Origin of the sequence: Lysinibacillus sp. NPDC093210 (genome assembly GCF_044753985.1) — a bacterium.
GTDB lineage: Bacteria > Bacillota > Bacilli > Bacillales_A > Planococcaceae > Lysinibacillus.
The window spans coordinates 275,793-333,463 of record NZ_JBIVOE010000004.1 but is presented as its reverse complement, the minus strand read 5'-3'; the positions used below and the strand labels follow the sequence as shown (position 1 = coordinate 333,463).

Below are 57,671 nucleotides of genomic sequence, written 5' to 3'. Positions count from 1 at the left end.
CAATTAATTTATCAAATACTCAATTAAAAGAAGTCCACACATCAGAAAATGAAATGTATAAAACGATTGAGCACTCGATGCAAAATGAAATGGAAAAAGGAACGATTCGCAACGGGAATGCTGAATTTTTTGCCCATACATTTATGGCATTGATGTCAGTGGGCTATTTTAAAGATGGTGAAGGAAAAAGATTATTTCAAACAGTGCCTTTAGCTGCGAAAGAGATAATTGATTTCTTTTGGTTATCTGTCGAAAAGTGAGAATATTTGTAGGTAATAACATTTTTTTATAGCGTATTGGTTTTAAAAGAGGATTTATTTTTTAGTTTATTTTACCAAAACAAACAAATAAAGAGCGCGGATAACTAAAAATGGTTTACAAATAAACTATTTTTAAAAGATTGTGCTGTAGTTGATTGAAATAATGCGTAAACAGTCTTATAATGGATGTTGTAATATCACCAAGATAAGAGATAAGGATGGAATTGTGATGCGCTTTGTGCAAAATGCAGTAAATATTGTAATAATAAATCATGAAACTCGCTTTCCAGCCCTTGTGACTGGTGTGTAAGATATCCGCTGTAAGGACTGTTAAGAAGATCGCTTAATGGTCTTTTTTACATGGATGCAATATAAAAAATAGTATTAGTGACGGCAAAGGAGAGTTCAAAATGTCAGAAACGAATAACCAAGCACAGTCTGAACAATTAACTGTGAGTCAAGAGCAACTAGATGTACTAGACCAACTATTAAAGCCTGAGGTGCAAGAATCTCTAACAACTTTAGTTGAGCAGTTACCAAAGCTAACTGAAATGATGACGTTATTAACTAAATCATATGAGTTTGCTCAAGCTGTTGCAACAGATGATGTACTAAAAAATGATACTGTTGGCGCTGTAACAGAAATGGCTGCACCAGTAGTAGGATCAGCTAAACAACTTGCTGCAACTGCTATTGAAGCAAAAGATCGTGCTTCTGAAAGCAATGAAGTAATTGGTTTATTTGGTCTTGTAAAAATGATCAAAGACCCACAAGTTCAAAATGTTTTCCGTTTTGTAAATGCATTTTTACAAGTAAACGCTGAACGTAAATCTAAATAAGGCCGAGATATATTCAATTCGTAAGGACGGAGGATTAATTAATCATGTCAAAAGAAATCGTCATCTTAGGTGCTGGTTACGCGGGTGTATTAACTGCATTAACAGCACGTAAGTATTTATCAGCTGATGAAGCTAAAATTACTGTAGTAAACCAATTCCCAACTCACCAAATCATCACTGAACTTCACCGTTTAGCTGGTGGTACTATTGCAGAAGGTGCAGTAGCTTTACCGCTTAAAAAAATCTTTAAAGGTTTAGATATTGATTTACAAATCGCTAAAGTAACTAAATTCAATGTTGATACTAAAAAGGTGGACCTAGATAATGGCTACACTTTATCTTATGATACATTAGTTGTTTCTTTAGGTAGCCAAACTGGATTCTTCGGTATCCCAGGATTAGAAGAAAATTCAATGGTACTTAAATCAGTTAACGATGCAAATAAAATTAACCGACACATTGAAGATCGTATTAAAGCGTATTCACAGTCAAAAGACGAAGCAGATGCAACGATCGTTATCGGTGGCGGCGGTTTAACAGGTGTTGAGCTTGTTGGTGAGATCGTGGACAACTTCCCGAAAATCGCAGCTAAACACGGCGTAAACTTTGCAGATCTTAAAATTAAACTAGTTGAAGCTGGTCCTAAAATTTTACCAGTACTTCCAGATGTACTTATTGAACGTGCAACTGAAAGTTTAGCAAAACGTGGTGTTGAATTCATCACAGGTACTCCAGTAACAGGTGTTGAAGGTAACGTTATTTCACTTAAAGACCGTGAGCCAATCGTTGCTAATACATTTATCTGGACTGGTGGTGTAGCTGCACTTCCAATGGTAGCTGAATCAGGTCTTGCTGCTGATCGTGGCAAAGCAACAATCAATGAATTCCTACAATCTACATCACATGAAGATGTATTTGTAATCGGAGATGCTTCTGTTGCATTACCAGGTGATGGTGGACGTCCACTTTACGCTCCAACTGCACAAGTTGCTTGGCAAATGGGCGAGTGCGCTGGTTACAACTTATTCGCACAATACAAAAACCAAGAGATGAAAACATTCTCTGCGGTTAACTCTGGTACTCTTGCAAGTTTAGGCCGTAAAGATGCAGTTGCTACTATCGGCGCTAGCAACACACAACTTAAAGGTCTTCCTGCAACACTTATGAAAGAAGCGTCTAACATTCGCTATCTGACACACATCAAAGCGCTATTCGGCTTAGCGTATTAATTTTCAATAAATAACTAAATTAACGCCCCGTAGATGTTAATGTGAAAACGAACATTTAACGGGGTGTTTTTATTGCTAAGTTTGCCCAAAAAGCTACTTTTAAACGAATGTCTCGTTTTAAAGTAGCTTTTTTTAAAATGGAAAAATGAAACATTAGTTTTGAAGATAAGTTTTGAGAGCTGTTAATATAGTCTGACAGGTGAAAATGGATTCTAACGTATTGTTCGCTATTTCGAGTGAATGGTTTGCATTGGCTGCTATAGTAAGCTGATGGGAAGTTAGCTGATTCAGCCTTTCATGGGTGAAATGTGGGTCATCAGTTCCGATAGCTATAAAGCTATGTCGATTTACTAAGTTTTGCATAATATGTTCAAAGGATAGTGGCGGTGTTAATAGAATATAGCGAGAAGGAATAATCGTTTCCTCTTGCATATAATAGTCGATGATTGGCAACGCTCCGAGTGACTTTCCAATGAAAACTGCTTCTTTGTAAGCATTTGAGCGTAAATAATATGTAACGATAGATTCAACACTGTTATAAACCATTTCAGAAATAGCTTCTGGTGGCTGATTGAACTGCTGTTGCTCAAATGTATAACAAACTTGAACCACATTATAGCCTAAGTCAAGCATTAGTGAAGTAGCATAATGTAGTAGCGGTTTATCATAGTTATAGCCTGTTCCCGAGAACATAAAGCAAATTTTATTACTATTCATATCAAAAAAGTTGTAAGCAATATCGTTGTAAATTTCTTTACTAGGTTTTATTGTCATTATAATCCCCCTTAAATTAGTAAAATGTAAATATATAACTTAATTATATAAAGTTAGTTATAATTTTAATATAACAGGAAGGAGGTAGATTATGAAGGCTATTACAATAAATGAATTTGGGCCGCCGTCTGTTCTAGCAGTGGTAGATTGTCCAAAACCGATGATTGCAAAAGGGGAAGTGCTTATACGTACGTCCTATACAAGTGTAAATTTTGCTGATGTTAAAAATCGAACAGGAAATAAGGCAAAAGCTAATTTTCCTATGATACTTGGTTTAGATGTAGCTGGTGTTATAGAAGAGATTTTTGATGATAGCAGTGATTTTAAAAAAGGGGACCACGTTATTGCTTTTCCAAAGAACGGTGCATATGCACAATATGTTGTAGCAAATGAACAGCTAGTCTTTCGCATTCCGAATGGTGTACCTCTTGAAAAGGTAGCTGCTATACCGACTGTTTTATTTTTATCCTATATGTTAACACATCAAATTACACAAATAGGTACAGAGGATAGCGTTTTAATTCATGCCGCGTCAGGTGGAGTAGGGACAATGCTTATACAAATGGCAAAAAAACGTGGGGTTAAGAAAATTATAGGTACTGTTAGCTCTATCGAAAAGGCAACCATTGCTTATGGGCTAGGCGCACATCATGTTGTGACATATGAAAATTTTAGTGCCAAAGTTAATGAATTTACGGGCGGACTTGGTGTCGATGTTGTTTTCGACTCGATTGCAGGAACGATTACAGAAGAAAGTGTAAAATGTTTAGCGTCATACGGTACTCTTGTGCAGTTTGGAAATAGTAGCGGTAAAGCAGGCAATATTAAAACATCTGATTTACATAGTAGTTGCCGCAATGTAAAAGGCTTTAGCTTAGGAACGACTTGGGCTCTAAAGCCGGAACTATTACAACAGGTAGCTCCAGATATTTTTACACTATTGCAGGATGAAAGTTTCCAAGTGCCGATTGCAGCAGTGTTTGATTTAGAGGATATAGAAAAGGCGCATGAGTTGATGGAGAGCCGCCAGCATCAAGGGAAGATATTAATTAAAATTGTGTGAGTGACTGGCACTTAGCACGCAGGCACATTGTAAGCCGCAACCGTCGCTGTCGCGCCGCCTGTTGCGGCTTACATTACGTGCGTTTCCTCAGGTGAATATAAATTGTTTGAGAATTGTGTGAGTGACTGGCACTACTTTAGTTTTTCGTATATTCTTCTTTTTCGGTAAAGCATGATTCCTGTTTCTGCTACATCTTGCATCATGCCTTTGTTTGCGTATGCTCCGAAAATCATACCTGCTATCGGAACCATTTGGAAAAGCTTTTTCCAGCCCATTTGATCACGATATGTGAAGAAAACTTCCTGCCAACCTTGAAGCTGTGAAATCATCTTTTCGGATACGTTATTATTGTCGTGCATGGATGAAATTTCTTCTAAAATAGCTTCTTTACCTACAATATCAGCAGAGGTAAATTGTAGGCACTTCACAATGAAAATACGTTCCATTTTATCATTAGGATCAAAACCATGAATAATTGCAATTTCTTGCAGCGTTTTTAAAGCCATTCCTAATATAAATGGGATATCAATCGCCAATGTGAAAATACCACCAAAACCAGTAGAAGCACCTTGAACTGTTGCCAATTTAACGCGTTCTTTTTGTAGCTTATCACTTAGAGCAATCATCTCCTCTAAAGGAATGTTACCGATATCAGAGATAGCAAAAATATTTTGATACGAAGAATTGTTACGGATTTTTTGAATCATCGTTTGTTCATTGATTAAATATTTACCACCTGATTGAACATAGCTCCCAAGCTCATCAACGAGTAAAGCTAGTTTTTGTTGAATAAAGGTAGGGGTCATCTTATCTAAAATTTTAAAAGGAATACGTCCTAATCTTTCCCAAAACCATAATCCTTTTTGGTCTTTTTCCCACGCTTCAATTTCTTGTAAATAAGTTTGTAATTGCTCCTGATTCTCCATTTATCTATTCCCCTTGTGAGTGCATTTAGTTACAATACGTAAACTAATTTAAAAAGTTTCAAGTTCATACATGTCTATTGCCATACAGAAGCAAGTAAGGTAATGCCCTCATCAATTTGCTGCATTGATAATCCTCCATAACCAATAATAATCATGCCATGTTCAGTTGGGTGTTGAAATGAAGTAGAACAAGGATAGACATTGACTCCTACCGCATGAGCAAGCTGGATAGCATCATGCTCTGACAATCTTTTTGGTAATTTCACAATAATATGTAGTCCTGCATTTTCGCCGATAATTTCAAATTCCTCAGAGAAATGACTACGAATAGCTGCTAGTAGTGTTTGTTGTTTTTTTCGATAAATGGTGCGCATCTTTGCTAAATGTTTATCGAACAATCCTTGTGCAAGAAAGTCTGCTAGCATAAGCTGGTGCATTTTTGAGACGACTGATTTTTGTTCCTGATGGAAGCAAGTAAAATCCTCCACTAGTGACTTAGGCAAAATCATATAGCTAACACGTAGAGAAGAAAGCAATGTTTTTGAAAATGTACCAAAATAAATAACTCGCTGTAACTGATCTAAGTTCGCAAGAGAGGGGATGGGGAGGCCCTTATAACGAAACTCTGAATCATAATCATCCTCTATAATAAAAGCCTCACTTAAGGCCGCCCATTGTAACAGTGCTGCACGACGTTCAATCGACATTACCATTCCAAGTGGAAATTGATGTGCTGGTGTTGTGTATAACATATGAATAGCTTTTTTAGGTACGGTAACACCTGAGTTATCAACAGGAATAGGGTGGGATGGTAAACCACATTGCTGTAACGTAGCCCTTACTCGTTTAAAGCCTGGTTCTTCTAAACCAACTTGAGTTTGTGGCCCGAAATAATGGCATAGAGCTTGCAGCTGACTTTGTGTACCGCTAGAGACAAATACTTGGGATGCGTCACACTTTACCCCTCGGGAGCGTCCTACATACTTGGCAATTTCCTGTCGTAAAGCAACCTCTCCCTGCCATGGACTTGTTGATAAAATGTTTATAGTAAAATGCTTTTTCATCAACTTATGAAAGGTTTGAAGTGGGAAAGTAGCTTTATCCACATGACCGATGTAAAAATCAATTTTCACCGTATGGTCTTTCGTAGGAAAGGAAATTGAATCTTCTGTTTGAACCTGATGCAGCCATTCAAACTCAAATGGCGCAATATAGTAGCCTGAGCGTTCTTTACTATAAATATAACCTTCTGCAAGCAATTGCTCATAGGCTACTTTAATTGTATGAACGCTGACATTTAATGTTGTTGCAAGCAGACGCTTTGAAGGTAATTGTTCATGTGCTAAAAGTTTCTGCAAAAGGATAGCTTGTTTAATGCTTTCATAAACCTGTACATATTTAGGAATATGTCCTGTGAACGAAATTGCAAGTTCCATCATTTATCAACTCCTTGGTATGGTCTGAATTTTAGAAATTGGTTATGTTCATCATATCAAAATTACCGTTTAATAATGAAAAAGGAGTGAAGGTCAATGAATTTCAGCGCTTTAGAAAATGAAGTCGTATTATTAAGACCACTAGTAAAAGAGGATGTACACGGGCTACTTGCAGCAGGTAGTTATCCAGAGATTTGGGCGTATCTGTCCACAACGATTGAAGATCAAAGGGATGTGCATAACTTTGTGGAAAAGGCATTGTCTAGCAAAATGCAAATGGAGGAGTTTCCATTTGTCATTGTGGATAAACGTTCGGGACAGATTATAGGCTCAACAAGATATATGGACATTGATAGCAAGCATAAACGTCTAGAAATAGGCAATACATGGATTACCCCTGCCTTTTGGCGAACTGCTGTGAATACAAATTGTAAATATTTATTACTTAGCTATTGTTTTGAAGTAATCGGTCAACAAAGGGTCCAAATTAAAACAGATCATGAAAATACACGCTCTCAAAAGGCAATCGAACGTATAGGAGCAACAAAAGAGGGAGTTCTACGCAATCATATGGTACGTAAAGACGGTTCGACTCGGCATACGGTGATGTATAGTATTACGATAGAAGAATGGCCCGAAGTAAAAGCTCGAATCGAACAGTTATTGGTATTGGACTAATTAAAGATCTTTCTCCATTCGCTTTACTTACTAAAAACAAGTAAAAAAATGGTTATTTTTTAGTCTTATAATCTAGTTTTTGTCAAATTATGTGTGATTACTGGCATTCAGGGGTAGATAACTTAAAATCTATTTTTGAAAAGTGGGGGAAAAGTATGTTAAAGCCGAAATTAACATTACGACAAATTTACGGAGAAAACGCTGTGTATACACCTCGTACACCATATAGCGATAATCCGTGGATGATGGATGACTGTCATAAATTAGATGCATTAACAGCAAGGGAAGTCGCCATTGCGGATATTCCTGTTTTAGTGCACCGTGCGACACAAACGGCAAAGGCTAAAAAATTACATGAATTAGCGGGTTTAACATGGGTAGAGCAGCCGTATACGTATGAAACACAAGAAGAATATTTAGCGCAATTAGATGCATGGTGTGAAGAAGGGAAAACGATTGTTTGTCAGTATTTACATGACGCCGAGCATATGAACCGAAATTGCTATTGGATGGATGCCGCCAAATTTAATGAGCTAAATACAAAAGCATATATTGATCATTTAATTGATAGTAAATACGTACCAAGCCGTTTGAATATCGAACTATATAGATTATCGGATGCAATGAAAAATTGGAAGCCACCTGTTGTCCTCAAGCCTGGAGATGATTCGCCCACTTCTGGTGGATATGGCGTCATCATATGCCAAAATCAAGATGAGTTAACAGAGGGTTTACGTCAATTTCGTATGAATGGAACGGAAAGTATTATTATTGAAGAGTTATTACAGGCAAAAGATAATTATAGTTGTCAATTCGTTTATTCTGAAGAGCTTGGTATACAGTATTTAGGTGCTTCTCAACAAATGACAGATGACAATGGAATTTATGAGGGGAATGTCATTGTAGAAAAAGTACCTGATAAAGTGATTGAAGTAGGTCGCCATATAATGGAGCGTGGTGTGGCAGAAGGCTTTGTTGGTGTAGCGGGGTTTGATTTAATCGTAACAGAGGCAGGAGATGTGCAGGCGATTGATTTAAACTTCCGCCAAAACGGCTCTACCTCTATGTTAATGTTTCATGAAGCATTAGGTAAACCTGTTAATAAATTTGCTTCCTATGCATCCAAAGGTGTTGAGGATAATGAAGCATTTTATCAAAAGATTGAACAATTTATAAAACAAGGTGTTTTATTCCCATTAGCTTATTATGATGGGGGTTATTTTGAAACCAAAGTAGCATCGCGATTTGTTGGTATTTGGTATGCGGATACATTAGAAGAAATCGAAGAACTTGAACAACAATTGCTTTAATGTTAGGAAAGAATGGTCGTTACTTTGCATTTAATTGTCGTTGATATTCGCTACGGGCGGGCGTTTTCCGTTGCAATCAACTAGTATAATTGTTTGAGTGCCTGGCACTTTTAAAAAATCTATTACGCATTCCGCAGGCACGCTGTAAGCCGCAAACCTTGCTGTAGCATGGTCAAGTTGCGTCTTACATTACGTGCATTTTGAGCAGGAGTCTATGGGGATTCTTCCTTGGCAAATTATAAACTGCATGACTTGCGTGGAAATTGTTTGAGTGCCTGTCACCCTGTACTACACTATATGCTTATTAATCTACCATTCTTTTTTTATAAACATATCCAGTAACAATCCAAGCTGCTGCTGACCAAGCAATAATCGTAACGATAGGAATAATGTAATCCATAGCGGAGTAGTTACCTTCCAAAGCCTCTGCTAGAAGTACTAGTTGCGCGCTTGGAAGCCACTTTGCAATTTCTAACACTGGATAGACAGAAGCTAAAGTTAAGGCAAACGGTCCAAACGAGAAAATAAACATAACAGGCAACACGATAATAGATGCTTCCATAATTGTTTTTGCAAATAATCCACATAATGTTCCTAAGGCGATGTAGAATACAATCGAAAGTAATAGGGCGATAGCTAATATGAAAAGATTTGCGGGCTCGTAACCAACAAGGAAAATCGATAAACCTATTACAACAATCGTCACAATAGAGACGAACAAGCTTTTACCTATTAAAATATCTCCAAGTGAAGCAGGAGAAAGCATTAAACTCCGTAGTGTATTTTTCTCCTTTTCTTCTGCAATTAAACAACATTGTACATAGGCAGTAACAACTGCAAATACTAAGTTTATTGGTAAAAAATAAGCGTCGATACTATTTGTTCCGATTTTATTATAAGCAAAAGCTAAAATAAGGGGTAAAAAAATCATAACAGATACTGCGTAATTTCTTGAAAATTCCTTGTAGTCCTTCATAAAAATAGCTTGAATACGTGTTATTGATATGTTCATATTAGATCACTCCCTGTTATTTGCATAAAAATATCGCCTAAAGTTGGCTCGTTTGTGTATATACGTGCAACTTCATTTTTTTGCATCCAATGAAATAGTTTTTGCGCATCCTGATCGCCATTTTGAATCGTTTCATATTGGCCGTTTTTCAATTCTACAGTAATCGTTTCATCTCCAAATTCTTTTTTTAATTGCTTCGGTGAACCGATTGCACGAATTTTTCCTTGATGTAAAAAGGCTACACGATCACAAAGTATTTCTGCCTCACTCATATCGTGTGTTGTTAGAAAGATTGTTGTTCCCAGTTCATTTAATTTCCGTAAGCCGTTATAAATATGCTGCGTGTTCACTGGATCAAGAGCAGATGTTGGCTCATCTAAAAATAACAATTCTGGTTTATGCATAATGGCACGAGCTAGTGTGACACGTTGAATCATGCCTTTAGATAGCTGACTTACTTTCTTTTTACGTTCTGCATAAAGATTAACAAAATCTAATGCCTCTTTTACTGCTGTATTAGGTAATTGATACAAATTACTGTATAGTAATAAATTCTCTTCAATTGAAAGCCGTGTATACAGCCCGCTATTATCCGTTAAGATACCAAAGCGCTGACGATTTTGGCTATATTTCATTTCACTGGAAGGACGATTAAATAATAATACATCTCCTGCAGTTTTTTCTGTTTGCGCGGTTAATATTTTAATAGTAGTAGTTTTACCCGAGCCGCTTGGGCCAAGGAAACCAAATATTTCTCCTTTTTTAATAGTGAAGGAAACATCCTGTAATGCAGCCTCCCTATTAAAGACCTTTTTTAAATGTTGAACATCAATTACTGTCTCCATGTGTAAACCTCCTGTGGTTGTTGATACCCTAACTTTAAAGCACGATGGAGATGTAAACATTAAATTACAGGTGAATGGCGGAAAAATGAGCTTCAATGGAGTAATATTTAGCTGACAGGAGTCGTTTATTTCCTGGGAAATCTACTATATTCCGAGTATTTCTTTTAAATCTGCTAGTTTGTTTTTCGACAAGGGTACAATTGTTTTTTTATTGCTATTTAAAGCAAGACTGTAGCTATTACGGGTCCAAGTAATAATCTCACGTACTTTTTGCAGGTTAACGATATAAGAGCGATGACTTCTAAAAAAGCCGAATGGTGTCAATTTTTGTTCTAAATCATTCAGGGACAATGTGCATGGATAGGCTTCATTAGCAACATAAACGCTCACAACACCTTCCACACTTTCAATGTAATCTATTTCTGGTGGATTAAATAAAATGATTTTGTCATTTTTCTTTGTTGGGATTTTATCAAGTCGTATAGGTGCATTTTCGTTAGGTGTGGGAACTGTTTCGATTTCATCCTCTTTTACATCGAGTGCATGCAAACCTAATGCATCTAATCTATATATTTCGTCACACGAAATAATTAAATCCTCTAAATTGTTTGAAAGTAAAACAACGGATTTTTCTTGTTTTTGAAGTGCCATCAAAAGCTTGAGAACATTTTGTTTTGAAAATTCATCTAAGTTTTGCAGGGGTTCTTCGATTATTTGAGTTGGTGCTAAATTTAGATATGTATGTAACAATTTTAAACGCTGTTTTTCTCCATGCTGAAGTTTAAGAATTTTATTATTTCTTTGATCAGACAAAGAAAACAGCTTTAAAATTTCCTCTTTATTGTGTAGAGGCGCTGTAAAAAGTTTCATAGAAAAATGGATATACTCGCCTACTGTTAGTCGTTCGTATAATGCACTTTCACGAATATGCGTATATGTCTTTTCTTGCTTTGTAAACCATTGCATTAAAGTATTGATTTTCGTTACATCTGTGTAGATGCCTATAATAGCTCCTAAATGCAATGGGAGTTGAAAGCTTGGATAAATGACATTTCCTGATTCCGTGTAAGGGTCGATTTCTAAAAGCTGTTGTTGATTCAAAGTGATAGCCTCCACCTCATAAAAGATTTATAAAAATTTTTTTATATACGCCTGCGCCAGCATAGCACTTTCTTGATGAAACGAAGCGTTATAACGATCCATAAATCCATGTTTCCCTGGAAATTGAATAGTTTGTACAAAGTGTTGATGCTTTAGTGCATGACTCAATTGTTCGACATTGAAACTAACCTCATGACTAGGTAGAAGAATCAGTGTCGGGCAATTTGGTTGCAAGTCAAGATATTGGCGAATACGTGAGCCGTAAACGCAAACAACACGATATAACGGCAATGTAGCAAGTCGCCAAGCAAGTGTTGCGCCTACACTATAACCGATTACAATAACTTCTTCATATTGTTGTATGGCAGCACTTAGTATTGTGGAAAGTATTTCTAAAGGAGCATCGAAGCCAATTTGATTAGTGAAATACAGGTAAGCTTCTTTTTCCTGATTATAAGTAAAGCTTAATTCATCTCTGTAAAGTTGAACACATTCTACCTCGGTTTGCTTATCCATAAAGGCACATGCCTGTTCTCGAATAAAATCATTTACTCCATAAATTTCATGTAAAATAAATATTTTTCTATTTTTTTTATTCAATTGAGACTCCTTTTTTGCTTTTTCAAATAGTGTATCAAAAAGTAATTATATCGTACATTTAATCCATTAAAAGTAAATTTATGGTTTGGTAATTTGTGTAGCAATAAAGTTTTATTTCAATAAGTAAATTTATCACATGACAAAAATATTGATAATTGGAAATTTAATTAATAGCAATTGTTGTAGTGCATTTAGGGAATAAAAACTGGAAAATAATAATAAATTTTAATTATTTCAAAATAATATTTTCGTAATGGAAGGTAGAGTGTGTTTATCAAATTTCGCTTTAAAAAAAGAGTAACGTAAGTGTTAGTATAAGAAAAAAATTTTTGACTTTTTTGAAATAACAATGTAAAAATAACTTTATCTTTATCCGGCGAATGTTTAGGTGAGGAGATGGGTGAAAGTTCACCTTCACAACGGGCTTCAAAAAGCCGCATGATTAATATGAGGAGGATGATGGAAATGGAATACCAAACAATTGAAGTGAATGGTAGTGCATTACATTTTGCAGATTATCCAGGTGAGAAAGGGACTATTATTGCCGTACATGGTTTAACCGGCAACCATATGCAAATGCATTATTATGCTGAGCTTTTGAAAGGCGACTATCGTTTTATTTCGGTTGACCTAAAAGGGCGTGGTAATAGTGCACCAGCACCTGCAAATACAGGTATTGAGTTACATACACAAGATATATTAGCCTTGCTTGATGCATTAAACATCGATAGCCCGATATTAATGGGTTACTCAATGGGGGCATTTATCATGGCGAATGTTGCTAGTAAACGAAACGATGTAAAAGGGGTTATTTTACTTGATGGAGCAGCAACTTGTACAGATCATCAACGCCAAATTGTTGAACCATCACTAGGTCGAATTAGTAAGCCATATGACTCAGCAGACGCTTACATCGAGGAAATAAAAGCAATTTATGGTCGCCTAGGCGTTGAATGGACAGATCATCTAGCAAGTGTAGGTCGTTATGAGATTGCAAAACAAGATGAGCATTGGGAAAATAAGTCTGACGAGGATAAAATTCGTTTAGATTTCCAAAGTTTTTATGACTACAAGCCTGCAGAGGTTTTTGAAAAAGTGGAATGTCCAATACTTTTAATTCATTCAACTGGTGGTATTGGAGCAATGCCCGCATTATTTTTAGCAGAATCTTATACAGAAACACTCAAATATGCCAAAAATATTTGGAAATTCACTTCAAACAGTAATCATTACACTTTGGTTTTTGAAGAAAGAAAAGATGTTAACCGAGTAATACTGCGTTTTTTAGAGAGTTTCTAAAAAAAGAGTTGCAGTTTTTAAAATTTTATGTGAATAATTAAATAACAAATATTAAATGCCTATCGAGCAGCTTTAGAAAAACGACCTTTTTCTACTTTCCCTGCTTGACTGTTGGCTACACTTTTCTAAATGTACGGTACATGCCGTCTTTTGGGGAAGTGTGGCCTTTTTTTATTCAAATTTAACAAAAGGGGGATTTATTGGATGTCTACAGGATTAGAGTATTTTAAAAAAGTTTATGATGTAGTACCTGAATGGGTGCAAAAAATGCATGATTATAATCCAGCAATGCTAGACCACTATACAGCACTTCGTGGAGCAGCAATGGCACCAGGTGTACTTTCTGTAAAGGACAAGGACATTTTGTTAGTTGGCATGAATGCTGCAAGACATTATGCACGTAGTATGGTGTACCATACAAAAGGCGCAATGGATGGTGGTGCTACACTCGAAGAATTGATTGAGTACTTACTCGTAGCATTTAACTATGGTGGGGAAAAAGCCTTACAAATTGGCTTACAGTCTTTTGACTATGCGTTAGAGCTAACGAATACGAGTGCTGACAAAATTTCACATGATGCTTCAGCAAGTGATATTGTGCACTATTACAGTACGTTTGCTTCGACAGATAAAAGTAAGGCGTATTTTGAGAAATTGTTAAGTTTCATTGTTGCAAAAGATGAAAACGCTTTAAAAGTTGTGTTGCTTGATAGCAATGTTGTATCAACGCAAATGAAACATATCCTGATGACAGGAATTTACACAACAGTATTGAAAAATGAGGAAACAGATTATTGGGCTAAACAATCACGTGAAATAGGTGTAAAAGAAGCAGAATTGGCAGAGCTAGGCTATATTTGCCTATTAACAGCTGGCATTCCTTCTTGGTTTGAAATTAGTGATGCGCTTATCCAAAAGTAATGGAGTGAATACAATGAAAATTTATGAATCTGTAGAACAGGCTTTATCTTGCGTTGAAAGCGGTCAAACGATAATGGTCGGTGGCTTTGGTTTAGTAGGGGGGCCACTTACTTTAATAGATGCACTAGTAGAGTTAGAGGTTAATGACCTAACAATCATTAGCAATAACTTAGGAGAAAAAGGTAAGGGTCTTGGTAAATTGCTAGAGCAAAAGAAAGTAAAAAAGGCAATTGGATCTTACTTTACTGGCAATCGAGATGTTGGCGAAGCATTTCAACGTGGAGAACTTGAAATTGAATTATTACCCCAAGGTACATTAGCTGAATCGATTCGAGCTGGTGGTGCAGGGATTGGTGGTTATTATACAAAAACTTCTTTTGGAACAGACTTGGCGAAAGGTAAAGAAACAAAAATAATTAATGGTGAAGAATACGTTTTTGAGGAAGCGTTAAAGGCGGATGTCGCAATTATTCGTGCACATAAGGCAGATAGACTTGGAAATTTAGTGTATTACAAAACTGCGCGAAATTTTAATCCGATTATGGCAACTGCGGCGAAGACAGTCATTGTTGAGGTAGATGAAATTGTAGAAGCAGGCGAGCTAAGCAGTGATAATATCATTACTCCGCATTTATTCATTGATCGAGTGATTGTAGCACAGAAGATTTTAACGAAGGAAGGCGTTGTGGATCATGGCTAATGCAATTCAGGAGCTAATAGCAAAAAGAGCTGCAAAAGAAGTTGAAAATGGACAAATTATTAATTTGGGTATTGGTATCCCTACACTTGTTGCAAAGTATGTAGAAAATGACAATGTTCACTTTCATACAGAGAACGGCATGCTCGGAGTAGTAGGTGTAGATGAGGAGGATATTGATCCGAATGTAGTGAATGCTGGAAAAATGCCAGTAGGAGAAGCCATTGGATCATCCTTTTTTAATAGTGCAGAATCATTTGGCATGATTCGAGGGGGTCATGTGGATGTAGCCATTTTAGGCGTACTACAAGTAGATGAGCAAGCACGTATCGCCAATTGGGCAGTACCAGGGAAAAATATTATTGGTGTTGGCGGTGCAATGGATTTACTAATCGGTGCACAAAAGGTCATTGTCACGATGACGCATACATCAAAAGATGGAAAAAGTAAGATTATAAAGAATTGCACTTATCCAATTACCTCAACACGTAGCGTGGATACGATCATTACTGAATTGGCTGTTTTTAACTTTGTGGATGGACAGTTACATTTGGTTGAATTAATGCCTGAAGTTACATTACAGCAAGTAGAGGCTAGCACCGAAGCAAGTTTTGTCAATGCATTGAAATAGGAGGGAAATAGCATGAAAGAAGTAGTTATTGTAGAAGGTGTTCGAACAGCTATAGGTAAATTAGGGGGCTCATTAATCAATGAGACAGCAGATATTCTTGGCTCAACAGTTATACGTGAGCTCCTAAATCGTACACAGCTGGATCCCACTCTAATTGATGAAGTGATTTTGGGACAAGCAAAACAAAGTGCAGATCAATCCAATGTTGCACGCCTTGCATCTTTACGTGCCGAGCTACCAATTACCGTTCCAGGTTATACAGTACATCGTCAATGTGGTTCGGGACTACAATCCATTAATAATGCGGCACAGCAAATTGCTCTTGGCTATAGCGATATTATTATCGCAGGGGGAACGGAATCCATGAGTACAGCCCCATATTACTTACGAAATGCTCGTTATGGATATGGCGTTGGAAATGCTGTCATGTTAGATCCGAATACAGAAAGTCAACCAGGCTCACAACCGTTTGAAGTTTATGGCATTTCAACGATGGGTGAAACAGCAGAAAATTTAGCCGAAAAATATTCAATTTCTCGTGAAGAGCAAGATGCATTTGCGCATCTTAGTCAAGAACGTACAGCAAAGGCCATACAAGAAGGTTATTTTGACAAACAAATAGTACCTTACGAAGTGAAAAAACGAAAATCAATAGAAATTTTTGGAAAAGATGAGCATCCATTTTTAACGAGTAAAGAGAAGTTAAGTACGTTAAAGCCCGTATTTCGTAAAGGTGGAACAGTAACAGCAGGCAATAGTAGTGGGCGTAATGACGGTGCGGCTGCATTGTTAATCATGTCGAATGAAAAAGCTTTAGAACTAGGCTTTAAGCCTAAGGTGAAAATACTTGCTCAAGCAGCCGCAGGTGTAGATCCATCTATAATGGGAATCGGTCCAGTTCCAGCTACATTAAAAGCATTGAAGCAGGCAAATTTATCAATTCAAGATATTGATATTATTGAGCTAAATGAAGCCTTTGCAGCCCAATCTATCGCAGTTATCAATGAACTGGGGTTAGATATAAATCGAGTAAATCCAAACGGTGGTGCTATTGCAATGGGCCATCCTATTGGGGCAACTGGTGCCATTTTAATGACAAAACTTATTCATGAGCTTGAACGAACAGGCAAGCGTTATGGCTTAGTAACATTATGTATCGCAGGGGGACTTGGTGTTTCAACTATCGTTGAAAACTGCCAAGCATAGTGAACACCGAGTACATGACTCGGTGAAGGTGCTTAGCTATCTTTTTGAATTTTTTCAAGGTATCTTTTTTGCGCAGACTTTAGAGCTACTACGACTGAACCACTTGATGGGGCATAATAGTGCTCATCTACACGAGCAATTAATTCATCAATATTGGCCGTAAGATCAAAGCCAATCAGCATACGTTTAAAGAAATCTTGTGCAAGATCAGTAACGAATGTAAATTCTGCATCAATAATTTTATGACTTTGTTGATCGATTTCTAACACAATACCAGCATGTTTGTACATCTCGTACATAGACGTGCCTTGGGGTGCCTTAGCATAAGCGGTCACTAAAATACTAGTTAATTTTTGCAAGAAAATGCCCTCCAACATGTAAAGATTGTGATTATATTTTATCATGTTTACACGTTAAAGAGCTAATTCCAAAAATTACTTAGGAGAACACATCAAGGGGGAAAATTGTATGGAAAAGTTAACGAATTTTTTCACAAATGTAATGAAAAAATATTTACCAGATCCATTTGTATTTGCAATTGGACTTACATTATTAACGTTTGTATTGGCTCTACTAATTGAAGATATTAGTTTTGTGGACCTAACAACTGCCTGGGGTGGTGGCTTTTGGGATTTACTAGCATTTACAACACAAATGGCCGTTATTCTTGCAATGGGTTACGTATTAGCTACAGCACCAATAACGGATAAGTTATTAAATAAAATAGCAAGTATGGTTCATACGCCAAAAATGGCAATTATCGTGGCAACACTTGTTGGAGGTATCGGTAGTTATTTAAACTGGGGATTTGGTTTAGTAATTGGTGGGATTATCGCCAAAAAACTAGCGTTAAAAGTTAAAGGGGTCCATTATCCGCTAATCATTGCAGCTGCATATTCTGGATTCACTTTTTATGGATTAGGTTTATCTGCTTCTATTCCAATTTTAATTTCAACTCCAGGTCACTTCTTAGAAGATGCTATGGGATTAGTTACATTATCAGAAACAATTTTTAGCTTACCAATGATTATTACAACAGTTGTTTTGTTAATTACATTACCTTTATTTAATGCGATGCTACATCCAAAAGATCCTAAAAATGTTGTGGAGATTGATCCAGCATTATATGCAGACAAACCAAAAGCAAAATTAAACCTTTTGGAAGACAATACATTAGCAAGTAAATTAAATAACAGCCGCATTCTAGCTTACGCAATTGGTGTGTTAGGGCTGATTTATATAGTAATCTATTTCACAAATGGTAATTCATTAAACTTAAATATTTTAAACTTTATTATTTTATTCGTAGGAATTATTTTACTAGGCACACCTGCACGTTATGCTGAGCACTTAGCTGATGGGGTTAAAACAATTTCAGGAATCATACTACAATTTCCCTTCTACGCAGGGATTATGGCTATCATGGCCGCTTCTGGTTTAGTGGACACAATTGCAAAAATATTCGTTGACTTATCAAACGAGCATACCCTACCGTTTTGGGGGTTAATTAGCTCCTTCTTCATTAACTTCTTTGCACCATCTGCAGGAGGACACTGGACAGTACAAGGTCCATTTATGATTGAGGCAGCAAAAGAATTAGGTGCTTCCTTATCAGAAACATCAATGTCCGTTATGTTAGGGAATGCCTGGAACGATTTAGTACAACCATTCTGGATTTTACCAGCTCTGGCACTCTCTCGCTTAAAGCTAAAAGATATTATGGGCTTCCTTGTTATGATCATGTTCTTCGTGGGTATTATTTACATTATTGCAACATTAGCTTGGTCGTTTTTACTTTAGAAATTAAAGAGTAAGGATTAAAGGATTTCAGCAAAAAATTCGCTAAACTTCTGTGGAAAAGCGAGCCAAGCGAGCCTCCGCAGATGCTTTAGCATTTGAGAGGATTGCGGTTCGACCACAGAAAGAGAGCGGATTTTTCGCGTTAATAGAAGCTCATGAATCGCCAGGAAGACAGTGGAAACCGCCGATAAAAGCCCACAAATCGCCGGTAAACCTTCGGAAAGCGCCCGCCGTAGCGGACAGCAACGTATGTCAAATAGTCATAACCTGAGGGGGAAAATATAAATGTCCAGCATGTATCAAGCACTTCTAGCAGAAGGTACTTTAGCCAAAAGAGAAAAAACATTGTTACTTGTAGGATTATTTGCAGCAAGACGTGAGGAAAAACAAATGCTTTATTTCGTAAGGCAAGCAGTTGAAGCGGGCAATTCTGTCGCAGAAATTGCAGAACTAATTGCATCAGCCATTATTTCTAGAGGTATTCCTACTTGGTTATCTGGGATAGAAGCTATTTCTTACGCAATTCAGCTATCAGGAGACGCACAGGCCATTGAAATGGAGAAAGAGGTAGATACATTTTCCTCACAGCAGGAATGTATTGATTATTATCAAGGCGAGTTTGATGTATTACCTACATGGATTCAATATTTAGTAGATTATGCACCAGATACTTTATTAAAATATAGCAATTTGCGAACAACTTCTTTACGAGATGGGTCAGTGTCTAGATTACTAAAGGAATTATTACTGTATGCTATAAACGTTTGTGATGCCTATGAAAAAGGCATTCAGATTCATAAAGGAAATGCCATGTCACTTGGTGCGAGTGTTGATGTTTTAGTTGAGGTGAAAGCATTATGTATTTATGCAGTAGGCATACAAGTAATTTGGACTGATGAGGATAGTAAAGCTTAAGAAGGAGAACTAACAATGCAAAAAGTACTAATAATAGGCGGAGGCTTTATGGGCTCGGCTATCGCGAAATATTTAAACCAATATAACGTGAATGTCTATTTATATGAGCCTAATATAGAAAAATTACAGCAATTGAAGCAGCAATCAGACTTACAACAAATCACTTTTTTACAGCAACTAGAAAAAATTGATGGTTTAACATTTGTCTTTGAAGCGATTGTTGAAAATTTGCAAGCTAAACAAGCTTTATTCGAACAACTGGATTCATTTTATGAAAAGGAAGTTACGTTTTGTACCAATACATCGAGTTATCTAATTAGCGATATTGCTGAAAAAATGTTGCATAAAGAACGCTTAATCGGGACACATTTCTTTTCTCCCGCACATATTACCCCTTTAATAGAAGTAGTTCCTAGCGCTTTTACATCACAGGAACGAGCAAATGCTACTATGGAATTTTTACAAAGTGTTTGTAAAAAGCCTATCTTATTGAAACGGGAAATTGAGGGCTTTGTAGCAAACAGATTGCAAAGTGCACTTGCAAGAGAAGCGATGTCTTTAGTTGAGAAGGGAATTGTAACGGCTGAAGAGTTAGACTTTATTGCTAAAATGAGTCTAGGTGTGCGATTAGCCAATACAGGGCCACTTGAGCAACGGGATATAAATGGTTTAGATACGCATTATGCCATAGTCGATCATGTATACCCAACTTTAGAGAATGGTACGAAACCACTTGCGATACATCATGCGAAAATTGAAGCAAAACAATATGGAATGAAAACCAATCAGGGCTTTTACGACTGGTCATCCATCGATAAACAACAATATTTAGCGCAAAAAGAAAAGACTTTAATAGATATTATTAAATTGGTTCAGTAGAGGTTCAATATAAAGGCAGCAAATATGAATGAGAATAGGAGTAGATATGACGATGGAATATCAAGCATTAGTAAAGTGTTCAACAAAGAAAAAGGATGTTCAGTTTAAAACCTATTCTGTCCCTGAGTTAAATAGTAATGAATGTTTACTAAAGGTAAATGCCGTTGGTATTTGTGGGAGCGATTTGCATATGTATGATGGGCATGGTGGCTATGATTGGGTCACTTACCCACTTGTGCTCGGGCATGAAGTAACTGGAACAGTAATAGCTATGGGGACGGCTGGTGATCAAACATTTTTAAATAAAAGAGTGGTTATTAACCCATATAAAAGCTGTGGTGTATGTGATTATTGTCAACGTGGTGAAACGAATTGCTGTGATTTTAATGATTATAAATTGATAAAAACACCGACGGAGGCCCTTCGATATGGATTTCGTGAGGCTGGTGGCATGGCACAGTATATGGTAGTCGATGTAAATAATATTATTGTAATTGACGACGCAGTGAGTGATGAAGTCGCAGCTATTTCAGAAGCTTTAGCAGTGAGTTATACGGCAGTTTTAAAAGTAGCTGATTACAAGAAAAAGTCTGTTTTAGTCATTGGGCCTGGACCAATAGGATTAGGGGTAGCTGCTATTTTAGTAGGGGCAGGTAATGAAGAAACACATATGCTAGGGGTTCCACAAGATCAAAGTCGTTTGCAGTTAGCAAAAGAGATAGGTGTGCATGCAACATTTGTTGCTACGGAGGAACTAATACACGATAATTTTTCTGGCTATGATGCAATCATTGACTGTTCTGGACATCCAACTATTCCGAAAGAAGCTATTCGTTTACTTAAACGTGGTGGTCAGCTTGTATTAGTCGGTATCAATTCTGCTGAGTTTGCTGTTCCAATGGATCAAATTGTACGTGGTGAAATAATGATTAAAGGCAGTTATGGCATTACACAGGCTAATTATGAAGCAGTTTTACAAATGGCTGCGGATACAAAATATCCATTTAATAAGTTAATTGCACATACGGTCCCATTTAAAGATAGTCTTCTTGGTTTTGAAAGTGCGCTTAATAAAGTAAATGGAAAAGTTGTGATTCATTTTAAGGAGGAAAAATAAATGAAAATTATTGATTTAACACTAGAAATTTATGATGGCTTAGTTTCTTATACATCACATCCACCGATTGCTATACAAGAAGAATCCACTTTTGATAATTCCGGTCATCGTTACGTAGCACCATGTGAAGGATTTGAATCTCGCTTTTTACGTATGTCCGATCATAGCGGGACACATATTGACGCGCCACTTCACTTTATAAGAGGTGGGGAATCTACGGCTGAAATGGATTTAACAAAAACATATGGGGATGCTGTCTTACTTGATGTATCTCCTTTCAAAAATCCGTTTGAACCTGTTACAGCAGAGATGCTTTCACTGGCTGAGCAAAGACAAGGAATTACTGTACAGCAAGGTGATATTGTATTAGTACGAACACGCACAGCAAAGTGGGGACAAGGGGACTTTTTTGAAGAGCACGCTTTTGCCACTTGTGCAGGTGATTGGTTATTTGAGAAACAAGTAAAATGCATTGGTCTTGATTTAGCGAATATAGATGTTCATGACAATATGAAACGCGAAGTGCATATAAAGCTGCTAAGTGTTCCTATTTATATAGTAGAAAACCTAGTCAACCTTGAACAGCTACCTTTAAATGACCGTTTTACTTTTATGGCACTGCCGCTTAAATTGAAAAACTCCACTGCATCTCCAGTAAGAGCTGTCGCATATGTGAAGTAACGTGAATAACAGGAAGAGAGGGCATATAAGCCTTCTCTTTTTTTGTAATTTAAAACTATTCAAATTCCAAAAACTAGACTCCTTCTCGTAAAAAGCCTAAGCTGCGGTGAGTTCTATATCATTATGCCTCGTTTTAACCATAAAAATAGTATAAGACCAATGCCTCGAAATTATTTCTAGAGTTAATTTATTTGAGCAGTAAGAAGTCATCTGCATGTCACTTAAAATATGTATATTTTTACATGAGCAAAATCTAACATAGCTTTTTCTTTTTTGGACAACCTAATTTAGAAATAATAGCATGAGGTGATGATCATGATTGTGGAGAGGTCGTCCGATTGGCAAGAAGGCTTTATAAATAGGCTAGAAAATCAAGAAAAATGGCATAGTTGGACTTTGTACAAAATGAACTATGAAATTGTGAAAATGAATTTAATTCCGGAATTTACTGGTTTACAAGCACCTAAAGTTTTACCGAAGCTAACACCACTTGCCCATCAGCTAGAAGCAGCGCAAACCGTTATAGAACGGATGAATGGGAAAGCGATACTTGCAGATGAGGTGGGGCTTGGTAAAACAATTGAAGCAGGCTTAATACTAAAGGAATACATGATACGAGGGCTTGTGAAAAAAGCTCTGATTTTAGCACCTGCTTCTCTTATCAATCAATGGATTGAAGAATTGAATCAAAAATTTCACATTCCAGCTGTAGCGTATAAAAAAAATTGCCCGATTGAGCGTTACGATATTGTTATTATGAGCATGGATACGGCAAAAAAAAGCCCACATAAAGAACTAATTTATGCGCAAAATTATGACATGATTATTATTGACGAGGCACATAAATTAAAAAACCATAAAACTCAAATTTATGAATTTGTGCAAGGATTAAAGAAGAAGTTTTGTTTATTATTAACGGCTACACCGATTCAAAATGATGTTTTTGAGCTTTATTATCTTATTTCTTTGCTGAAGCCAGGTCATCTTGGCAATTATGAGACATTCCAATCTGCATTTTCAGCAAGCAAGCACGATTTACAACACGATGACTATTTAAAAGAACTAGTCAACCAGGTGATGGTAAGGAATCGAAGAGAGGACACAGGCATTGAGTGGACTAATAGACGTGTTCAAATTGTTCCTATCCATTTTAGCCCTGAGGAAATGGAGGTCTATCATTTACTTGGTTCGCTTACGTCTACAGGTTCCTTTTCATTAATTACTTTGCAAAAAGAGATGTGTAGCAGCAAAGAGGCAACGGCTTTAACGTTGTCTAAAATGCTAGAAAATAGTTCGGAACGCGATGAGCTAGAAGCAATTCTTGCAAAGGTTATGGCTTTAGAAGTGAATTCTAAGGCTGAGAAGACGCTTGAAATTATTGAACAGGCTGCTAAAGATAAAGTCATTATTTTTACTGAATACCGTGCAACTCAAATTTATTTACAATGGTATTTACATTCACATGGTATTACGAGTGTTTTGTTTAATGGTAAGTTCAATAAAAACAAGCGCGATTACATGAAGCATATATTTAAGGAAAAAGCTCAAGTATTGATTGCAACAGAGGCAGGTGGAGAAGGGATCAACCTTCAATTTTGCCATCATGTTATTAACTACGATTTGCCTTGGAATCCAATGAAGCTTGAGCAACGAATAGGTCGTGTTCACCGTTTAGGACAAGAACATGATGTTCATATTTATAATCTTGCTGTAGAAGATACGATTGAAAAGGATATTCTGGCACTACTGCATACAAAAATTGATGTCTTTGAAAAGGTAGTAGGAGACTTAGATGCAATCTTAACGAATTTCAAAAAATCTGTTTAACCTGCTTCAGCAGTAGTTATTTGCTTCAATTAAGTGAGGATGAATGTTAAATATAGAATTACATCCTAGCTGAATCAAGTTAAATGCCACAGCGGATGTCACAGATTTTAAAAGGAGCTTTTCGAGCAGGCATGAAAAGATGTGGACGCCATTACGCTGAGGTGTAATTGATATTGAAAGGGGGAGTGGGGCATGTATCCACAACAGGTTCACAGTTATTTACGACAATTTTTCTTTGAAAATGAATGCGATATAGTAGGTGATAGTGACCATTACCTAACAGTACAATTAACGATTGCTATTGATAAAAGAATTATGAATCGCCCCTTTTACTGGCAATACGTTGAAGCAACGAATGGCGAACCTAGCCCTGCACAAGTGACCTTTATAACAGATCAAAGTGCACTATCAGAAAAGATAATTGGGGAGGTCGTACATTTTGGTTCTCCAAGGCTAAATCAATTGTTTCAAGCTACGAGAGAGCTAGGAGCTTTTGTTCAAATGTTTCAAAAAGTAGATGCAGGTACAGGGCAAGTCATGCTTACGCCTTGGCTTGGGGTAAATTATAAAGTGTCGTATTGTTGCGATCGAACGAAAGAAATGATGTACTCTTTTGGAATTAATTTACTGACAGGGACGATGAATGATAATTTCCATGAAACAATAAATAATATCGACTGGAATATTACGCAGTCAGAAGATGCCTTTTATGTACAATATATAATTAAGCCTTTACGGGCGCTTCAACGCTTGGATGAAGCTATTGATGCAATTATCCAACAGGATGATCATACATGGGCTGAGCAAGCAAAAATGAGATGGCAACGAGATCAACGCGTATTAGATTATTTTTATGAAGATGTGGAAGAAAAGCCAGAGTGTTATGAAGTTGAGAAAAAAGCTTTAGAAGAACAATACGATGCAAAAATTAAGATTGAAATTATAAATGGTGGATTATTTTATATGAGATAAGAAAGTAAGCCGCAACAATTGCTAATGCGAATTGTTGCGGCCTAATTTTGCTGTGGGCATAAAAATTGTGCTAGTCTTTTTCGATAATGTTTTGTAATTGTACCAGCTTATTATCCCAAAATAAATGAAAGTATTGTAACCAATCTTCAATTTCTTTTAAGCGATTGATGTGTAAAGTGTAAATCTTTTCTCGGCCCTTCTTTTGGGCTGATACTAGCTTGGCTTGCTCTAATATGTGTAGATGTTTGACGACAGCAGTTCTGCTAATCGTAAAATGCTCTGAAATGACAGCTATTGGTTTATCGCTTTCGGCTAGCAGTTGTAGTACATGACGTCTTGTTGGATCAGCAATTGCTTGGAAAACATCATACTGTTCTGCAAGCTGTGTCATTTTGTTTCTACAACCTCTTTCAACTTTTTACCGACAAGCATTGTCCAACCGCCATCCATATTTTGACGAACAGCTTCCGCAGGCATGTTAGCTTTTGGAATAATATGAGATGCTTCTTTCCAGCCACCATGAGTTAATGTTAATTCTGTTTGATCTCCAGCTTGCTTTAACTCAAAAGTGACAAACCATCCATCAGTATCCCATGCAAAACGTACAAAATGAGGTGCATCTACCTTTTCCACTTTACATGGTGATGGTCCAAATGGAGATTGTAATGTAAATTCATGCCCTTCCACTAGTTTAAAATCATTTGGCATAAACCAAGAGCCAAGCTTTTCTGCATTTGTAACCGTTTCCCACGCCTTCTCGATAGGCGCATTAAGTGTAACTGTCTTAACAATATTTTGTAGTTGTTCAGGCATTTTATAGTCTCCTCTTTTTTTAAAATATAACCATAAGGTGTTATAAATATATAACACCTTATGGTTATATGTCAATCATAAAGGATATGGGGAATTTTTTTAGTGGTATCTTTTTCAGACCGGTTACGTATGGTAGAATTATTTTTATAATTTTCAGAATAACAGGAGGTGATTGGCATGGAGAATATTCCGATGTTTTTATTGATGTGTATTTTATTAATAATTTTACCGGGACCCGATACTGCTATTGCGACGAAAAATACTTTAACAGTTAATAAAAAGGGTGGGTTACAAACAATACTTGGCTCATGCTGTGGATTATTTATTCATACATTAGCTGCGGTTATCGGACTCTCTGCAATTATTGTAAAGTCAGCCTATATATTTGCTATTTTAAAATACGTTGGAGCGGTGTATTTATGCTATTTAGGTGTGAAGACATTATGGACTTTAAAAACAATTCGCACGCAGTCTCCAGTCGTAAATGATGACACTCAAATAGACATTAAGTATGGGAATCAATCATGCTTTAAGCAAGGTTTCTTAACAAATGTTACAAACCCAAAGGTAGCAGTGTTTTTTTTAACGTTCTTACCACAATTTGTAGATGGCTCAAACAGCACATTTTTCCCATTCCTGCTGATGGGACTTATTTATACCGCCTTAACGGCTTTATGGTTTATCTTCTATGTATATTTATTAGATAAAATTAGTGCTTTTATGAAGAAGCCTATGACGAAGGCAGTAATCGAGGGCCTAACAGGAACAGTTCTAATTGGCTTTGGCATTAAATTAGCGTTAGAGAAGGCCTAGGTGCCAGTTTTAGGTGCCAGGCACTCAAACAATTTCCTAAACTATCGAAGGAAAAATCCACGAAGACTCCTGCGGGAACAGCACAGAACGTAAGACGCAACAGACCGCGCGATAGCGAGGGTTGCGGCTTACGATGTGCCCGCGGAAAGCGAAGTGGATTATTCTGATTTAGGAGCCGATATTATGCGAAGTATTTTTGCGAGGTGCCAGGTACTCAAGCAATTTATTTAAAAAAAGACTGTAGACAATTCCAAATTTCTTTGGAGTTTATCTACAGCCTGAGACAACGAGAATATAAGTCTCGATATCTTTACTAACATTTTAATACTAATTGTACGTGCAAACCTTTTTAATCAACTAAAAAGGTTATTATTTTTGTTGGTTTGCAGCCCAAACATTTGTATCTGCAATTGTTGGGTTAGCAATGTAATGGCCACCTTCAATTTGAAGAGTTTGACCAGTCATAAATTTAGATTCATCAGAAGCTAAGTATACTACTGCGTAACCGATATCATCTGCTTCACCATTGTATGGTAGGGCATTATATTTTGTGAAAATTTCTAGTAAATCTTTTGGTAAATTGTTTTTAGCTGCAGGAGTTAAAATTAATCCTGGTGCTACAGCGTTACAACGGATTTTATCTTTACCATATTGAGTTGCGATATATTTAGTTAAGTGAACTACGCCAGCTTTTGTTGTACCGTAAGCTGTACGAATTTGGTCACTTGCAAATCCACCCATAGAAGCAGTGTTAATGATAGAACCACCACCAGCTTTTTGCATATGTGGAATAGCGAAACGGCTACCAAGTAATACTGATTTTAAGTTGATATTTACTAGGCGATCAAATTCTTCTAAATCCATGTTTACTACATCTAAATCTTTTTGTAAGTTTGTTGAACCTACATTGTTATATAGTACTGTTAAAGAACCGAATTGCTCAACAGTGAATTCTACTGCTGCTTTGATTGAATCAGCATCGCCAGCATCTAAAAATACTGCAGCTGCTTCATAGCCTTCTTTTACTAATGCTGCAGCAAGTTCTTTTGCCCCTTCAAGATTATAGTCAGCAATAACAACTTTTGCTCCTTCTTTCGCTAACAAAGTTGCTGCTGATAAACCTATTCCTGAAGCACCGCCAGTAACAAGTGCTACTTTATTTTCAACACGTTTCATAATAAAATTCCTCCTAGTTTGAGTGATAAACTGAGTATTGACAGTTAAACATAAATCATACTCATTACTACTTCATTTAATTGACAATAGATAGTTTACCACTAAACTAAAAAGATTTGAAATAAAAAGCATAGATTGTTCTCATTTTTTTTGCTTATGTAGAAGGGCTAAAATTAGAATTAAGCCTAGCACGCGTATCATCTCTACGTTAAATTCCGCGTATGTAATGTAATATAGAAATATTATTTTATAGTTACTTAGAATTCGTAAAAATAAGCTTTTTTAATCGTTCCTCCATAATCTTTTTCTTTTCTAGACGGTCCTTTCTAATATAAAACATTCTTCGTAACAAGAATCCTCCTAATATAATGGCACAAAAAATAATTAAAAAAATTAGCATCCGTAAAATCCTTCTTTATTTTATTTAATAGAACAGTGCGCTAGTGTGATAACAGTTATCTCCTAACTTTATAAAATTGCGACAAAATACTTATGTGTTAATAGTAAGCTAAAGTCTTAAAAACGCCCAACTAGTCAAATATATAGATTTTCTAAGGAATTATCCATAAATAAATCTTTTGAATGAAACAAAATTCCTGCATTGATGTTACCGATTTTCATTGCGAGATGCTAAAAGGCTATATCGGTTTGAAGGATTCATATGAAAACCTTCTCGTTCTTAGTTTTATTTAGGTTGCGTTTTCAAAGAAGGATTAAAGAATTATTAAGAGAATTTATTACTAATTAATAATTTAATGAATTTTTCCATAACAAATTAGAATAAATAAGGGGTTAGCATATGGAATTACGAGATTTAAAGGCGTTTATGGCAGTTGTAGAACATGGAAGTTTTACAAAAGCGGCGAGTGAATCCTTTGTATCGCAGCCATCATTAAGTAAAAGCATAAAAAAATTAGAAGACAATCTGCATGTTGAATTATTAAATCGCTCTACTCGCCATGTAGAGTTAACGGATGCAGGGCATATCGTTTACAAACAAGGTCAAAAGATTATGCGTTCTGTTCATGATTTACATATATTGCTTGATGACTTATTAAATATTAAAACGGGGTCTATTAAATTAGGTATTCCTCCACTCATTGGAACATTATTTTTTCCTGAAATAGCCCGTAAGTTTCACCAGCAATATCCAAATGTTCATTTAGAGCTAGTCGAGCGTGGAGCAAAATTAGTTGGTACTTTAGTGGAAAGTGGAGAAGTGGATATGGGCATTGTAGTTTTACCGACTGACGAACGGAAATTTATTGTCCAATCTTTCGTTGAAGATCAATTTTTTGTTTTTATTAATGAACAACATCCACTAGCACAACAAGAGCACATTTTATTGCAAGAGTTAAAAGATGAAACATTCATTATTTTTACAGAGGAATTTTCATTACATGATTATGTTATTAAATCATGTAAAAGCGCAGGATTCACACCAATAATAGGCTACAAAAGCTCGCAATGGGATTTAATTGTTGAGCTAGTATCCTCAAATTTAGGCGTGACCCTTTTGCCTTATTCTATTGCAGCAAAGCAAACCAATCGGAATGTGAAGATTATTCCATTACAGAACTTTTATATGCCGTGGCGTCTCGGTGTAATTACGAAAAAAAATACCTATCAATCTTATGCTTTAAAGCAATTATTAAAGACCATTCGAACGGAAGAAGATTAGTATCCATGGATTTATGCAGAATAAGCATAAATACCATTCCAATTAATTCCTTTACTTATAAAACAAGAATGATGTAGAATTTTTGTTAATAAACGAGCAATTTTAGGGGGTTTCGATATGAGAAACGGGAAAGTATGGCATTCGTTTGAGGAAGCCGTTGCAGATATAAATGATGGTGCTACGTTAGCAGTAGGGGGATTCGGTTTAAGTGGTATTCCTGAAAAGGCTATTGACGCGTTACAACAAAAGGGAACAAAGGATTTAACCGTGATTAGTAATAACTGTGGTGTAGATAATTGGGGTTTAGGGTTATTACTTGCGAATAAACAAATAAAAAAAATGATTGCTTCCTATGTTGGAGAAAATAAAATATTTGAACAGCAATTTTTAAGTGGTGAGCTAGAAGTTGAACTTGCACCACAAGGAACATTGGCAGAGCGTTTGCGAGCTGGAGGAGCGGGTATTCCAGGTTTTTATACAGCAACAGGGGTTGGAACGCCAATTGCTGAAGGCAAAGAAGTAAAAGTTTTCGATGGCAAGGAATATATTTTAGAAGAAGGAATTGTTGCCGACTTTGCTCTTGTCAAAGCGTGGAAGGCAGACAAGCTAGGCAATTTAATTTATCGAAAAACATCGCGTAATTTTAATCCGTTAGCAGCAATGTCAGGCAAAATTACAATTGCTGAAGTGGAAGAAATTGTAGAAGTGGGCGAACTAGATCCAGATCATATCCACACACCAGGTGTCTTCGTGCAACGTGTTCTACTCGGTGAAAACTATGAAAAACGTATTGAACGTTTGACTGTTAAAAAGGAGGAGAAAGCATGATGGTGGATACAAGATATAAAATTGTGAATAGAGCTGTCCAAGAAATTCAAAATGGCATGAATGTCAATTTAGGTATCGGTATTCCAACACTTATTGCGAACGCCATTCCTGCTAATTATGAGGTGCTTTTACAATCCGAAAATGGCCTCCTAGGAATTGGCCCGTATCCAGAGGAAAGTGCGGTAGATGCTGACCTCATAAATGCTGGGAAAGAAACAGTGACAGCTGTACCAGGAGCATCCTTTTTTGATAGCGCTGAGTCCTTTGCAATGATTCGTGGTGGACATATTGATCTTGCTATTTTAGGCGGAATGGAAGTTTCCGAAACAGGTGATCTTGCCAATTGGATGATTCCAGGGAAAATGGTAAAGGGCATGGGAGGCGCCATGGATCTTGTTGTTGGTGCGAAAAGAGTCATTGTTGTGATGGAGCATGTGAACAAAAACGGAGAGTCAAAAATTAAAAAGCAGTGTGAGTTACCGTTAACGGGCAAAGGTGTTGTGCACAGATTAATAACAGACTTAGCTGTTTTTGATTTTACAGCTACAGGAATGCGACTAATAGAATTAGCAGAAGGTGTAACATTGGAGGAAGTAAAGGCGAAAACTGCTGCTTCATTCGATGTTGCGTTATCCCAATAATTTAAAAGAGACCAGTTTACTTTGTGGGAAGTAAGCTGGTTATTTTTAATTTTACCGTATCGTGTAGGAGAGTGGAAGAATGCTTGAGATGCATCAGTTTTCAGCCGAAATAATGAAACAGTTTAATAGTCCAGATAGAGAAGAAAGACCATTCATTGTTGCAATTGATGGATTAGGAGGGGCAGGAAAAACTACCTTTGTAAATAAGCTAGCTAGCGCGTTGGAAAATGATTGCATGATTAATGTTCTGCATATAGATGATTACATTGTAGAAAGTGAAAATCGATACAATACCGGCAATGAAGAATGGTTTGAATATTATTATTTACAATGGGATATAAATTTTATAAAAGAATGCCTTTTAAAAATACATAATGGTCATCAAGAATTAACTCTTCCTTTTTATAATCGCGCAATGAATACAGTCATAAATATTAAAAAGCTACTTGTACCAAATAGTATTCTTTTAATAGAAGGAGTCTTTTTGCAGCGCAAAGAATGGAGGGGATTTTATGACTATACGATATTTTTAGAATGTCCAAGACATGTTAGGGAAGATAGAGTTTTAAAGCGTGATTCGTATATAGGGGGTGTATCAGCAATTAGGAAGAAGTATGAAAACAGATATTGGATAGCGGAAGAATATTACTTAAAAAAGGAAGTACCATTACAAAAAGCGGATATAATATGGCACGCGCAATAGAACTCAGACTATTGACGGTTCTCCTCTCAAGTTTTCCCATTATATAATCGTCCTAGAAGGAGAGATGGCGATGAAAGAACAATGGGCAAAAGAAGTTGTACAGGTTCGTGTTGCAAGACCGACTCATCAATTAAAGGCAATAGAAAGGTTTTATTGTGATGGTGTAGGTTTAGACAAAATAGGCTCGTTTAAAGGGCATCGAGGCTACGATGGGATTATGATTGGTCTGCCGAATGCAAATTACCATTTGGAATTTACTGAGCACGTTGATGGAAGCCCATGTCCTGCACCGACAAAAGATAATCTTCTTGTGCTTTACATGCCAAACATTGAAGCAATCCAACGCATTGTGCAACGACTGTCGCAGATGGGCTATCCAGCAGTAGAGCCAGAAAATCTTTATTGGGCAGAAAAAGGTGTAACAATTGAAGATCCAGATGGCTGGCGTCTTGTATTAATGAATACGATGGGCATATAAATTTTATATTCGGTAAAGAACAACATGTAACACCTATATTTCGAAAATTAAAAGAGGTTGGGACAAAAGGAAAAAGCGTTAGATTGACTGCAATCAATCTAACGCTTTATGCTATACCGTTGTTGTCCGCTCCGGCGGTCGCTTTCCGCGGGCACAACGTAAGCCGCAACCCTCATTAACGCGCGGCCTGTTGCGTCTTACGCTTTGTGTGTTCCCGCAGGAGTCGCCGCCTCCGCTACCATCAACTAGGGCTCTCTTCTAACATTTTAATTTTTGCAAAAGAAAGAAAATCTAGCTTTCATTTTATATAGCGAAAATTTCCATACACCTTTGTCCCAACTCCTTGCAAATTAATATTCTTTAATCGCCTAAAGCTGGGTTTTCTTTATATTCTGTGGCAATGGATTCTATATTTAATTGTGAATAGTCGGCCCAATTGACGGTTCTAAAATCTTCTTCATCAAAATAAATGCTTAATACTTCCGTCATTTCTTCATTGCTATTAGCGCTTGTTAATGGGGCAAACCAAATGATCGAAGGTGTTTTCACACTTTTTAGCTTCGACAGCTCGGCAAATATTTTACCGGAATCTTTCAGCATCTGATTTTTAGAACCTTCTCGTACATCTGTATCTTGAATCGATATAGTGACAATACCTTTCGTTTCTTCTACAGTAAATTTATTTTTAACTGTTGCCGCCACAATATCTTTAACAGATGTGTCTTGATCGACTGCTACTTCCTTCGGTTCTGCATTTTTTCCACAGGCTGATAGTAATAATGTGAATAATACTAAGAAATAAAGTAGTTTTTTCATGATGTTTACCTCCCTTGTTACTCCATATATGTTCAAATTGCTTATGAATTATACAAGGGGAAAGGGAGTTAGATTATTTTTTCTAACGAATGAAAGAAAATCATCTTCCGTGCATTGCTAACTACCCGAAAGTGAAAGGCATGCGTAACGTATGTTATCCATTTCTTATTAATTGGACAATAAATAAAACAATAAATAATAAACACATCGCTATGCCCATATACAAACATTTGTAAAAAGCTTTATTGTCCGTTCCTTTGTAATCAAAACCACGATTTAATATGACGAGTCCAAAAAGGACCATGATTAAATTTATAAATAGTGGATTGAATCCAGCAGGAACGACAAGAGAAAACATGAAAATGATTAGTATGACATGTATGTACTTTCTTATAGGATGGATAAATGTAATCTTTTTTAAAAATTTCATAATATCACTCCTTATAATATATTGACAAATAAATTAAGTAATTTTATTATTCTGAATATATAGTTATAATAATAAGAATTTGAGAAAGGGGCAATAGTTATGAAAAATATTATAACTTATATATTGATTTTTACTTTGCTTTTTTCGTTCCTTACTCCAAAATATATTAACGCACAAGAAATAAACAATTCAGAGAGTAAAGTGAGTATAGGTTCGGGCGTTTTAGAAGGCTATACCTTTACAACAACTATGAATGATAGCAAGAGGAGTGTTTTGGCGGATAATGGTGTAGAAAAATATGAAGCTACATATGATTTAGAAACAGGAGACTTATATTTAGATGGTCAGTTAGTTCCATCAGAGTTACGTTCTTTAGTTGATGAAATTGGAAATAGTATGGTGAGTGAAAGTGAGGGGAATATTAACAGTTTCACTATCAGACCTTTTTCGGTTGATCAAGGTGCAGGTTTTGGGGGATCACAATGGAAATATGAATGGACGGACAATGGATCATTTAGCTATACTTCTTTAGCAGTAGGTGCGCTTGCAGGACTTGTTGCTTCAATTTTTACTGGAGGAATAGTGGTACCAGCCATTGCAGGAGTAGTATCTGCTTTTGTTAGCGCTCTATCGTCTGAAAGAGGACGTATCTACTATACATGGAAACGATATACTAAACCTCATTGGAGGTGGCCAGTTCTATACAAGGAATATAAAGATGAAGTATGGTTCTACAAAGATTCTAACCGCTATCAACTAATAACATCAGCAACTTTTTATCGTTAATCAAATATATAACATTAAAATATAATTAAAAAGCAAATGCTCATTGGATTTTCTTTTAAAAATAATTTATTTAACGGCTTGGCCCTTTAATTCTAAGGGGTTAAGCCGTTCGTTATTTTTATTTCGTGTATGAGTCATCCTTCATTAGCAATTTGAAATATTACTTAAATAAAAATAATATCAACCGAAAACAAAAGGATGTTGTTTCTAGTTGATATTATTTCATCAAGTTCTATTTATTTGCTAACTACATCTAGGCACCAAGAGAAATTATCCCATGCTGAATACCAACCGTTGAAAACTTCTGATGAATCATCCCAACGAACTTCAAACTTTTTATGACCTTCGATATCTAGTAAATATAAAGCTAACGTATCATCCGCTTTAGAAACAGCTATTTTCATACCGTTTTGAAGTTCTTCTTCAGTAAATGGTACATCCGAAACCGAACGTAGCTGCGCTTGTTCAAATACTTGTTTGTTAATAATTCTGTAATTCATAATAAACCTCCAATAAAACTTTCTTGAATTTTAAATTTAAATTTTACGTGCCAATAACAGGACTATAAAAGTATATCCTATATTCATTCAGTAAAGAAAACAAAATAATAATTAACTAGGCTTTTTTTGTCTAAATTGTTGCTTATAGTGTATCAGTAATTGAATGAAGAAATCTAAAAACAATTTATTCTTAATCCAATGTTACAAGGAGCTAATAAAAAAGTCCAGAGACTCACAAAATCGAGTTATTCTAGGCTTATTTTTAATAATGTTACATCGAAATAATTTTTTAGTAAAACAAAGTTTAAAAGAGGAATCGACCATTATAATTTAAAATGAGATGGTGCATTCATATTTCGAATTGAAGGTGTTTGTTTGCATGTTGTTGAATATGTTAATACGAAAAGCAGAGGGGGAGGCAATGGCTATGAAAAAAATAATTCTTGGAATTGTTTTTACATTAATAATTTGCTCATTAATTATACCCTCCAATCATCTTCAGCAACCAACTGAAAAGGATGTTTTGTATCTAACGAAAAATTGGTCTGAATCTGTAGAGGAAGTTTATTTCATTAACGAAATTGATGAACGATGGTTAACAATATTTCGAACGAGCCAATCTACTTCCGTTGCAGAGCTAAAACAAAATTGGTTTGGTACGTGGATATTAAGCGATGGTAACACGCTATCCTCAACATATTACCCTCCATTAGAAGACGATCAAATTACATGGAGTGCTTCAGGAAAGAGTAAAGAAAATATCAGTTATTATTTTGGTGAAGTGATAGATCCTGAAATCGTTAAAATAACGGTAGAAACGCAGAGAGGTATTTTTGAAAATGTGCCATTTATAGAGTCTGCTGGACAGCGTTTTTTCTTAAAAAGAGCAGAAGGATCGATTTTTTTACCTGTTAACATTTGCGGTTTTTCTAATTCAGGAGAATTAATTTATTCATCAGTGAAGAAAATTCCCTTTAAATAAGAGACGATTGTTCAATAAGAGCAATCGTCTCTTTGAACTTTATTTTAAATAAATGAAACGATTTTGAGAAATAAAAGTCAAATTTAGAAAAAGGAGGATGTGCAGTGAAAAAGTTATTTGTAATGGTTGGCTTGATTGCGCTTTTCATAGTGGGTTGTTCGAATGATGTAAATAAAACTCATCATGAGGCAGAGCACAATAAGGAAAGTTTTCCTCCAACTTATGCAGGATGGATTCATGTTAATGGGAAGAAGTATGAAATGGAAGCGGGCGGGTATCAATGGGAAAGAAAAAAAGGGCTAACAACTGAGACTGTTCAAACTGATCATGCATCTCCAAACCAAGTAGCTGAAAAATTACAGGCGATTCAGTTAGAATCAAATATGAACATGGGTATTAAGGTTGAAGAAAATCCAGAAATCTTTGTTTATCTTTGGAATGAACACGGAAGAGATAAGGAAATTATGTTGAAAAACAATGAGATGGCGGCGCCAACAAACAAAGGTCGATATATTTATGAAGTATTAGCTCGATGGACAAATGGTGAGGTATCTTATACATTTGTAGTTGAAGTTAACTAATTGGTCAACGGCATTTCATTGTAGTGATTAAATCTAAGGTTGGGAAGTTAGATTAATTAAAAATTGACAACGTTCAAAAAGACTTTTATTATTATGTAGACCGTTCGTTATAATTTTTTTAAGGGAGGTAATCCTATGTCTAATAAAAAAACATCGCGAGAGAAAATCTTAGAAGCTGCAACAGAGCTTTTTCATTTAAAAGGATATCACGCTACAGGCTTGAGTCAAATAATTCAAGAGAGTGGCGCGCCAAAAGGTTCTTTATATTATCATTTTCCTGATGGTAAGGAACAATTAGCTGTTGAAGCGATTAACTTATCAGCAAATAGAATTGCAGCAGAAATAGAGCAAAATCTAGCAGCTTACGAAGATCCAGCTAAGGCATTCCAATATCATATAGAAAATATTTCGGGAATTTTTCATGACATAGATCCAATATCAAAATTAAAAAACGTTCCAATGGGATTACTCGCAATGGAAACAGCATTTGTAAATGAGAATTTACGTCAGGCTTGTGAAGAAACCTTTGAAATATGGGGAAATCTTTACTTTGAGAAATTAAGAATTAGTGGTTATAGTGAAGAACGAGCTTACTTAATTAGCAAAACAATAAGTGCATTAATTGAAGGTGGGATTACATTAAGTGTAACCAAAAAATCAAGTGAGCCTTTAATTCAAATTAACAAAATGATTCCTTTATTGCTTTCTAAGTAAATAGGGGCTTCGTTTTTATGCTTATTATATAGACCGGTCTAATTAATCATAGAGAAAGAAAGGAAGTATTTTATTTATGGCTTCATCTTTGCAAGTTGTGCCAGTAAGAAAACCTAAAAGCATGGCTTTCGTGCTTATGTTTGCAGCATTTATAGGGCTGTTTAGTGAGACAGCTTTAAATATGGCTCTGACAAATATTATGTCTGATTTCACTGTTTCAGCTGGGACAGCACAGTGGCTTACTACAGGCTATCTATTAACAATAGGTATTTTAGTGCCTGTTTCATCTCTTCTAATTCAATGGTTTACAACAAAACAGTTAGTTGTTGGATCATTAGTATTTTCGATTGTAGGAACGATTTTAGCAGCTTTAGCACCAAGCTTTCCAATTTTACTGCTAGGTCGTATCATTCAAGCGTTTGGAACGGGTATTATTTTACCGCTCATGATGAATGTAATTTTATTAATTTTCCCGATTCAAAAGCGTGGGGCGGTAATGGGGTTAATGGGGCTTGTTATTACGACAGCTCCTGCAATTGGGCCAACATTGGCAGGCTTAATTGTGGACTCGTTGGATTGGTCGTATATTTTCTGGATAAGCCTTGTCTTTTATGCAGGATTAGTCGTAGCGGGGCTTAAACAAATCGATAATGTATCTACTATTACGAAACCAGCTATTGATGTTGTTTCAATTATTTTATCGACACTTGGCTTTGGTGGCTTTATTTACAGTTTAAGTACTATTGCAGAAAAATCCTTTGCTTCTGCAGGGGTATATATTCCATTTATTGTTGGCTTAGTTTCGATTGTGTTATTTGTCATTCGTCAATTTAAAATGGAGCAGCCTATGATTAATTTACGAACGTTTAAATATCCTATGTTTACGTTAGGGACGGTATTGTTATTTAGCGGTATGCTATTAATTTTATCAACAGCTATACTATTACCTATGTACTTAAAAGGTTCTTTACTATTCAGTGCTACAGTTGCAGGCCTTATTCTTTTACCTGGTAGTGCCATGAATGCTGTTTTATCACCAGTAGTAGGAAAGATGTTCGATCAATTTGGAGCAAAGAAATTTTTACCCCTGGGTTTTCTTTTTACATTAATTGCAAGCTTACTTTTTGTCTTTACGATTTCCGCACATACACCCGTTTGGCAGATTATTTTAGCTAATACAATATTCTTTATAGGAATTTCTATGATTATTATGCCTGCTCAAACAAATGGTTTAAATCAGTTGCCACGTGAATTATACGCAGATGGTGCAGCTGTTATGAGTACATTACAACAAATTGCAGGTGGGACAGGGACAGCATTGGCTATTACATTAATGGTCAGTGGACAAAACAAGCATTTCGAGAAATTCCAAAATGCTTTACCATTTGAGTTAATTGCTGAAGGAACAAAGTATGCATTCTTCTTTATTGCAGCCCTTGCTCTTATTGGGCTTGTGTTATCTCTATTTGTTAATGGAAAGCGTGTAGAAAAGAATTAAGTATTGATGATATAAAATTATGTAGCCCTTTATGGTTGCGTAAATATACATGTGAAAATCCACTCAGATCCTGTGAGAACGCCGCAACTAGCAACAGTAAGCTGGTTGTGGCTTTTTTCACGGAAAGAAGTGGATTTTTACTATGTAGAGCATACAGAGTATAGGTTGTTGAACAGCCTCTGTTACTACTTCAAGCACTTAAACGCTAGAATCCTCATTATTTAAGTAATGTAAGAGTAGTCGTTATTGCATTGTCAATAAAAGAACGCTGAGGGCGAGACTTCATCATTACCGTTAGTCCGATTAATGCGACAATAAGTGCTTGTGCTAAAGATTTTGCGTCTGTGTTGGCTTCCAGCTCACCTGATTGTATTCCATGTTGAATCGTTTCTTGAAAGATGACAGTTAAATACATTTGATGTTCTCTAGTCAAGATTTCAAATCTTTCATCATGAGGTGCTAGTTCAACCATTGTATTAATACAAAAACAACCTCTACTAAGTTCTTCTGCGTATTCGTCATTGATGACATCCGTAAAGAAAATAGCAAATGCCTTTTTTACAGAGGCGTGTTTTTGAAGTCTAGTGCGAATATCGGATGCCCGAGACATGGTATATTTTCGAAGTGCAGCTTCGAATAATGCCTTCTTATCGCCAAAAGTTGAATAAATACTAGGGCGTTGAATGCCCATTCTAGAAGTAAGATCACTTAACGAAGTAGCCTCATATCCCTTCTCCCAAAATAACTGCATAGCAGCATCTAAAACTTTATCCTCATCAAATTCACGGGTTCGAGCCATTAAGATTACTCCCTTCAAATTTTAATTTTTATTAATTACATTATGACATGTATGTAGGTAATTGCAATTATTTCTTACTTATCGGTATTTAATTTTCAGATTATTAGCCATTTTATTAGTCAAAATGTAAAAGTTATTTCATGTTAAATTTACAGTGATAAAAATATTAAGTTGACATTACAATTATTTTTAAGTTATATTTAGCAACAATTATAATGTACCGTTTGGTATGTTATTATTAATAATCAAAGGGATTGGAGATTAAGATGTGTATAAAGCAGATTCAAATCTAGAAAATGACCCACTTTATTCTAAGGTGAATAGTCCATCTCCTGAAACTAAACCTCATGGGCATCAGCATTCATCCATGCCTCGCTCTTTGACATTGTTGTTTGCGACTGCCTGTGGAATGTCAGTGGCCAATATTTATTTTGCTCAGCCATTGCTCAATCGATTATCGAATGATTTTGGCATTGACCATTCCGTTATTGGTGTTGTGATTACTATCACACAGATTTTTTATGGATTGGGTTTACTACTACTTGTTCCGCTTGGAGATTTATTAAATCAACGGCGTCTTATTGTCGGGCAGATGCTCTTATCCGCAATAGCTTTGATTATAGTGGGGACAGCTTTTTCTAGCGTTGTACTTTTCGTAGGTATGGCTTTAGTAGGTCTTCTGGCAGTTGTGACCCAAACGCTTGTGGCTTTTGCAGCAAATATCGCTTCTCCTACAGAACGAGGGCGTGTCGTTGGTATTGTAACAAGTGGAATAGTTATCGGCATACTGCTCGCGCGGACTTTTGCCGGTATACTAACAGATCTAGCAGGTTGGCGTTCCGTATATATCGTCTCTGCAGCACTCATGCTTTTGCTAGCTAGTTTGTTTTTTAAAGTATTGCCAGTTGTTGAGCGCGAGGTGAAATCAATCACTTATCTCCAGTTGATTAGGTCAACGTTTACATTGTTTATTCAAGAGCGAACTTTACGCGTTCGTTCAGTTTTAGCGCTGTTGATTTTTGCCGATTTCAGTATTTTATGGACTTCGCTCGTTTTACCACTTAGCGCACCGCCGTTTGCTTTATCCTATAGTGCAATTGGAGCTTTCGGTCTTGTTGGTGTAGCAGGAGCATTAGCTGCGGCAAGCGCAGGAAAACTGGCAGATCGAGGGTACGGACAACGAACTACTGGTTGTGCTTTGTTATTATTGTTAATTTCATGGTTGTTTATCAGTTATCTACAACAAACATTTGTCGCATTAGTTGTCGGTATTGTTCTACTTGATTTGGCTGTACAGGCAATACATGTAACGAATCAAACGATGATTTTTCCGTTGTATCCAGAAGCAAGGAGTCGACTTACTGCTGGATATATGATGTTCTATTCTATCGGCAGTGCGAGTGGTTCAATTGCCTCGACTCAAATATATGCACATTTTGGCTGGGGAGGCGTTTCTTTGCTTGGCGCTTCGGTCAGTGCTTTTGCTCTTCTATTTTGGGCTTTAAGTATTCGAGTAAAGATATCAAAATAACTTCGTGATAGTACTACTACCAGTAACACTATATTTATTCTTACAATTTAATTGGACTAGGAGAGATTTAAATGGAAATAGGTATTACATCTTTTGTAGAAACGAAACCGGATGTTTTTAATGGCGAAGTGATTAGTCATGCCCAACGTCTACGTGAAGTGATCGAAGAAATTATCCTTGCTGATCAAGTAGGGCTGGATGTGTTTGGAGTTGGTGAACATCATAGGAAGGATTATGCAGCATCATCTCCAGCGATGGTTCTCTCAGCGGCGGCACCCCAAACGAAAAACATACGACTTACAAGCGCGGTAACTGTGCTTTCTTCAGCTGATCCTGTACGCGTTTTTCAAGATTTTTCTACTCTAGATGGGATTTCAAATGGACGTGCAGAAATAATGGCGGGGCGAGGTTCTTTTATCGAGTCATTTCCGTTGTTTGGTTATAATTTAAATGACTATGACGCACTCTTTGAAGAACATTTGGAGTTGCTGCTTAAAATTCGTCACTCGGAAAAAGTAACGTGGGAGGGCGGACATCGACCTGCAATAAATAATTTAGGTGTTTATCCAAGACCTGTTCAAGATTCTTTACCTATATGGGTTGGTAGTGGTGGAAATCAGGATTCTGCAATCCGTGCAGGCCTGCTCGGATTGCCACTAATGCTGGCGATAATTGGTGGTAGCCCGATGCAATTTGCACCAATTGTACAATTATATAAAAAAGCAGCGGCTCATGCAGGTCATGATGTCTCCAAACTGAAGGTGGGATCTCATTCGATTGGTTTTGTAGGGGAGAATAGGGAACTGGCAGCAGATACATTTTTCCCATCCACGCAAGCTGGTATGAATAAACTTGGCAAGGAGCGGGGCTGGGCTTATTATGATCGTTCGAGTTTTGATGCTGCGCGAAGTTTTGAAGGGGCATTGTATGTTGGTGATGCTAATACTGTCGCAGAGAAAATCATCCATTTGCGTAAGCATGTGGGGATTACTCGTTTTATGATGTATGTACCGTTAAGTACAATGCCACATAATCAAGTGATGCGTGCCATTGAATTGCTTGGGAAAGAAGTTGCCCCTCGTGTTAGAGAGGAAATTGCTAAATGGGAAGCTAACGGTGAACGGGATATATGATGATTTAGTAACTAGAAATCTAGATTAATATGACAAATTTTAATGAAAAAAGACTAGCTGTTTTAGCTAGTCTTTTTCTTCATCTTTATAGCAAGAAGAATCCCGATAATTATGAGATTAATACTGTTAAATGTTAAAAAATAGTCGGCACCATACCGCCATCCAAAAAAGGGCGTTTTGGAAGAGAAGAATTATTTCGATCTTGTATATAGACTAGCTGATGATATTGAAGAATTTATTGACCGAAATCCAAATCGTTCACACGTTAAGTTATAACGGTAATTAGCATTAATTTTTGCATCAAAATTGCATCAACGCTTGTTTTTAATAAAAAAACTCACCCTCCATATAAGAAGGGTGAGTCGCTTTGAAGCCTTGAGGCTCTAATGTAAAATTTAAAAGCCGCGTATGCCGTATTTCTTATAGAAAGTTTTAAACCACCACTCCTCAAAGTGGGTGTTCGCAGAAGTTTTCCTGCTTATCCTCATGCACCAAGGTGTGAGGCCCGTCATTCCAACTCCAATAATAAAACTCCCTTTTACAGCTTAAAGGTTAAAACTTAATATTATACGAACAATGCAGCCTTTATGGATATAATACGGCATGATAAACAAACTTGCAAGCAAGATGGTTTATGAAAAAAAGTCAATGGGCACATACTATAAAACATGCAATTTATACATATAAAACGCTTGGATTATATGGAATACCTTCATATATTTTTCACAAATACGAACAAAAAATGCGAACAACCTTTGCGAAATTATAGTAAGTGTGTAAAGATAGGAGCGTAATCATTTACCTAACGAAAATTAAAGGGAGGAAGCGGAAATGGCAGCATATCCAAATTGTCCGAAATGTAATTCTGAATACACCTATGAGGATGGCGCAAACTTTGTATGTCCAGAATGTGCGCATGAATGGAGCAATAGTGCAACAGAGCAGGAGTCGGATGCACTTATCGTAAAAGATGCAAATGGTAACTTGTTAGCAGATGGTGATGCAGTAACAGTTATTAAAGACTTAAAAGTAAAGGGAAGCTCTTCAACTTTAAAAATTGGCACAAAGGTTAAAAGTATTCGCCTTGTTGAAGGTGACCACAATATTGATTGTAAAATTGACGGCTTCGGTGCCATGAAACTAAAATCAGAGTTCGTGAAAAAAGCCTAATAGCTGGAATGATAAGGAGCATCTTTCATACGAGAGATGCTTTTATCATTTAAAACCTTCGTAAAATAATAGCAAAGGCAGAGCCAAGCAAGGCGAAAATCGTATGTAATAGAGCTATATAGCTAGCACCAATGATAAGTGCACTTATATCCATAAAGGAGAGGCCCTGAATATAGAGTGGATTGCTAAAATTATTAATGATTGCCCATACAAAAACAGGTATAGAGCTTATGGCGAAGACTATCCAAATGTTTTTATAGAATAAATAAGTAAGACAGCCAAAAAGGGCGTATAACGCGACAAAGCTTTTATGATCGCCAAGTAAGGATGAGTTGAGGGCAAACACAAAAGAGAGCACGATAAAAATGAGGTGGAAAAATGTTAATGTACTTTTCATTGATAAATTTTGATTAGATGAAAGCTTCGTTGCGGCCAACTGCTGACAGTGTTTACATGTAGCTAAATGCTGTTCGACAAATTCAGTTGTATCGGCTTGTAGACCTTTAGTTTTATATAAAGGTAGTAGATCTTCTACTATTGAACATACATGTGACAAATTTTTCCCTCCCATCACTCCTATTATACGACTTTTTTTAGGAAATAAAAAAAGCCTTCCGTCGATCAATTCATCGGAAAACTTGTACATGCACGTTATTTTTTTTGATTTAAAATTTCATTTGTTAGCGTTTGAATATCAATATGTGTTTTCTCCTTAACAGCATCTTTCAATATTTCAGTACGGAAATATTGCACTGTTGCTGGAAGGGGAATTGCTAAAAGCTTTGACAGCGCTGTTTGGTACATATAGACAAATTCCATATCAGTATTACCGCGCTTTAATTCTGCAAATGCTTCATAAAATTGGTCTAGTTTATCTGCAAATTCAAGCAAACGCCCTTCTAGTGTTGCATCTTTGCCTTCTTTCATACGGTCGAAAAAGATGTCCTGGAAATCTTTTGGGATTTCATTAATAATGAATTTTTCCATCATTTTTTCTTCCACATGTGCGAGCATTTGTTTAAGCTCAGGACTAGCATGCTTAACAGGCGTTTTTATATCACCGATAAATACTTCAGCGAAATCATGATTGATAGTTTTTTCATATAACGACTTCCAGTTTACTGTAGCGCCATTCATTTCTTCAAGTGTAGCAAAAAACATGGCATATTGTGAAACTTTCCAAGAATGGGCAGCTACATTATGCTCTTCGAATTTGAAGCGGCCAGGACAACGAATAATACGTTCTAGATCATTAAGACTTGTAAAAAATTGATGAATTCCTATAAGAATCACTCCTTTTTGTTCTATAAGTGCATGTTACTATAATCAATACCCTCATTGTGCAGATTTCAAACAATTTTACAATGATTCACGCTACGTTTACAAAGGATTCACATTTAGAATGAGAGAACATAATGAGGAATGCTATAATTAGTAAGACTTATTAAAGGGAGAGTATGCATTATGATATCGATTTATACACTTCTTCTATATATACATATTTTAAGTGCTATCCTTTCGATTGGGCCATTGTTCGTAGTTTTAGCAATAGTAAAGAAAATGCGTACAGCTGCGCATGAGGAAATGCCACCATATATTCAAGTATTTCAAGGTGCGATTACGATTGTTAAACATGCTGGACATGTTCTAGTTGCCTCGGGCATTTTATTAATGTGGCGAGGAGGATATCCATGGACAACATCTTGGGTAGTTTTAACATTTCTTGTTATGGCAGGTTCCATCGTCTTTTTAGCGCGAGCGTTTAAACCGACGATTCGAACATTTAATACGCCAGCCTACCATCAGCAAAAATTTTCCACACTGTTACATCGAAAGGCATGGATGTATATTGTCTTACTGCTCATTATGCTATGGCTAATGGTAGCTAAGCCCGTAATTTGGTAATCGATGCATGCAAAATAACAGCTTGTTAAATCGTAAAAATTGTGTGAGTGCCTGGCACTTCGATTCTGAAATCGTAAAAATCCACAGTGTTTTCTGCGGGCACAAAGTAATCCGTAACCGTCGCTAACGCGCCGTCTGTTACGGATTACGTTTTGTGCTGTTCCCGTAGGAGACTCCGTGGATTTTTCTTTGTATAAACATAAATTGTGTGAGTGCCTGGCACTATTTTGGGATGTTGAAGGTGATTGTTGTGCCTTCATTCGGTGTACTTTTAATTTGCAACCTTTGCCCATAAATTCTTTTAAGGCGTAGGTCAGTATTGCGTAAACCAATGCCTCTACTAGTAGTATTAGTATCGGAAAGCAATTGTGTTAATGTACTGGCTTCTATACCAATACCGTCATCAATAACACTTACGGCTACATAATCTGAATACTCTTTAACTCGTATACAAACAGTCCCGCCGTCCTTTTGTTGCAATACGCCATGGCGTATTGCATTTTCTACCAAAGTTTGCAATGAAATAGGGGGTATCTCAATTTGAATATGATCATCGATGTCCCATTCAATTTGTAATAGCTCCCCAAAACGTTCCTGTTCGATATATAGGTACGAACGGACGAGTTCAAGTTCATCACGAAGCGGTACAACTCGTTGTAAATTTCTTACATCGAAACTTGCGTGTAAATACTTACCAAAATGGTGCATCAAGTCAATCATTCGATCTGGGTCAATTGTGCTAAGTGAAGCAATTGTATTAAGCGTATTATATAAAAAATGAGGCTGTATTTGTGCCTGAAGCCAAGCGGTTTCCAAATGTAGTTGCTGATTAATGCTATATTTTAAATCGATTAAAGCCCGACACCGAACTTTTAGTTCCAGCGCATTAATAGGTTTTGTTACATAATCATTTGCACCGTGAGCAAATCCAGTATAAACATCTTCGGGATTACTTCTAGCAGTTAACAATAATATTGGTAGCTCCAGTAAGGAATAATGCTCGCGAATATTTTCAATTAAAGCATACCCAGAAATATAAGGTAGCATAGCATCAATAATAACTAAATCCCACCTTTTCGTAGGCAACAATTCCAGTACCTTTTCGCTACTTGTGATTGTTGTAATGTCATATTCTGCAGCGGAAAATATACTTCGCATCATTGTTAAATTAACAGGATCATCATCAACCATTAAAATTTTAAACTGTTTTTCAGAAGGTGTGGCATCTAAGTTTGTAGTACTTTCTGTTAAAAGTACTTTCTCTTGTTGTTCATCATTCATCTGTTCCTCATTTTTCGTCTCATCGGCAATCGGTAGGGTGAAATATAAATCAAAGCTTTTATTCGAACTAGAATAGATTAGTAATGACCCTCCATGTAAATCAATTAGTTGCTTAGAAACCAGTAAACTTAGATGCATTCTATCGTTATCTTCATTCCCGTGATCAGAAGAAAATAGATGTTCCTGAAGTATCATATCCTTTTTTTCTATTCCAGAGCCTGTATCTTTAATATGAATAACGGCCATATTTTTTTCGATTGATGCGCTAATTTCTATTAAGTCAGCGTTTGTATATTTAATAGCGCTGTGTAGGAGATTGAAAAGTATTTGAATTAATCGTTTTTCATCCGCTAATACACGTGGGAAGTTCCGTGCAATGGTAGAAACCATGTGAATTTGTTTTCCAGCTGAGATAAAACGCAGCATATCAAAAATACCTGAAACAATTCCTTGAATACGCACATTTTTCTTATGGAGATGTAAATTCCCATCTTTTAAGCGTGTATAATCCAATATATCATTTAGCGTAAACGACATGCTTCGTCCAATATCAATTAAATATTTTAAATTCTGCTTATCCTCTGTGACGAAACTATTGTTTGGATTATCATAGATTGTTTGCCCTAGGGTAATCATTTTATTCATAGGATCCCATAATTTCTGTGCATTGCTTAATAGAAATTCATCTTTCAATTCCCCGTCTCTTTGTAATTGAGCAACTAATAGATTAATTTGTTGTTTGTTTTCATAAAAACGTTTAAACCAATAACCTGAAAAGCCGAGTGCAATCATTAAATAGTCGAATGGATAGAGCGGAATAGTTAACAAAAAATACAGTTTTATAAGGCCCCAGATAATACCGTTTGTTGTGCCAATGGCTGTAAACGCAATAAAAGCTGAACTTTCCTGATTACCTATGTACTCCTTCAAGGCAAGTGTTAAGACATATAAAAAGGAAACAATATAGAGCATAAAAAACACTAGGTTTGCTGTGTATAGCCATTGAATAGGCAATAGCACAATGAGAAGTGCTCCTATGGTATATAGCATTGAGAACCATCGAAAATATTTTGCTTGTTGATATTTAACTAACAAGATGCGAATAAATTGTACAAAGAAAAATGAAGCACCGAGATAAATAATATTTGATAGCTTCATTGACCATACATAATCTAAGTGAAACCAATCCAGAATTGAACGGTTGTTTGTAATAAGTTCATCAGCCAAAGGTAAAAGAAAGCCTACTGTAAACAGCAATACTATTTTTTTGCGATAAATAAAGAGAAAGACAAGAATGCTAAACAATGCAAATAAAATGAGTAACATTGAAATAGCTACTAGTGATAATTCCGTAATGAGTTGATAGTGCGTCATAGCTGATGCTGAACTAAATGAAAGTCGCTTAGTTATAAGTACATTCGATGGCGTATCAAAATTGGATACTTGTAAAATGACATCAATTTCGGGCTGCTCTTCTGTAAAATATACTGTGTAAGGAACGGCCTTCCCTTTATGATTACTAGCATTTGTTGATACTTCGCCTGACTGTCCTACAAGTTTGCCGTTAATATACAATGCTGAGGCAGTTGAGATTTCAGGAACTTGAATTGCATATCGGTAATCTGAACCTTCATAAGCATTTAACAAAATTTTTAAACGATAAGTGCCATAGTGTTGTGTCTCTCCTGCTGCCTCCTGCATAGGAATACTTCTAATAGTTTGTTCTAGATGAGTGGGGCTAGTCGTATCTAACAACACTTCAGGATAATAAATCCATTCACCATTCATTTGAAAAACTTCATTCTCTGATAAAGAATGGTTGCGCATATCTAAAATACCAGCTTGTGCAGTTGGTTGGTCATTAGAAGGCATAAAATATACTAGCCAAAGTATGCGGAAGATAGTAAGGACGATAAAAATCAAAGCGATAATTAGTAAATGGCGTACGATGGTTTTTTTCAACGCTACATAGAGCCTCCTGTAAGCAAAATAATTTATTGTATTGTTTTACCATGCCATGGAATTAACAAAAAGAAAACGTACTTTTCTATAATAGAAAACTTTATGTAACTAAAAAGAAGTTTTTTAGTTCTTTTTGAGTAATTAATTTCTTCGGAAACAGGTTAAAACTATTAGTTGTTAAGTATTTTTTAAGAGGTATGACGTATGATGTTAAAATAAAAACTTTTAATATTGAAATCGTATATAGCTTTTGCAAAATATCATCTCAATGGGAGAAATGATCTATTGTGGAGAAACTCAAGTTAAATTTATCGTTTGTCATTATTAGTATGATGATTATTGTTGGACTCGTTACATCTAGTATCAGTATTTGGATTAGTTATCAAGGCTTTAACGAAATGCTCGTACAATCTAAACTTGCCATGCATGAAGAGTATATAGCAGAAGTTTCGGATATAGCTGAAAAATATGTACAAGAGGGATTACAAAATGCTGAAACAGAAGCTTTAGCGAATGAAAAGTTTAAACAAGCAGTAAATCAGGTGCAAAAGGAAAATGTCATCTCTTTAAGTATGTTCTTAAAAAAAGTATTATTGCCTTTAATATTAATGTTTGTAATCGTTTTCATATTTGTATTGTGGCTAACTTTGAAAATTACCCGACCTTTACAAGAAATTTCTAAAAGTGGACAGAATGGTAATAAAATCAGCTCTTTACAATCAGTTGATGATTGGTATGTAGAGGCGAGTAACTTGAAAAATGTCATGTTAAAATCGATAGCAGACTCACAAAATACAATTGATGAATTGACAGACCAGTTGAAATTAGATTCATTAACTGGGATTCCAAATCGTCGAAGTATGGATCATGTATTAAACAAATTAATTACAGAAAAAGTGCCACACGCCATAATATTAATTGATTTAGATGATTTTAAAAATGTGAACGATACATATGGTCATACAGTAGGCGATGAAGTTTTAAAAGCATTTGCAAGCAAAATGAAGGAAAGTGTGCATCAGCATGGGAGCTGTTTTAGATATGGAGGAGAGGAGTTTATGGTTATTTTACCGAATACTGCAATCGAAGACGCTGTCAATTTAGCAGAAGATTTACGGATTAAACAAGCGTTAGCAGAAAATCCTAGTGGACGCCCGGTTACTTTATCTGCAGGAGTAACAGTTTTTGCTTCCACTTTTAGCAGCCCAAATCAGTTAATTGCTATTGCTGACCAAGCATTATACGAAGCAAAACAATCAGGAAGAAATTGTATACGTATAGTTGAAGATTTATCGAATGTTGTTAATCAATGAACTAAAAAGAAATGTAGCTGTCTCTGAAAAATGATTGTTTGGAGGCAGCTACATCATTTTTATTCTTGCGCTATAGTATCATATAATGCAATTGTCTCTGGATTGGGTAGAATACCAAGGTCTGCATACAGGTTTTTCTTAAAGGTATTGTATACTCTTACTGCATTTGCTCGATTATCTTCTTCAATATAGTGTTGAATAAGCTGTTGGATAGTGTTATCGGCATATGGATTATACTCGATCATCAATAGTAAAGTTTGCTCTCTTTTTTTGGCATTATGTTTTGTTGTATAATGCTCGACTAAATAACTAAGTAAAAGTGTAAGTTGGTTATGAATAAAATTTGCTTTACTATGAATCCAAGAGTAATCTAGTGTCGCCATGTACTCTCCGTGATAATTTTGAATAAATAATTCTGCTTTTTCTACATCAAATTCCCCATACGCTTCTTTGTTTTTTAACAGTTGCTCCAATTCCAGAACATCACAATGAAAATTTTCTAATTGTAAAATATAACACCCGTTTGTATATTGCAATACGTTGAAATAGCCTAAAGATGAAAGCGTTGTACGTAAATAAGAAACCGTTGTATGCAGTTGTACTCTTGCTTTTTTGTATTCTGTTTCAGCCCATAAGGCATCAATGATTGTATCACGTGGTATATGACTGTTGAGATTAGATAAGAGAAAGGCAAATAACTCTTTTGTTTTTACAGTTCGCCAATGTACGATGTTCTTGTTATGGAAGACGGTGAATCCACCTAAGCAATGGATGCTAAGGGAAGGCTCAATTTGTTGTACTTGTTTTGAGACTGTTGTTTTTATTTGGAAGAGTTCCTGTATTCTATTAATAGTTGTCTCAAGGCGAGATTTAGAAATGGGCTTTAATAAATAGTCCAGAGAATTAATCTCAAAAGCCTGAACAGCATAATCTCGATACGCGGTTACAAATACAATACGGACATCCTTTTTCCATTTTTTTAATAATTGAGCAATCTCCAAACCGTTCATACCTGGCATTTCCACATCTAAAAAGGCCACATGAAAGTCCAATGTCGGTGCCTCATCCAGCAAGTCGTGAATCGTTGAATATGCTTTAACAACTTCTACTGAATCAAATTCTTCTAACTTTTTTTCCATGTTTAAAAGAGCTAACGGCTCATCGTCTGCTATTATTACCCGAATCAAAGTAGGACACCAACTTTCAGATTAGTATACAACCTCACTATGTTGCACTGTAGATATTACTAAAAATATTTAATTTGTTATTATTAGACTAATTAATATTTATTTTACAATTATAGGGATATTAAAAACTATAATATGTATAGCGACATAATTGACCAACTTCCTATTCTGCGTTTAGTACTAGCTGTACTAGCCCCATAAGCAATTTCTACTTTATAAGATTGAATCTATTAGATAACCCCTTTACTTTGTTATCGGTTAAATAAGCTGTATTTCCATTATATAAAATATGCAAATGGTTAGTAGTAATACGAGCTAAATTTTCCATTAAAATGTTTAATTTGCTAAAAAAATGATTGGAATTGTATAAAATCTTGTTTAAATAGTAATAATTTGTAATATCAGGTCCAATGTCCTGTGAAATTTAGAAGCATTCTACAATATTGCGTGCATATTTAAGAGCCTAATTCTCTAGTGTGCTAGCAACAGAATACAGAAAAATTAAACAACTGGAGGTATTACTTATTATGAAGAAAAAAGCGATAGCATTAGCTGTAGCATTGACTCTTGGCATGGGGATGTTCGGAAGTACCACTTCCGCTAAGGCAGCATATACTGGTCAGATTGGTGAGACACTGTGGGGATTACCTAATATTTTTAACCTAAGTTTAGCCGATTTGAAGGAGTTAGATGAAATTGATTCCATCTGGGTTGATCCGGAACAAACCTTGAGTATCGAAAGGATTCTAAAAGAGGATACGGTCGACGAGACTCATCTTATTGAGGCTGGAGACACATTATTCAGCCTTGCAAAAGTTTATAATGTGAAAGTTGAAGACTTACAAGACTGGAACAACCTTTCAACTGATTTAATTTTAGTTGGAGACACTTTAGCTGTTAAGGCATCAGCAGCAAAACCTAAAACAGAAAAGAGTGTAGCAAGTACTTCGAGTTCTTCGAGTACTGTGAAGAAGACTACACCAAAACCGGTAACAACAGTTGCGAGTGCGCCATCTAACCAAGATGGACAAACATATACTATGCGTGCTACAGCTTATACGGCTTATTGTACAGGTTGCTCAGGTATTACAGCGAATGGTACTGATATACGTTCTAATCCAAATTTAAAAGTAATTGCTGTTGACCCACGAGTTATTCCACTTGGAACAAAGGTATGGGTTGAAGGTTATGGTGAAGCGATTGCTGCTGATACTGGCGGTGCGATAAAAGGTAATAAAATTGATGTTTTTATTCCCTCAGACGGACAAGCCCGTAATTGGGGTGTAAGAACAGTTACAGTAAAAATTTTAAATTAAATAAAGTAGGGATTTCTCAGTGTTTTTTCTGAGAAATCCCTATTTTTTGCTATGAGGATAAATGCCTAGTTATTAGTTGCACAAGTATTTAAACAGGTGATAAACTATAAAAAAAGGAGGTAATTTAATGAAACTGACAACTTTATTGATTATTTCTTTAGGTGTATTTCTGGTTGGATGTGGTAGTAAAAAGGAGGAAGCTAACGCTCCTTTAACAGCAACAGCAAAAGTAATAGGCTCTAATAATGAAAGCTATGGAGATGCCTATTTTGAAGAGCAGGATAATGGTGTTAAGGTGACATTAAATTTAAGTGGTTTTCCTGCAGAGGCAAAAGGATTACATGGCATGCATATACATGAAACTGGAAAATGTGAAGGTCCAGATTTCGGAACAGCCGGTGGTCACTTCAACCCAACTTTTAAAGAGCATGGGAAGGATAATCCGAATGGACACCACCTAGGAGACTTGCCGAATTTAGAAATAGCTGAGGATGGCACGGCTAAAATGACTGTTATGGCAGAAGGTGTCACTTTAAAAAAAGATGCCGAGTATTCTTTACTTGATGGAGAGGGCACTGCGATCGTTATTCATGAATCAGCGGACGACTACATGACTGATCCTACTGGTGAATCTGGTGGAAGAATTGCTTGTGGCGTAATTCAATCATAATAAGAGAAGGACTATATCTTATATAGATATAGTCCTTTTTTATTTTAAATAACAGCTGCGGTTGATTTATGAAAATCACTCTGTCAGTAGCAACCCTTGCTAGCACGCGGTTTGTTCTTAGAGCCATGCTTGCTATAAAGGGAGCGACTTGAACAGTAATCATCGGAGTAGATACAGAAGTTATTATATTACCTTTTGATAAGTGATGAGAAATCAGCAGTACATATTGCATAAGTAGTGAGTGAGATGGGTACCATCAGAAATAGAGGAGGTAATAACATGAAAAAAATATCTATATTAATTATTTCTTTGACCGTATTTGTCGGAGGATGCAGCTTCTTTGATAAAAAAGAGGATAAAGTAGCGGTAAACGCTACAAAATCATCTTTAACGGCAACTGCAAAAGTAATTGGTACTAACAACGAAAGCTATGGAAATGCCTATTTTGAAGAAGAGGACAATGGGGTCAAGGTGACATTAGCCTTAAGTGATATACCAGCAGGAACACATGGTATTCATATTCATTCGGTAGGAAAGTGTGAACCACCAACGTTTGAATCAGCGGGTCCTCACTTTAATCCGACAAATAAAGAGCATGGTACATTAAATCCAAAGGGCTATCACTTAGGTGACTTACCCAATTTAGAAGTTGGTGAAGATGGTACTGTAGATTTAAATTTCGTAGCTGAAGGTGTCTCTTTACAAAAAAATGTAGAAAACTCCTTACTTGATGGAGAGGGTACAGCGTTAGTTATTCATGAATCGGCGGACGACTATAAAACAGATCCTTCTGGTAATTCTGGTGCAAGAATTGCATGTGGGGTAATTCAATAAGGGAGATAGAAAGACTGTATCTATGCAAAATATAGATACAGTCTTTTCTTTGTAATAATGACCATTGGAAGGGGTGTAATGTACTTTTATACAAAATGTATACATTTTAAATTAATTATATTTTCTGATAAAATATAATTTAATAGGTTAATAGAGAAAAATAAAGGGTAAATGAGAAATTGTTTGAAAATGGTGATTATTGAAGAATAGGACGAAAAGTATAAATATAATTATCTGAATTTACTATAAATAGATTGACATAATTATACTTAATTTGATAGTTTTAAATAGATTCTTATAATATTTCCAAAGGGGGAAGATTAATATGAAGATAAAGAAATTTAAACTATTAATGCTATTAAGTGCCATTGCGTTATTAATTTTAGCTGCATGTGGAACTGATAGTGGTACTGGCTCGAATGATAAGGAAGATACGAATGGTGATGCAGCTAGCTCTGAAAAGCCAAAATTTTTAAGTTTATTAACAGGTGGAACGCAAGGTACTTACTATGCATTAGGTGGTACATTTGCTGATTTAATAACAACAGAAACAGGCATTAAAACAACTGCTGAAGTTTCTCAAGCATCTGCAGCTAACATGACTGCCTTGCAAGAGGGTAAAGGTGAGATTGCGTTTGTACAAACGGATATTGCTTACTATGCAACTGAAGGAAAATTAATGTTTGATGGTAAAAAAATTGATACGATTGCCGCATTAGGTGCACTTTACCCAGAGACTGTGCAATTAGTAACAACTGAAGCTTCAGGTATTAAAACCTATGCTGACTTAAAAGGTAAAAAAGTTTCTGTAGGTGCTCCTGGTTCTGGTACTTATGCAAATGCTGAACAATTACTTGAAATCCATGGTTTAACAATGGATGACATTAAAGCACAAAATCTTGATTTTGGTGAGTCTACTGATGGTCTTCAATCAGGACAAATTGATGCTGCATTTATAACTGCTGGTACACCAACAGGAGCTGTAGAGGCATTAAATGCAACAACAAAAGTAAATATTATTGGTGTAGATGCTGGTAAAGCGGATGAACTAATTGCCAAATACCCTTACTATGCAAAAGACACAGTAAAAGCTGGTACTTACGGTATTGCAAATGATACAGAGACAGTTTCTGTACTTGCAATGTTAGCAGTAAATAAAGATCTTTCAGACGATGTTGTTTACGAAATGACGAAAGCTATTTATGACAATACGAATAAGATTTCACATGCAAAAGGTGCATTTATTAAAAAGGAAACAGCTTTAGATGGTATTAGCATTGATATACATCCAGGTGCACAAAAATACTTTGATGAAAAGAAATAAAAAACACAAGTTCAAAGCTAATAATGTGATGTGAATATTTTAGAAATTGAATAACTATTTTCCTAAACAGACAAAGGGGCTCGGATTGCGTAAAGCTTCGGGCCCTTTTTGTTTCGTTAAGGTCAAGTGAAAAAGCGGATAGTTTTTAAAGTGGGGGAACAGATGTGATGCGAAAGAGGAAAATAGTTTTTGTTATAGCCGTATGTTGTATATGCTTTGGCATAATTATTTTTCTTCCTCTTCAAAAGGTATTCGCATTTACAGAAACACGTATAGACAATCCGAAAGTGCATTATATACCATTTGCTGCTGATGATGCTTTTCGTATAAGGTACACACATTCAATCCATAAATCTGATGTACTTGAATATTATCAATGTGTAGAAGAGAAGCGTATTCAAATGTTAGGAATGGAGTATGAAGACTTAGCGATTGGCATGCCGGGTTACGCGGAAGAAAATCAAACATTAACACAACGAGATGGTAAATATTTTCTGCAATTTGACAAGGAAATCATTGATAATTTCACAATTTTTATTGGGGATTTAGACTTGGATCTTGTGTTTGTTTACAAAAATGATGAATATGATTTAAAAAAAGATTTACAAAGGGGTAAATCCTATTTATTTGAGGTGAAGCGAATATCTCTTTATGAAAGATGGAAAGGAGTTAGGTTGAAATGACAAAACTGAAGGAACGCAGCAATGAAGTAAAAGAAGAATTTGAACAAATATCGGCAGAAGAGCAACAAGCAATACTTGAAAAATACGATATTGAATCAAATGTGCGTACAATTTCAGGAATCATGAAGCATGTAATCTTCTATGGATTATTAGCATTTTCATTGTTTCAATTATATACTGCGATTTTCGGGCAATTTACAGCACCGATTCAAAGGACTGTCCACTTAGGGTTTGGGTTAGCACTTATTTTCTTATTATTCCCAGCTCGAAGGAAAGCGCCAAAAAATAAAATTGCATGGTTTGATTATATTTTATCGTTATTATCTGTAGTTGTAGGTTCGTATTGGGCATTGAATTATACGGAGCTTGTTAATCGTAATGGTACTATCACACAGTTGGACTTTCTAGTAGGTTTAATTGCTGTCGTTCTCGTGCTTGAGGCTGCTCGTCGAGCCGTAGGTTTACCGATTACAATTATCGCAACATGTTTCTTAATTTATGCTTATTTTGGTCCTTATTTCCCTGCCTTTATGGCGCATAGAGGGCAAGATTTTGAAAGTATCGTTAATCTTATGTATTTCACGACAGATGGTATTTTAGGAACACCGATTAGTGTATCGGCTACATTTATTTTTGTGTTCTTATTATTTGGTGCATTCCTTGTTAAAACAGGGGTTGGGCAGTATTTTAATGATTTAGCTGTAGCTTTTGCTGGAAAATTAATTGGTGGTCCAGCAAAAGTAGCTGTTTTCTCAAGTGCTCTACAAGGGATGATTTCAGGAAGTTCTGTGGCCAACGTTGTAACATCAGGTTCGTATACAATCCCGATGATGAAAAAGCTTGGATATCGTAAAGAATTTGCTGGCGCAGTAGAAGCAGCTGCTTCTACTGGTGGTCAGTTAATGCCTCCGATTATGGGTGCTGCGGCGTTTCTAATGGTAGAATTTATAGGACGCGGCATTACATATTGGGATATTGCAAAAGCAGCCGCAATTCCTGCATTGCTTTATTTTACAGGTATTTGGATTATGACGCATTTTGAAGCAAAACGGGTAGGCTTAAGAGGCTTACGTGATGATCAAATGCCTAATCGTAAAGAAGTATTCAAGAAGATATATTTGTTACTACCTATTATTGCTATTATTGTCTTAATGTTAACTGGAACACCTGTTATGCATGCTGCACTTTACGGAATTGTCATTTCAATTGCTGTAACAATGTTCAACAAAGATACTCGTTTAAAGCCAAAAGATATTGTTGATGCTTTAGTGGAGGGCGCTCGTACGGCATTGGGTGTTGTAGCAGCAACAGCTTGTGCAGGTATTATTGTCGGAGTAGTTGTCAAAACAGGACTAGGCTTAAGTTTAGCTAATAGTTTAGTAGCATTAGCTGGAGGAAGCATTATTTTAACGCTTGTTTTCGTTATGATTGCATCATTAATTTTAGGAATGGGTGCCCCAACAACGGCAAACTACGTTATTACGTCAACGATAGCAGCACCTGCAATTGTGGCATTATTATCGCCAAATACACCACAAGACTTAGTGCCAGTTGTTATTTTATTATCGGCACATTTCTTTGTATTCTACTTTGGTATCATTGCCGATATTACACCACCTGTAGCACTCGCCGCATTTGCTGCCTCTGGTATTTCAGGTGGAGATCCAATTAAAACTGGCATTAACTCTGCAAAGCTTGCTATTGCAGCATTTATTATTCCATATATGATTGTTTTCTCACCTGCTTTATTAATGATTGATACGACGATACCGCAAATTTTATGGGTAGTATTTACCGCTGTTACGGGAATGGTCGCAATTGGTGCAGGCGTAATAGGATTCTGGTACCGCAAAGTTTTATGGATTGAGCGTTTATTTGCTATCATAGCTGGTCTATTGCTTATCTATCCTGAAAAGTTTTCGGATTGGGCAGGTCTTGGAATTTTTATTGTGCTTGTAGTGATTCAAATTTTAACACAGCACAAATATGGTGGAAATGGTGCTGATAATGACAACAGTCATAATAAAAGTGTGACTGCTTAATTAAATAATAATAAAATTTCGACCTGTATTATAAAATAAAAGCAATAGTCCATGGTAGCGAAG

Annotated in this window: 58 protein-coding genes and 1 other RNA gene (1 of these 59 only partly in view); 40 read left to right on the top strand and 19 right to left on the bottom strand. The window is 36.1% G+C overall.

What is annotated here, in order from left to right:
• The 3 genes from ACIP9C_RS12980 to ACIP9C_RS12970 form a co-directional block, all read left to right on the top strand.
• Positions 1-260: the 3' portion of a TetR/AcrR family transcriptional regulator gene (locus tag ACIP9C_RS12980; protein ID WP_401011181.1), read on the top strand. It extends 358 nt beyond the left edge of the window; 260 of the gene's 618 nt are visible here — the last part of the coding sequence; the start codon falls outside the window, past its left edge; it ends in the stop codon at positions 258-260.
• A gap of 410 nt (positions 261-670) precedes the next feature.
• Positions 671-1,099, top strand: a complete 429-nt coding sequence (locus ACIP9C_RS12975; protein WP_401011179.1) for a helical membrane plugin domain-containing protein — start codon at positions 671-673, stop codon at positions 1,097-1,099.
• 44 nt (positions 1,100-1,143) lie between these two features.
• The gene (locus ACIP9C_RS12970) at positions 1,144-2,328 is read left to right on the top strand and encodes an NAD(P)/FAD-dependent oxidoreductase (RefSeq protein ID WP_401011178.1); all 1,185 of its coding nucleotides are present in this window, start codon (positions 1,144-1,146) and stop codon (positions 2,326-2,328) included.
• Positions 2,329-2,481: 153 nt separating this feature from the next.
• On the opposite strand, the gene ACIP9C_RS12965 is transcribed toward ACIP9C_RS12970, so the two are convergent.
• Positions 2,482-3,102 carry a hypothetical protein gene (locus ACIP9C_RS12965; RefSeq protein WP_401011176.1) on the bottom strand — a complete coding sequence of 207 codons (621 nt, stop codon included), beginning with the start codon at positions 3,100-3,102 and terminating at the stop codon, positions 2,482-2,484.
• 91 nt (positions 3,103-3,193) lie between these two features.
• On the opposite strand from ACIP9C_RS12965, the gene ACIP9C_RS12960 reads away from it, so the two are divergent.
• The gene (locus ACIP9C_RS12960) at positions 3,194-4,165 is read left to right on the top strand and encodes a quinone oxidoreductase family protein (protein WP_401011174.1); all 972 of its coding nucleotides are present in this window, start codon (positions 3,194-3,196) and stop codon (positions 4,163-4,165) included.
• Between the two features lie 131 nt (positions 4,166-4,296).
• Here ACIP9C_RS12960 and ACIP9C_RS12955 read toward each other — a convergent pair whose 3' ends face one another.
• Positions 4,297-5,091 carry an EcsC family protein gene (locus ACIP9C_RS12955; protein WP_401011173.1) on the bottom strand — a complete coding sequence of 265 codons (795 nt, stop codon included), beginning with the start codon at positions 5,089-5,091 and terminating at the stop codon, positions 4,297-4,299.
• 74 nt (positions 5,092-5,165) lie between these two features.
• On the bottom strand, positions 5,166-6,527 hold the full coding sequence (gene pdxR, locus ACIP9C_RS12950) for a MocR-like pyridoxine biosynthesis transcription factor PdxR (protein WP_401011267.1): 1,362 nt from the start codon (positions 6,525-6,527) through the stop codon (positions 5,166-5,168).
• A 96-nt stretch (positions 6,528-6,623) separates the two neighbouring features.
• Between pdxR and ACIP9C_RS12945 the strand changes: the two genes are divergently transcribed.
• Positions 6,624-7,205 carry a GNAT family N-acetyltransferase gene (locus ACIP9C_RS12945; RefSeq protein WP_401011171.1) on the top strand — a complete coding sequence of 194 codons (582 nt, stop codon included), beginning with the start codon at positions 6,624-6,626 and terminating at the stop codon, positions 7,203-7,205.
• A gap of 155 nt (positions 7,206-7,360) precedes the next feature.
• On the top strand, positions 7,361-8,515 hold the full coding sequence (ldmS, locus tag ACIP9C_RS12940) for an L-aspartate--L-methionine ligase LdmS (protein ID WP_401011169.1): 1,155 nt from the start codon (positions 7,361-7,363) through the stop codon (positions 8,513-8,515).
• Positions 8,516-8,819: 304 nt separating this feature from the next.
• On the opposite strand, the gene ACIP9C_RS12935 is transcribed toward ldmS, so the two are convergent.
• The 4 genes from ACIP9C_RS12935 to ACIP9C_RS12920 all read right to left on the bottom strand — a co-directional run bounded on the left by ACIP9C_RS12935 (position 8,820) and on the right by ACIP9C_RS12920 (position 12,073).
• Positions 8,820-9,527: an ABC transporter permease gene (locus ACIP9C_RS12935; protein ID WP_401011167.1), complete on the bottom strand. Its 708-nt coding sequence runs from the start codon at positions 9,525-9,527 to the stop codon at positions 8,820-8,822.
• On the bottom strand, positions 9,524-10,372 hold the full coding sequence (locus ACIP9C_RS12930) for an ABC transporter ATP-binding protein (protein WP_401011165.1): 849 nt from the start codon (positions 10,370-10,372) through the stop codon (positions 9,524-9,526). Before ACIP9C_RS12930 ends, ACIP9C_RS12935 begins: the two co-directional genes overlap by 4 nt.
• A 144-nt stretch (positions 10,373-10,516) precedes the next feature.
• On the bottom strand, positions 10,517-11,473 hold the full coding sequence (locus ACIP9C_RS12925; RefSeq protein WP_401011163.1) for a LytTR family transcriptional regulator DNA-binding domain-containing protein: 957 nt from the start codon (positions 11,471-11,473) through the stop codon (positions 10,517-10,519).
• Between the two features lie 27 nt (positions 11,474-11,500).
• Complete coding sequence (locus tag ACIP9C_RS12920; RefSeq protein ID WP_401011161.1) at positions 11,501-12,073, bottom strand: dienelactone hydrolase family protein; 573 nt, start codon at positions 12,071-12,073, stop codon at positions 11,501-11,503.
• A 465-nt stretch (positions 12,074-12,538) separates the two neighbouring features.
• On the opposite strand from ACIP9C_RS12920, the gene ACIP9C_RS12915 reads away from it, so the two are divergent.
• The 5 genes from ACIP9C_RS12915 to ACIP9C_RS12895 all read left to right on the top strand — a co-directional run bounded on the left by ACIP9C_RS12915 (position 12,539) and on the right by ACIP9C_RS12895 (position 16,827).
• Positions 12,539-13,372 (top strand): alpha/beta fold hydrolase, encoded by an 834-nt coding sequence (locus tag ACIP9C_RS12915; protein WP_401011159.1) that lies wholly within the window; start codon positions 12,539-12,541, stop codon positions 13,370-13,372.
• 204 nt (positions 13,373-13,576) lie between these two features.
• Positions 13,577-14,293, top strand: coding sequence for a carboxymuconolactone decarboxylase family protein (locus ACIP9C_RS12910; RefSeq protein WP_401011157.1), 717 nt, complete (start codon positions 13,577-13,579; stop codon positions 14,291-14,293).
• A gap of 13 nt (positions 14,294-14,306) precedes the next feature.
• Positions 14,307-14,993: a CoA transferase subunit A gene (locus tag ACIP9C_RS12905; protein ID WP_401011156.1), complete on the top strand. Its 687-nt coding sequence runs from the start codon at positions 14,307-14,309 to the stop codon at positions 14,991-14,993.
• A complete protein-coding gene (locus ACIP9C_RS12900; protein ID WP_401011155.1) occupies positions 14,986-15,621 on the top strand; it encodes a 3-oxoacid CoA-transferase subunit B in 636 nt (211 codons plus the stop codon). The genes ACIP9C_RS12905 and ACIP9C_RS12900 overlap by 8 nt, the downstream gene beginning before the upstream one ends.
• A 12-nt stretch (positions 15,622-15,633) precedes the next feature.
• Positions 15,634-16,827: a thiolase family protein gene (locus tag ACIP9C_RS12895; RefSeq protein ID WP_401011153.1), complete on the top strand. Its 1,194-nt coding sequence runs from the start codon at positions 15,634-15,636 to the stop codon at positions 16,825-16,827.
• Between the two features lie 32 nt (positions 16,828-16,859).
• Here the strand turns inward: ACIP9C_RS12895 and ACIP9C_RS12890 are convergent, their stop codons facing one another.
• Entirely contained in the window at positions 16,860-17,186 is a 327-nt protein-coding gene (locus tag ACIP9C_RS12890; RefSeq protein ID WP_173478792.1) for a DUF3870 domain-containing protein, read from the bottom strand.
• A gap of 109 nt (positions 17,187-17,295) precedes the next feature.
• Here ACIP9C_RS12890 and ACIP9C_RS12885 point away from each other — a divergent pair, with 109 nt between their 5' ends.
• The 7 genes from ACIP9C_RS12885 (at position 17,296) to ACIP9C_RS12855 (ending at position 25,018) form a co-directional block, all read left to right on the top strand.
• Positions 17,296-18,627 (top strand): short-chain fatty acid transporter, encoded by a 1,332-nt coding sequence (locus tag ACIP9C_RS12885; RefSeq protein ID WP_401011150.1) that lies wholly within the window; start codon positions 17,296-17,298, stop codon positions 18,625-18,627.
• Between the two features lie 285 nt (positions 18,628-18,912).
• Positions 18,913-19,542, top strand: a complete 630-nt coding sequence (locus tag ACIP9C_RS12880) for a carboxymuconolactone decarboxylase family protein (protein WP_401011149.1) — start codon at positions 18,913-18,915, stop codon at positions 19,540-19,542.
• 15 nt (positions 19,543-19,557) lie between these two features.
• Positions 19,558-20,421, top strand: a complete 864-nt coding sequence (locus tag ACIP9C_RS12875) for a 3-hydroxyacyl-CoA dehydrogenase NAD-binding domain-containing protein (protein ID WP_401011147.1) — start codon at positions 19,558-19,560, stop codon at positions 20,419-20,421.
• A gap of 52 nt (positions 20,422-20,473) precedes the next feature.
• Positions 20,474-21,538 (top strand): zinc-dependent alcohol dehydrogenase, encoded by a 1,065-nt coding sequence (locus tag ACIP9C_RS12870; protein ID WP_401011145.1) that lies wholly within the window; start codon positions 20,474-20,476, stop codon positions 21,536-21,538.
• Positions 21,539-22,219 carry a cyclase family protein gene (locus tag ACIP9C_RS12865; RefSeq protein ID WP_401011143.1) on the top strand — a complete coding sequence of 227 codons (681 nt, stop codon included), beginning with the start codon at positions 21,539-21,541 and terminating at the stop codon, positions 22,217-22,219.
• Positions 22,220-22,528: 309 nt separating this feature from the next.
• Positions 22,529-24,046, top strand: a complete 1,518-nt coding sequence (locus tag ACIP9C_RS12860) for a DEAD/DEAH box helicase (RefSeq protein ID WP_401011141.1) — start codon at positions 22,529-22,531, stop codon at positions 24,044-24,046.
• Between the two features lie 192 nt (positions 24,047-24,238).
• Positions 24,239-25,018 (top strand): YqhG family protein, encoded by a 780-nt coding sequence (locus ACIP9C_RS12855; RefSeq protein ID WP_401011139.1) that lies wholly within the window; start codon positions 24,239-24,241, stop codon positions 25,016-25,018.
• A 70-nt stretch (positions 25,019-25,088) separates the two neighbouring features.
• Here ACIP9C_RS12855 and ACIP9C_RS12850 read toward each other — a convergent pair whose 3' ends face one another.
• Together ACIP9C_RS12850 and ACIP9C_RS12845 are read right to left on the bottom strand one after the other, a co-directional pair.
• Positions 25,089-25,409 (bottom strand): ArsR/SmtB family transcription factor, encoded by a 321-nt coding sequence (locus tag ACIP9C_RS12850; RefSeq protein WP_401011138.1) that lies wholly within the window; start codon positions 25,407-25,409, stop codon positions 25,089-25,091.
• Complete coding sequence (locus tag ACIP9C_RS12845) at positions 25,406-25,831, bottom strand: SRPBCC family protein (RefSeq protein WP_401011136.1); 426 nt, start codon at positions 25,829-25,831, stop codon at positions 25,406-25,408. The genes ACIP9C_RS12850 and ACIP9C_RS12845 overlap by 4 nt, the downstream gene beginning before the upstream one ends.
• Positions 25,832-26,008: 177 nt before the next feature.
• Between ACIP9C_RS12845 and ACIP9C_RS12840 the strand changes: the two genes are divergently transcribed.
• Positions 26,009-26,644 carry a LysE family translocator gene (locus tag ACIP9C_RS12840; protein WP_340821259.1) on the top strand — a complete coding sequence of 212 codons (636 nt, stop codon included), beginning with the start codon at positions 26,009-26,011 and terminating at the stop codon, positions 26,642-26,644.
• Positions 26,645-27,013: 369 nt separating this feature from the next.
• Here the strand turns inward: ACIP9C_RS12840 and ACIP9C_RS12835 are convergent, their stop codons facing one another.
• The gene (locus ACIP9C_RS12835; protein ID WP_401011134.1) at positions 27,014-27,820 is read right to left on the bottom strand and encodes an SDR family NAD(P)-dependent oxidoreductase; all 807 of its coding nucleotides are present in this window, start codon (positions 27,818-27,820) and stop codon (positions 27,014-27,016) included.
• A 799-nt stretch (positions 27,821-28,619) separates the two neighbouring features.
• On the opposite strand from ACIP9C_RS12835, the gene ACIP9C_RS12830 reads away from it, so the two are divergent.
• The 5 genes from ACIP9C_RS12830 to ACIP9C_RS12810 all read left to right on the top strand — a co-directional run bounded on the left by ACIP9C_RS12830 (position 28,620) and on the right by ACIP9C_RS12810 (position 32,151).
• Positions 28,620-29,501, top strand: a complete 882-nt coding sequence (locus tag ACIP9C_RS12830; RefSeq protein ID WP_401011132.1) for a LysR family transcriptional regulator — start codon at positions 28,620-28,622, stop codon at positions 29,499-29,501.
• 117 nt (positions 29,502-29,618) lie between these two features.
• Entirely contained in the window at positions 29,619-30,329 is a 711-nt protein-coding gene (locus ACIP9C_RS12825) for a CoA transferase subunit A (RefSeq protein WP_401011130.1), read from the top strand.
• The gene (locus ACIP9C_RS12820; RefSeq protein WP_401011265.1) at positions 30,329-30,970 is read left to right on the top strand and encodes a 3-oxoacid CoA-transferase subunit B; all 642 of its coding nucleotides are present in this window, start codon (positions 30,329-30,331) and stop codon (positions 30,968-30,970) included. Before ACIP9C_RS12825 ends, ACIP9C_RS12820 begins: the two co-directional genes overlap by 1 nt.
• Positions 30,971-31,049: 79 nt before the next feature.
• Positions 31,050-31,673 (top strand): kinase, encoded by a 624-nt coding sequence (locus tag ACIP9C_RS12815; RefSeq protein ID WP_401011128.1) that lies wholly within the window; start codon positions 31,050-31,052, stop codon positions 31,671-31,673.
• 70 nt (positions 31,674-31,743) lie between these two features.
• A complete protein-coding gene (locus ACIP9C_RS12810) occupies positions 31,744-32,151 on the top strand; it encodes a VOC family protein (RefSeq protein ID WP_401011126.1) in 408 nt (135 codons plus the stop codon).
• Between the two features lie 360 nt (positions 32,152-32,511).
• On the opposite strand, the gene ACIP9C_RS12805 is transcribed toward ACIP9C_RS12810, so the two are convergent.
• Positions 32,512-32,967 carry a hypothetical protein gene (locus ACIP9C_RS12805; RefSeq protein ID WP_401011125.1) on the bottom strand — a complete coding sequence of 152 codons (456 nt, stop codon included), beginning with the start codon at positions 32,965-32,967 and terminating at the stop codon, positions 32,512-32,514.
• Between the two features lie 529 nt (positions 32,968-33,496).
• On the opposite strand from ACIP9C_RS12805, the gene ACIP9C_RS12800 reads away from it, so the two are divergent.
• Positions 33,497-34,183: a hypothetical protein gene (locus tag ACIP9C_RS12800; protein ID WP_401011123.1), complete on the top strand. Its 687-nt coding sequence runs from the start codon at positions 33,497-33,499 to the stop codon at positions 34,181-34,183.
• A gap of 236 nt (positions 34,184-34,419) precedes the next feature.
• Here ACIP9C_RS12800 and ACIP9C_RS12795 read toward each other — a convergent pair whose 3' ends face one another.
• Positions 34,420-34,683 (bottom strand): hypothetical protein, encoded by a 264-nt coding sequence (locus tag ACIP9C_RS12795; RefSeq protein WP_173478775.1) that lies wholly within the window; start codon positions 34,681-34,683, stop codon positions 34,420-34,422.
• Positions 34,684-35,110: 427 nt separating this feature from the next.
• On the opposite strand from ACIP9C_RS12795, the gene ACIP9C_RS12790 reads away from it, so the two are divergent.
• From ACIP9C_RS12790 to ACIP9C_RS12775, 4 genes are all read left to right on the top strand, one after another.
• Positions 35,111-35,665 (top strand): hypothetical protein, encoded by a 555-nt coding sequence (locus ACIP9C_RS12790; protein WP_401011120.1) that lies wholly within the window; start codon positions 35,111-35,113, stop codon positions 35,663-35,665.
• Between the two features lie 104 nt (positions 35,666-35,769).
• Positions 35,770-36,246: a hypothetical protein gene (locus ACIP9C_RS12785; protein ID WP_401011119.1), complete on the top strand. Its 477-nt coding sequence runs from the start codon at positions 35,770-35,772 to the stop codon at positions 36,244-36,246.
• Positions 36,247-36,381: 135 nt separating this feature from the next.
• Positions 36,382-36,960: a TetR/AcrR family transcriptional regulator gene (locus tag ACIP9C_RS12780; protein ID WP_401011117.1), complete on the top strand. Its 579-nt coding sequence runs from the start codon at positions 36,382-36,384 to the stop codon at positions 36,958-36,960.
• Positions 36,961-37,036: 76 nt separating this feature from the next.
• The gene (locus ACIP9C_RS12775; protein WP_401011116.1) at positions 37,037-38,458 is read left to right on the top strand and encodes an MDR family MFS transporter; all 1,422 of its coding nucleotides are present in this window, start codon (positions 37,037-37,039) and stop codon (positions 38,456-38,458) included.
• Positions 38,459-38,675: 217 nt separating this feature from the next.
• Here ACIP9C_RS12775 and ACIP9C_RS12770 read toward each other — a convergent pair whose 3' ends face one another.
• Complete coding sequence (locus ACIP9C_RS12770; RefSeq protein WP_401011114.1) at positions 38,676-39,257, bottom strand: TetR/AcrR family transcriptional regulator; 582 nt, start codon at positions 39,255-39,257, stop codon at positions 38,676-38,678.
• A 268-nt stretch (positions 39,258-39,525) separates the two neighbouring features.
• On the opposite strand from ACIP9C_RS12770, the gene ACIP9C_RS12765 reads away from it, so the two are divergent.
• The gene (locus tag ACIP9C_RS12765) at positions 39,526-40,788 is read left to right on the top strand and encodes an MFS transporter (RefSeq protein ID WP_401011112.1); all 1,263 of its coding nucleotides are present in this window, start codon (positions 39,526-39,528) and stop codon (positions 40,786-40,788) included.
• Between the two features lie 71 nt (positions 40,789-40,859).
• Complete coding sequence (locus ACIP9C_RS12760; RefSeq protein ID WP_401011110.1) at positions 40,860-41,921, top strand: LLM class flavin-dependent oxidoreductase; 1,062 nt, start codon at positions 40,860-40,862, stop codon at positions 41,919-41,921.
• A gap of 395 nt (positions 41,922-42,316) precedes the next feature.
• Here ACIP9C_RS12760 and ssrS read toward each other — a convergent pair.
• A non-coding RNA gene (gene ssrS / locus ACIP9C_RS12755) (6S RNA) lies at positions 42,317-42,509 on the bottom strand.
• A gap of 243 nt (positions 42,510-42,752) precedes the next feature.
• On the opposite strand from ssrS, the gene ACIP9C_RS12750 reads away from it, so the two are divergent.
• Complete coding sequence (locus ACIP9C_RS12750) at positions 42,753-43,091, top strand: zinc ribbon domain-containing protein YjdM (protein ID WP_401011108.1); 339 nt, start codon at positions 42,753-42,755, stop codon at positions 43,089-43,091.
• Between the two features lie 49 nt (positions 43,092-43,140).
• Here ACIP9C_RS12750 and ACIP9C_RS12745 read toward each other — a convergent pair whose 3' ends face one another.
• Both ACIP9C_RS12745 and ACIP9C_RS12740 read right to left on the bottom strand, forming a co-directional pair.
• Positions 43,141-43,647, bottom strand: a complete 507-nt coding sequence (locus ACIP9C_RS12745) for a zf-HC2 domain-containing protein (RefSeq protein ID WP_401011107.1) — start codon at positions 43,645-43,647, stop codon at positions 43,141-43,143.
• Between the two features lie 95 nt (positions 43,648-43,742).
• Positions 43,743-44,384, bottom strand: a complete 642-nt coding sequence (locus tag ACIP9C_RS12740) for a YfbR-like 5'-deoxynucleotidase (protein WP_401011105.1) — start codon at positions 44,382-44,384, stop codon at positions 43,743-43,745.
• 171 nt (positions 44,385-44,555) lie between these two features.
• Here ACIP9C_RS12740 and ACIP9C_RS12735 point away from each other — a divergent pair, with 171 nt between their 5' ends.
• On the top strand, positions 44,556-44,996 hold the full coding sequence (locus ACIP9C_RS12735; RefSeq protein WP_401011104.1) for a hypothetical protein: 441 nt from the start codon (positions 44,556-44,558) through the stop codon (positions 44,994-44,996).
• Positions 44,997-45,218: 222 nt separating this feature from the next.
• Here ACIP9C_RS12735 and ACIP9C_RS12730 read toward each other — a convergent pair whose 3' ends face one another.
• Positions 45,219-48,239: an ATP-binding protein gene (locus tag ACIP9C_RS12730; RefSeq protein ID WP_401011102.1), complete on the bottom strand. Its 3,021-nt coding sequence runs from the start codon at positions 48,237-48,239 to the stop codon at positions 45,219-45,221.
• Between the two features lie 287 nt (positions 48,240-48,526).
• On the opposite strand from ACIP9C_RS12730, the gene ACIP9C_RS12725 reads away from it, so the two are divergent.
• The gene (locus ACIP9C_RS12725; RefSeq protein WP_401011100.1) at positions 48,527-49,552 is read left to right on the top strand and encodes a GGDEF domain-containing protein; all 1,026 of its coding nucleotides are present in this window, start codon (positions 48,527-48,529) and stop codon (positions 49,550-49,552) included.
• A gap of 59 nt (positions 49,553-49,611) precedes the next feature.
• Here ACIP9C_RS12725 and ACIP9C_RS12720 read toward each other — a convergent pair whose 3' ends face one another.
• Entirely contained in the window at positions 49,612-50,739 is a 1,128-nt protein-coding gene (locus tag ACIP9C_RS12720) for a response regulator (RefSeq protein WP_401011099.1), read from the bottom strand.
• Positions 50,740-51,266: 527 nt separating this feature from the next.
• On the opposite strand from ACIP9C_RS12720, the gene ACIP9C_RS12715 reads away from it, so the two are divergent.
• The 6 genes from ACIP9C_RS12715 (at position 51,267) to ACIP9C_RS12690 (ending at position 57,608) form a co-directional block, all read left to right on the top strand.
• Positions 51,267-52,055, top strand: a complete 789-nt coding sequence (locus ACIP9C_RS12715; RefSeq protein ID WP_401011098.1) for a LysM peptidoglycan-binding and 3D domain-containing protein — start codon at positions 51,267-51,269, stop codon at positions 52,053-52,055.
• A gap of 127 nt (positions 52,056-52,182) precedes the next feature.
• Positions 52,183-52,725 (top strand): superoxide dismutase family protein, encoded by a 543-nt coding sequence (locus tag ACIP9C_RS12710; protein ID WP_401011096.1) that lies wholly within the window; start codon positions 52,183-52,185, stop codon positions 52,723-52,725.
• 279 nt (positions 52,726-53,004) lie between these two features.
• The gene (locus ACIP9C_RS12705; RefSeq protein WP_401011094.1) at positions 53,005-53,559 is read left to right on the top strand and encodes a superoxide dismutase family protein; all 555 of its coding nucleotides are present in this window, start codon (positions 53,005-53,007) and stop codon (positions 53,557-53,559) included.
• Between the two features lie 325 nt (positions 53,560-53,884).
• A complete protein-coding gene (locus ACIP9C_RS12700) occupies positions 53,885-54,883 on the top strand; it encodes a TAXI family TRAP transporter solute-binding subunit (protein WP_401011093.1) in 999 nt (332 codons plus the stop codon).
• A 167-nt stretch (positions 54,884-55,050) separates the two neighbouring features.
• A complete protein-coding gene (locus tag ACIP9C_RS12695; protein ID WP_401011264.1) occupies positions 55,051-55,566 on the top strand; it encodes a DUF1850 domain-containing protein in 516 nt (171 codons plus the stop codon).
• Positions 55,563-57,608 (top strand): TRAP transporter permease, encoded by a 2,046-nt coding sequence (locus tag ACIP9C_RS12690; RefSeq protein ID WP_401011091.1) that lies wholly within the window; start codon positions 55,563-55,565, stop codon positions 57,606-57,608. The genes ACIP9C_RS12695 and ACIP9C_RS12690 overlap by 4 nt, the downstream gene beginning before the upstream one ends.
• Positions 57,609-57,671: the final 63 nt, after the last annotated feature.

Bases quoted from the DNA above. Each gene is read 5' to 3' on its own strand.
- ACIP9C_RS12780 (WP_401011117.1), top strand. From the start codon at position 36,382: ATGTCTAATAAAAAAACATCGCGAGAGAAAATCTTAGAAGCTGCAACA.
- ACIP9C_RS12790 (WP_401011120.1), top strand. From the start codon at position 35,111: ATGAAAAAAATAATTCTTGGAATTGTTTTTACATTAATAATTTGCTCA.
- ACIP9C_RS12735 (WP_401011104.1), top strand. From the start codon at position 44,556: ATGATATCGATTTATACACTTCTTCTATATATACATATTTTAAGTGCT.
- ACIP9C_RS12700 (WP_401011093.1), top strand. From the start codon at position 53,885: ATGAAGATAAAGAAATTTAAACTATTAATGCTATTAAGTGCCATTGCG.
- ACIP9C_RS12855 (WP_401011139.1), top strand. From the start codon at position 24,239: ATGTATCCACAACAGGTTCACAGTTATTTACGACAATTTTTCTTTGAA.
- ACIP9C_RS12970 (WP_401011178.1), top strand. From the start codon at position 1,144: ATGTCAAAAGAAATCGTCATCTTAGGTGCTGGTTACGCGGGTGTATTA.
- ACIP9C_RS12850 (WP_401011138.1), bottom strand. From the start codon at position 25,409: ATGACACAGCTTGCAGAACAGTATGATGTTTTCCAAGCAATTGCTGAT.
- ACIP9C_RS12870 (WP_401011145.1), top strand. From the start codon at position 20,474: ATGGAATATCAAGCATTAGTAAAGTGTTCAACAAAGAAAAAGGATGTT.
- ACIP9C_RS12815 (WP_401011128.1), top strand. From the start codon at position 31,050: ATGCTTGAGATGCATCAGTTTTCAGCCGAAATAATGAAACAGTTTAAT.
- ACIP9C_RS12805 (WP_401011125.1), bottom strand. From the start codon at position 32,967: ATGAAAAAACTACTTTATTTCTTAGTATTATTCACATTATTACTATCA.
- ACIP9C_RS12810 (WP_401011126.1), top strand. From the start codon at position 31,744: ATGAAAGAACAATGGGCAAAAGAAGTTGTACAGGTTCGTGTTGCAAGA.
- ACIP9C_RS12710 (WP_401011096.1), top strand. From the start codon at position 52,183: ATGAAACTGACAACTTTATTGATTATTTCTTTAGGTGTATTTCTGGTT.
- ACIP9C_RS12960 (WP_401011174.1), top strand. From the start codon at position 3,194: ATGAAGGCTATTACAATAAATGAATTTGGGCCGCCGTCTGTTCTAGCA.
- ACIP9C_RS12840 (WP_340821259.1), top strand. From the start codon at position 26,009: ATGGAGAATATTCCGATGTTTTTATTGATGTGTATTTTATTAATAATT.
- ACIP9C_RS12965 (WP_401011176.1), bottom strand. From the start codon at position 3,102: ATGACAATAAAACCTAGTAAAGAAATTTACAACGATATTGCTTACAAC.
- ACIP9C_RS12775 (WP_401011116.1), top strand. From the start codon at position 37,037: ATGGCTTCATCTTTGCAAGTTGTGCCAGTAAGAAAACCTAAAAGCATG.
- ACIP9C_RS12885 (WP_401011150.1), top strand. From the start codon at position 17,296: ATGGAAAAGTTAACGAATTTTTTCACAAATGTAATGAAAAAATATTTA.
- ACIP9C_RS12975 (WP_401011179.1), top strand. From the start codon at position 671: ATGTCAGAAACGAATAACCAAGCACAGTCTGAACAATTAACTGTGAGT.
- pdxR (WP_401011267.1), bottom strand. From the start codon at position 6,527: ATGGAACTTGCAATTTCGTTCACAGGACATATTCCTAAATATGTACAG.
- ACIP9C_RS12935 (WP_401011167.1), bottom strand. From the start codon at position 9,527: ATGAACATATCAATAACACGTATTCAAGCTATTTTTATGAAGGACTAC.
- ACIP9C_RS12770 (WP_401011114.1), bottom strand. From the start codon at position 39,257: ATGGCTCGAACCCGTGAATTTGATGAGGATAAAGTTTTAGATGCTGCT.
- ACIP9C_RS12895 (WP_401011153.1), top strand. From the start codon at position 15,634: ATGAAAGAAGTAGTTATTGTAGAAGGTGTTCGAACAGCTATAGGTAAA.
- ACIP9C_RS12845 (WP_401011136.1), bottom strand. From the start codon at position 25,831: ATGCCTGAACAACTACAAAATATTGTTAAGACAGTTACACTTAATGCG.
- ACIP9C_RS12880 (WP_401011149.1), top strand. From the start codon at position 18,913: ATGTCCAGCATGTATCAAGCACTTCTAGCAGAAGGTACTTTAGCCAAA.
- ldmS (WP_401011169.1), top strand. From the start codon at position 7,361: ATGTTAAAGCCGAAATTAACATTACGACAAATTTACGGAGAAAACGCT.
- ACIP9C_RS12690 (WP_401011091.1), top strand. From the start codon at position 55,563: ATGACAAAACTGAAGGAACGCAGCAATGAAGTAAAAGAAGAATTTGAA.
- ACIP9C_RS12910 (WP_401011157.1), top strand. From the start codon at position 13,577: ATGTCTACAGGATTAGAGTATTTTAAAAAAGTTTATGATGTAGTACCT.
- ACIP9C_RS12760 (WP_401011110.1), top strand. From the start codon at position 40,860: ATGGAAATAGGTATTACATCTTTTGTAGAAACGAAACCGGATGTTTTT.
- ACIP9C_RS12705 (WP_401011094.1), top strand. From the start codon at position 53,005: ATGAAAAAAATATCTATATTAATTATTTCTTTGACCGTATTTGTCGGA.
- ACIP9C_RS12715 (WP_401011098.1), top strand. From the start codon at position 51,267: ATGAAGAAAAAAGCGATAGCATTAGCTGTAGCATTGACTCTTGGCATG.
- ACIP9C_RS12835 (WP_401011134.1), bottom strand. From the start codon at position 27,820: ATGAAACGTGTTGAAAATAAAGTAGCACTTGTTACTGGCGGTGCTTCA.
- ACIP9C_RS12750 (WP_401011108.1), top strand. From the start codon at position 42,753: ATGGCAGCATATCCAAATTGTCCGAAATGTAATTCTGAATACACCTAT.
- ACIP9C_RS12830 (WP_401011132.1), top strand. From the start codon at position 28,620: ATGGAATTACGAGATTTAAAGGCGTTTATGGCAGTTGTAGAACATGGA.
- ACIP9C_RS12695 (WP_401011264.1), top strand. From the start codon at position 55,051: ATGCGAAAGAGGAAAATAGTTTTTGTTATAGCCGTATGTTGTATATGC.
- ACIP9C_RS12900 (WP_401011155.1), top strand. From the start codon at position 14,986: ATGGCTAATGCAATTCAGGAGCTAATAGCAAAAAGAGCTGCAAAAGAA.
- ACIP9C_RS12875 (WP_401011147.1), top strand. From the start codon at position 19,558: ATGCAAAAAGTACTAATAATAGGCGGAGGCTTTATGGGCTCGGCTATC.
- ACIP9C_RS12915 (WP_401011159.1), top strand. From the start codon at position 12,539: ATGGAATACCAAACAATTGAAGTGAATGGTAGTGCATTACATTTTGCA.
- ACIP9C_RS12825 (WP_401011130.1), top strand. From the start codon at position 29,619: ATGAGAAACGGGAAAGTATGGCATTCGTTTGAGGAAGCCGTTGCAGAT.
- ACIP9C_RS12865 (WP_401011143.1), top strand. From the start codon at position 21,539: ATGAAAATTATTGATTTAACACTAGAAATTTATGATGGCTTAGTTTCT.
- ACIP9C_RS12820 (WP_401011265.1), top strand. From the start codon at position 30,329: ATGGTGGATACAAGATATAAAATTGTGAATAGAGCTGTCCAAGAAATT.
- ACIP9C_RS12955 (WP_401011173.1), bottom strand. From the start codon at position 5,091: ATGGAGAATCAGGAGCAATTACAAACTTATTTACAAGAAATTGAAGCG.
- ACIP9C_RS12905 (WP_401011156.1), top strand. From the start codon at position 14,307: ATGAAAATTTATGAATCTGTAGAACAGGCTTTATCTTGCGTTGAAAGC.
- ACIP9C_RS12800 (WP_401011123.1), top strand. From the start codon at position 33,497: ATGAAAAATATTATAACTTATATATTGATTTTTACTTTGCTTTTTTCG.
- ACIP9C_RS12945 (WP_401011171.1), top strand. From the start codon at position 6,624: ATGAATTTCAGCGCTTTAGAAAATGAAGTCGTATTATTAAGACCACTA.
- ACIP9C_RS12860 (WP_401011141.1), top strand. From the start codon at position 22,529: ATGATCATGATTGTGGAGAGGTCGTCCGATTGGCAAGAAGGCTTTATA.
- ACIP9C_RS12795 (WP_173478775.1), bottom strand. From the start codon at position 34,683: ATGAATTACAGAATTATTAACAAACAAGTATTTGAACAAGCGCAGCTA.
- ACIP9C_RS12930 (WP_401011165.1), bottom strand. From the start codon at position 10,372: ATGGAGACAGTAATTGATGTTCAACATTTAAAAAAGGTCTTTAATAGG.